Genomic DNA, 57,671 nt, shown 5'->3' with positions numbered 1-57,671 from the left:
GAGAGGCGACCGCCTTCCTTCTCGAACTCACCAGCGAGCGTAACCAGCGCGAAGCACTTATCTTCGGTATTCTCTATTGCTCTCGATCCGATCAGACTACCATGGTGCTTTCGATGGAAGATCCAAGCTTCCTTCACATGGAAGAAACTCGCCGCACGCAATGCGAGCAACGGCATGACAAGGAGATCTTCGTAGATCCTACCTACCGGAAAGGTCAAAGTGTCCGCATATAGCGATCGCCGGTGTATTTTCGACCAAGGATGAAGAGCGCCAGTTTCGAAGAGCCCGGAAAGCGCCGTCGAGCAATCTTCGATAAGGACATTGGAGGGGCCGTTGAACGTCGATTTGCGGGCCTTTTTCGAGAGACCGGTCGGCTCATTCGAAAAGGTTGCGTAGTCGCACATAATATAGTCGGGTTTGATACGATGCATGATATCGAGAAGATCGATCATAACCCCGGGCGCCATTAAATCATCGGCATCGATATACCAAATATATTCGCCCTTCGCATGTGCGATCAGACTGTTTCTGGCTGCGCTTACACCCCGGGAATTGTCATGCTCTATGACTGAGACCGTATCTGGAAAACAGAACCGAAATTCGTCAATTATCTTTCTCGAGCCGTCTGTAGAGGCATCATCGAGAACGATTAGTTCTATCCCAGCCGCCGCATTTTCGGAAAGCTCGCCTATATTCGACAATACGCTCCCGAGACATTCTGCGAGGTATGGCTCCGCATTATGGGTTGGTATGAGAATGCTTAACCATTTTAGCTGCTGTTCTACTACCTCAGCTGAGGAATTGGACGACACTTCCGTCACGCGCGCTCCTTCCGGCAGGACTTGGCGAATGAGGGCTTCTTGGTGTTGAGCACGCTCATTGAAATAAAGAGGCCAGCTTCAAGGGTAAGCGCCTGATGCCCCTTACAGGCTTCCCGAGCGTATAGAAAAGTTCAGGATTTTGCGTCACGACGCCGCTCATGATCGTTTCTTCATCGTGAACATACCCGTCTCCCGCTTTCTTTGCGAGCTCTTCCAGAAAAAGGGCGTTCACCTTCGGCCAGAGCTCGATGGAAGCAGCAAGAAAGCTTGCGTTGAGTGGCAAGGGGGCGCCATGGAAAAACATTGGGCTTGCATAGTGCCCGACACGATTATGTGGCCAAGTCTGCCGCATGAAATTCCAGTTCGTCCGGCTGCCTTTGAATTTCGCAATTGAGGCGTCGACCCAAGCGACGCTTTTTACGCCTGCAGGCGCGGAACTAGACAAGTCGGCAAGAAGAGGAAGCTTAGATGTCCAAATCGTCACCATAGACCGGAACGCGTCCGCACCAGACAGCAAGTAATCGCGTTTCAAATGCATCGACATCTTTTCGCGCGCGGGCATCTCTTCATGGTGCTTGCCCTCCGATACTAAGCGTTCACAGGTTGAGATTATCGGCAAGACGGCATCGTACGTCGGAAGGTCTGATATGCGAATTCTACTTTTGGAAACTTCGACGTCGTTTCTTTCAGCTTCCGCCACGAAGCTTTCGCCAATCTCTTCTCCATCGTAGAAAAGGTGCAAGCGTTTTCCACGCAGAAGCTTCATAGATTCGGGTAATAATCTCTTATAATGATCCGAATTTCGTTTCTGGTTGTTTTCAATTGGCCAGAAGCCCATGCAATACAGTGCTTCGGTTTTTTTTATATTTTCTGGCATCTTCACCTCGCCCAACAAAGACGGAGCAATATATCGAAATTCGGCTGCGCTGTGTGGAGCTGGAGAGGCTGACCCGCGTTTGATTTGAGTAACTTCATTTGCATCTCACCTGAGGAACCCAACTTGCTGATCTTTGACGCGCTATTTGCGTTTCATCTCTGTTTCCTTTTACTCCCGTGCATAGACATCCTCATAGCGGATGATGTCGTCTTCTCCGAGATAGCTGCCGGTTTGCACTTCGATCAGCGTCAGCGGAACTTTCCCCGGGTTTTCCATGCGATGGACGGCACCGAGCGGGATGTAGACGGATTGGTTCTCGGTCACGAGTTTCACCTCGTCATCAATGGTCACCTTAGCGGTGCCCTCGACAACGATCCAGTGCTCAGCGCGGTGGTGATGGCTTTGCAGGCTCAGTGCCGCGCCGGGGTGGACGTGGATCCGCTTCACCTGGAAGCGCTGACCGACCACGAGGCTCTCATACCACCCCCAGGGACGGAAATCCCGGGGCAGGGTCTCGGCCTGAGCCGCCCCCTTGGCCTTTAGCTCGATTACAGCCTTTTTCACGTCCTGTGCGCGATCCTTATGGGCGACGAGCACGGCATCGGGCATGGCGACCGCGATGATATTTTCGAGCCCGATCCCGACCAGTTCCTGAGCGCTATCCGTTGAATGCAGGAGTGTATCGCGACAGTCGACCGCGGTGGCGGGACCGGTCGCTACGATGCCGTGCTCGTTCGGGTTCTGCTCGCGCCAGACCGCCTGCCAGTCGCCCAAGTCCTGACCTGCCACTGAACTTTCATCCAGCCGCGACCGGAGCCCGGTTGGTGTTTACGCCGATCGGCGCAGGTTGAGCAATCGCCCGACGCGCGGAGCTATCATCTCGCGCAGCGGGGCGGGCGATTGCGGTGGTCAGGGCCCGCGCGTAGTCAGCCGGTGTCTGGTAGTCCAAGGCCGAGTGCGGGCGTTCGGTATTGTAGTCGGCAGCCCAGGCGGCGATCACGATCCGCGCGTGGGCCAGGTTTCGGAACATGGTCTCGTTGAGCAGCTCGTCCCGCATCCGCCCGTTGAAGCTCTCCACGAAGCCGTTCTGCATCGGCTTGCCCGGGGCGATGTAGTGCCACTCGATCCGGTGCGCGGTAGCGAAGGTTAAGATTGCGTTACTGGTCAGTTCGGTGCCGTTGTCAGAGACGATCATCCCCGGCTTTCCGCGGCGCTCGATCAGGGCAGTCAGTTCACGAGCCACACGGCGCCCCGAGATCGAGGTGTCCGGGATCGCCGCGAGGCACTCCCGGGTGACATCGTCGACCACGTTGAGCACCCGGAAACGCTGACCGTTGGCGAACTGGTCGTGAACGAAATCCAGCGACCAGCGGGCATTGGGACGCGCCGCGACCAAGATCGGGGCCCGTGTTCCGACCGCCTTACGCCTGGCCTTCCTTTTGCGCACCGTCAGGCCTTCTTCGCGGTAGAGCCGATAGATCCGGTTGATCCCGGATGGCTCGCCCTCGCGGCGCAGCAGCACGAAGAGCCGCCGATAGCCGAACCGTCTGCGTTCGTTGGCCAGTTCGCGCAGACGGCCACGCAGCTCCGTATCCGGAGCTCGCTGCGCCTGATAGCGGACCATCTTGCGATCCGCCCCGGCAATCCGGCACGCCCGCCGCTCCGAGAGCCCGAGCAGGGACCTCAGATGCGCGACCGCCTCGCGCTTCACGGCAGGCGTCACCACTTTTTTGAAACCAGTTCCTTCATCGCCGCCAAGTCCAGCATCTGCTCGGCCAGCAGCTTCTTCAGCTTGGCGTTCTCGTCTTCGAGCGTCTTCAGCCGCTTTGCCTCCGGCACCGTCATGCCGCCGAACTTCGCCTTCCAGTTATAGAAGGTCCCTTCCGACATGCCGTGCTTGCGGCACAGGTCCGCGCACTTCGCGCCTGCCTCGTGCTCGGCCAGGATGCCGATGATCTGCTCGTCCGTGAATCTCGTTCGCTTCATTGTCCGTCCTCAAGTTGGGTCGGACTCTAATCGATGGTGGAGGAAAAATCCCGTGGCAGGTCAGTCCGACCACGCGCCGCCATAGGGCACGACGGTCAGGTTGTCCGCGCGTTCCATCACCGCGTAGTCGATCGAGATATCCTCGAGTTGCGCCCAGGGCTCGGGCGCGAGCCGGGTGAAGCCCAGATCGCGTTCGGCGGCGGTGACGGCAGCCTTGGCCTGCGCGAGCGTCTCGGGCGCGTGTTTTGCGAAGGCGTCGAGGATCGCCGAGGTCGAGAACAGGAAGATACCTGCATTCCATAGATGCATACCGCCATAGAGCAGCGCCTCGGCTTTGGCCAGGTCAGGCTTCTCGACGAAGGATCTCAGCGGCTGTGGGGTTGCGGAGAACTCCGAGTCCGGGGCTTCGCTCAGTTCCAGCCAGCCATAGCCGGTCTCAGGGCGATCAGGACGAATGCCGAAGGTGACCAGCTGTCCGGCTTCAGCTGCCCGGGCGGCAGCCTCGACCGCCGCGCGGAAGCGCGCAGGATCTGGGATGACGTGATCGGAGGGCGCCACGAGCATCAGCGCGCCCGGCTCGCGCGCTTCGAGCACGAGAGCGCCTGCGCAGATCGCCGCGGCGGTATTGCGAGCGGAGGGCTCGATCAGGATGTCGGCGGGGGCGATTTCGAGCGCGGCCAGTTGCTCGATCACCACGAAGCGGAAATCTGCGCCTGTGATTACCGAGGGAGCGGCGAAGCCGTCGCCCGCGAGCCGCTTGGCCGAGGCCTGGAACAAGCTCTCTTCCCCCATCAGATTGACGAATTGTTTGGGGTAGCTCTTGCGCGAGAGCGGCCAGAGCCGCGTGCCCGAACCGCCGCAGAGGAGGACGGGGTGGATCGTCTTGCTCATGAATTCCCTCTCAGGTTCTGGCAGTGTCGTAGTTCGCGAGGAACCAGCGATAGGTGTCGGTGATCCCGCCTTCGAGTTCGATACGCGCCTGCCAGCCCATCGCTTTCAGGCGGCTGACATCCATCAGCTTGCGCATTGTGCCATCGGGCTTGGAGGTGTCGGTCGTGATCCGCCCTTCGAAACCGGTCACCTTCGCGACCATCTGCGCCAGCTCCAGGATCGAGATGTCGCTCCCCGAGCCTACATTGATATGGCTCAGCATCGGATCGGTATTCGCGTCGTAGGCGCCCTTGGGCAGGTCGAGCACGAAGAGCGAGGCCTCGGCCATATCGTCGACATGGAGAAACTCGCGTCGCGGCGCGCCGGTGCCCCAGATCGTGACCTCTTCCAGCCCGTCGCGCGCCGCTTCGTGGAAGCGCCGGATGAGGGCAGGGAGCACGTGGCTGTTCTCCGGGTGGAAGTTGTCGCCCGGCCCGTAGAGGTTCGTGGGCATCACCGAGCGGTAATCCACGCCATGCTGGCGGTTGTAGCTCTCGCAGAGCTTGATCCCGGCGATCTTCGCGATCGCGTAGGGCTCGTTCGTGGGCTCCAAGGGCCCGGTCAGTAGCGCGTCCTCCGCCATCGGCTGCGGGGCGGCTTTCGGATAGATGCAAGATGAGCCAAGCTGCAGGAGTTTCGTGACCCCGGCGGCGAAGGCCTGGTGGATCACGTTGGCCTCAATCATGAGGTTCTCGTAGATGAACTCGGCCGGATAGGTGTTGTTCGCGTGGATTCCGCCGACTTTGGCGGCCGCGAGGATCACCACGTCGGGTTTCTCCGCCTGCATGAAGTCGCGCACCGCCGCCTGATCGGTCAGGTCGAGTTCAGAATGCCTGCGAGTGATCAACTCCAGCGCCTCGCCCTTGCCCTTGCGTGCCTTCAGCTGGCGCAGGATCGCGCCGCCCACCATCCCGCGATGGCCTGCGATGTAGATCTTGGTCATCGTCTCTGCCTCAGCCCTCAAGCGAGACCGGCAGGTCCAGCCCGTGTTCCTTCAGGAGTGCATAGCGCCGCGCTGCCTTGTGGTCCTCGGCGACCATCTCGGCACACATTTCCTGTGCGGTGATCTCGGGCACCCAACCGAGCTTCTCCTTGGCTTTGGTCGGGTCACCCAGCAGCGTGTCCACCTCGGCGGGACGGAAGTAACGCGGATCGATCCGCATGACGACATCGCCGACCTTCAGCGCGGGCGCTTTGTCACCCTCGATGGCTGCGACCGTGGCGATCTCCTCGGTGCCGCAACCCGAGAATTCCAGCTCGATCCCTAATTCGCGCGCGCTCCAGGTGATGAATTCTCGCACGGAATACTGTTTTCCGGTGGCAATCACGAAGTCTTCGGGCGTCTCCTGCTGCAGCATCATCCACTGCATCCGGACGTAATCCTTCGCGTGGCCCCAGTCGCGCAAACTGTCGATATTGCCCATATAGAGGCAGGGCTCGAGCCCCATCGCGATGTTCGACAGGCCGCGGGTGATCTTGCGGGTGACGAAGGTTTCGCCGCGGCGTGGGGACTCGTGGTTGAACAGGATCCCGTTGCAGGCATACATCCCGTAGGCCTCGCGGTAGTTCACCGCGATCCAGTAGGCGTAGAGCTTGGCGACCGCGTAAGGCGAGCGCGGGTGGAAGGGGGTCGTCTCCTTCTGCGGTGTTTCCTGGACGAGGCCGTAGAGTTCGGAGGTCGAGGCCTGATAGAACCGAGTCTTCTTCTCGAGCCCAAGGAACCGGATTGCTTCAAGCAAGCGTAGCGTGCCGATAGCATCGACATCAGCCGTGTATTCCGGTGCCTCAAAAGAGACGGCGACATGGGACTGGGCGCCTAAGTTGTAAACTTCGTCGGGTTCAATGTCTCGGATCAAGCGTGTGAGGTTCGACGTGTCCGATAGATCGCCGTAATGCAGCTTCATCTGGGCGTGGTTACTGTGCGGATCCTCGTAAATATGGTCGATCCGCTGCGTGTTGAACAACGAAGCCCGGCGCTTGATGCCGTGAACCTCGTAGCCTTTTTTCAGGAGAAGTTCTGCCAAGTACGAGCCGTCTTGACCGGTGATGCCTGTAATCAATGCGCGCTTCATTTATATTTCCGTATCCATTTTTGCGTCGCTGAGCTTGCTCAGTTCATACACCGAAAACTGCGAAGAGTGATAGGTCTTCGAGAAGTTCGCGGGGACCGCCTAAGGTCTATCATGATGGCGGAAGCTGATCCGCTGTGGAAAACCCGGAACGGATCATCTAGCAAATCAACAGCGACTGCGCGTCTTGCTGCAACAGTTATAGAGTTTGAAGAGGCTCGGGGCCGAGAGGCCTCTCAACGATTTCGTGTGCTAGATGAGGTTCCGCGATGATCGCGTCGAGCGCAGCAACGATAGTCTGCTGCCTGTTTCGCCATAGCGTCATTGGAAGGGGTTTCCCAAGCGAAATCTGCCTCCGCTTCAACTTCTTCAAGCGATCCGCTTGAAATCCAGTCTGCAACGGCCATTCGAATGCTCACGGGGCAATCAGAAATTTCCCCATGCATTTCTTAGCGATAACATCGAGACATTAGCAAATATAGACTACAGGTCACATCAAAAGAGTATCTTCAGCTCGCTCAAGTTGCCGACGCCATGCCAGCGCAGGCGACGATCCAGACATGAGCGAAACGCATTGGGTTCAAGAGCTCCCGAGCCGCGGCCAGAAGGTTGTCCAGCGATACCATCTGCCTCTTCGGCGGCGCCCGCGTCGTCTGCAACCGGAGCGCCGTATGGCTGCGGTCATGCATGCTATCACATTTGCGTGGTTTCCAGGCCGTCTGCTCAGAGATTGCCATAGCGATGCGCCACCGGGACGAGGCGCGATGGCCCAAATAATCTGAGGGCAGACAGGTCGCGAGGGCTGCACTGCCTTAAGAGCTTTGGAAAAGTCGACCGTAGGTGCTCTTGCTTTCCTTGATCAACCTAGAGCTTGTTCGGTCAAGGCCAATGCGAGCTCCCGCCACCAAAATCAAGAAGGCATATCAGAACGATCAAGCCGCAGCTCAATATGCTCGCGGTCTTTCGCTTTTCAGATGACCTATACGGCAGACCCCATCCCTGCACTGACCGCAGCCTGCGCAGTGTGCCCCAGGCTCTCGTGCCGTGGGAGACTGGAGCGCACCGCTCGCCCTGTTCCACGATCAGACCGTGCGCATCAGCCGCAGGGCATCGTAGATTGCTGCATGGGTGTTGCGCGCGGCCACGGCGTCGCCGATGCGGAAGAGCTGATAGGCGCCGCTCTGATTTCGCGTGACCGTTTGCGGCTGGCCGGCGATCAGGGCTTCGTAATCGACTTCGCCCTGATTGCTCGCGTCTTCGCGCAGGTCGAAATAGATGTCGTCGAGCGGGCGGGTGCCGTGATTGACGACGACCTGATCGACCTGCCGCTCGCGGGTGAAAGCGCCATAATCGCTGCCGACGCGCGCGACCAAGCCGTTTCCGTCCTTCGCCACCCCCGTCAGTTTCCAAAGCACGGTGAAGGTCACGTCGCGGGCCTGCAATTCGCGCAAGGACGGGGTCAGCGACATCGCCATGACCTCGGAGGAGAAATTCCGGTCGCGCGTCATGATTTCGACCTTGGCGCCACTGGCGGCGAGGGTTTCGGCGGCCTGCAGGGCGGCGTAGTCGCCGGCGTCGTCATAGATCAGCACGTTGCTGCCGGGGCGGGCGTCACCCGAGAGGATGTCCCAGGACGAGACGACGAGATCGTCGCCTGCATCCAGCACCTCGGTATGCGGCAGCCCGCCGGTCGCGATCACGACGACATCGGGCTGTTCAGCGCGGATGGTGTCCGCGTCGGCATAGCTGTTGAACCGGAAACTCACACCGAGACGCTCGCACTCCGCGAACCGCCATTGGATCAGCTGGATCATCTCGTGGCGGCGCTTGGATTGCGCGGTCAGGCGCACTTGGCCGCCGGGATCGTTGGCGGCCTCATGCACGATGACCTCATGGCCGCGTTCCGCAGCCACCCGCGCGGCCTCGAGCCCCGCCGGACCGGCGCCGACGATGACCACGCGGCGCGGTGCATCGGCCTTGGCAATCTCATGGGGGACCTCCAACTCGCGCCCGGTCGAGGGGTTGTGCAGGCACAGCGCCATGCCGCCCTGATAGATCCGGTCGAGGCAGTAATTCGCGCCGACGCAGGGGCGGATGCGCTCTTCCTCGCCGCGCATGATCTTGGCGACGATATGCGGGTCGGCCATATGGGCGCGGGTCATGCCGACCATGTCGAGCTTGCCCTCCGCAATGGCATGGCGCGCGGTGGCGACATCTTGAATCTTGGCGGCGTGGAAGGTCGGGAACTTGGTGGCGGCGCGGATCTCTCCGGCGAAATCGAGATGCGGCGCGCTGCGCATGCCCTGCACCGGGATCACGTCGGTAAGGCCCGCATCGGTGTCGATATGGCCTTTCACCACGTTGAGGAAATCGACCATGCCGCTGTCTTTCAGCCGCCGCGAGATTTCCAGCCCCTCTTCGCGGGTGATGCCGCCGGGCAGGTCCTCGTCGCCGGTGTAGCGCACGCCCACGATGAACTCGTCGCCCACCCGCGCGCGGATCGCCTTGAGCGTGTCGAAGGTGAAGCGCAGACGGTTCTCCAGGCTGCCGCCATAAGGGCCGTCCAGATCGTTGGTCAGAGGCGACCAGAACTGATCCATCAGGTGGCCATAGGCTTGCAGCTCGATCCCGTCGAGCCCTGCCGCCTTCATGCGTTCGGCGGCATCGGCGTAGTCCTCGATGATGCGCGCGATGTCCCAATCCTCGGCCTTTTTCGGGAAGGCCTTGTGCGAGGCCTCGCGCTCATGGCTCGACGAGACGACCGGTAGCCAGTCGGCCTTGTCCCAGCGGGTGCGGCGCCCGAGATGGGTCAGCTGGATCATCACGGCGCAGTCGTGCTCGTGGCAGGCATCCGTCAGCTCTTTCATCCAGCCGACGACCTCGTCTTTCCACGCGAGGATGTTGTTGAAGACCGGTGGGCTGTCGCGGGCGACGGAGGCGGAGCCCGCGGTCATCGTCAGCGCCACACCCGCACGCGCCCGCTCGACATGATAGGCGCGGTAGCGATCCTTGGGCATCCCGTCCTCGGGGTAGGCTGGCTCGTGGCTCGTGATCATCAGGCGGTTCTTCAGCGTCAGATGCTTGAGCTGATAGGGCTGCAGAAGCGGATCACTGGACATGGGCGGACTCCTTGAGGTCGGGTCTTGAGGGTAGGGGGCGTCAGGCGTCGATCGAGACGTCGCCGATCGGGTTCGAGCAGCAGGCGAGAACGTAACCTTCTTCGATCTCGTCATCGGTGATGCCGCCGTTGTGGACCATGTGGACCTGACCGCCCTTGGTCTTGATCTTGCAGGTGCCGCAGACCCCGAAGGTGCAGCCCGATGGCAGCGGCACGCCCGCGGCCCTTGCGGCGGCGAGCAGGGTTTCAGTCTCCTTGATCTTCGCGGTCTTGCCGGATTTGGCGAAGGTGACCTCGACGGCGGCATCCTCGTCGGGGGTCACGTCGTCTTCGGGCTCGACCGGGCGATCGGAGATCGGGGCGTTGAAGCTCTCCTGATGGTAGTGGTCCATGTCGAAGCCGAGCCCGGTCAGCGCCTCGCGCACCGCGCGCATGAAAGGCTCGGGGCCGCAGCAGAACACCTCGCGCTCGAGATAGTCGGGGGCTGCGAGACCGAGGATGAGCTGGTTCAACTGCCCCTTGATCCCGGTCCAGGGCGCGTAGCGATCCTGCTCCTCGACCACCCAGGTCAGCGCGATCCCCGGCAGGCGCGAGGCCATATGCTCCAGCCGTTCGCGGAAGATGATCTCCGACGGACGACGCGCGCAATTGATGAAGACGATGTCCGGGTCGCTGCCCGCGTCATAGAGCTGCGTCGTCATCGACATCATCGGAGTGATGCCGGAGCCTGCCGAGATGAACAGGTATTTCGACGCCGGATGAACGACGTTCGAGAACATCCCCGCCGGTCCCAACGCCTTGATCCGCATGCCGGGGCGCAGATTGTCGAGCATCCAGCGCGTGCCGAGCGAGTCCGGTTGCGCCTTGACCGTGACGGTGAGCGAGGTGGGGCGCGACGGCGAGGAGGAGATCGTGAAGGTCCGGTGCAGCGGACCGCCCGCCACCGGCAATTCCAGCGTCACGAACTGCCCGGCATTGAAGTGGAACAGCGCCCCCGAGGGCGGGCGAAAGGTGAAGCTCGCCGTATTCGGGGCCTCGGGCAGGAAGTTGACGCATTCCAGCGGTTCGTTATCGGTCCAGAACTGAAGGAGCGGTTGAGCAGTTGCAGCCATGAGCCTACTCCGCCGCGACGCTGCGCGGGGCAATCGCGCGGGTCATGGTGTCGGCATACCAGTCGACGAACTGGATCACGCCCGACTCCCAGTCCGGGCTGTAGGGCCCCGGCGTATAGGCGGGAGAGTTGATGCCGCGCTGATTGTCCTCGACGATCTCGCGATCCTGATCGTTGGTGGCGATCCAGACCTCCGTCAGGCGCTGCAGATCGTAATCCACGCCTTCGACCGCATCGCGATCCACGATCCAGCAGGTCGTCACCTCGGTTTGCGTGGGGCTGATGGGCATGACCCGGAAGGTCAGTGTGATGTCGGGCAGGAAGTGGTTCCAGGTCGACGGGTAGTGGAATTTCAGCAGCGATCCCGCATCGGGCAGAGCGACGCGGCCGAGGGGACGCCGCACTGCCGCTTGACCGTCCATCGTGTAGCTGACGGCATTGTCCTGCAGCGGCATCCGCGCCAGACGGTATTGCCCCTGACCGCCGAGACGGAATTGCGCCGGCGCGCCGGATGCCTCGCAGCGGTCGAAATGCCCCTGAAGCCGGGCCGAGATCGAACCATCGGCGGAGACGCCCGCGACCTCCGGGTCGAGCGGGAAGGAGTTGCACAGCTCGGGGTGGTTGCTCGAGCAGTGATAGCACTCGCGGTTGTTTTCCCAGACCAGTTTCCAGTTGCCTTCCTCGATGATCGACGAGGTGAAGGCGACCTTGCCCCGGTGCAGGTCGTGGACCTCCAGATAGGGGCGCGCCATCGCGGCGAAGGCCTCGAAATCCGGGGCGTCATCGGCCAGACAGATATAGATCAGGCCGCAGAGATCGCGGGTCTGAACGGCATGGAGGCGATGCTCTTTCGGGTCGAACTCCGGCCCCATCTCGCGCGCCCAGAGCAGGCTGCCATCGAGATCGTAGGTCCATTGGTGATAGGGGCAGACGAGCTTGGCCACACGGCCCGCGGAGGCCTTGCACAGGATCGAGCCGCGGTGGCGGCAGGTGTTGTGAAAGCCCCGGATCTCGCCGTCGCTGCCTTTGACCAGAATGACGTCATAAGCCCCGATCTTCAGGCGCGCGTAGTCGCCGGTCTTGACCAGCTGACAGGCCGGGATCGCATAAAGCCACTCGCGGTAGTAGATATGCTCGAGATCCTCCTCGAAGATGCCCGGGTCGGTATAGAAGGCTCGGTCGAGCGAATATCCGGGTTTGCGATGTGCGAGCAGATCGGCAAGAGGAGGTGTCACGGGCGCGGCCTTTCCTATCCAAGCGTGATTTCACCTCATTTCAAATTTGCTTTTTCGTCCCTCTCAACGTCATAAATATTCATCCCGGGTGAGTTCAGTTCACCTAAGACATATTTCGACACGGAATGGTTCGAAACCGACATCATGCAGCGCCCCTATGATCTTCCCTCGCTTAGCTCACTGAATTGTTTCGAGGCTGCTGCCCGAAAATTAAGCTTCAAGGCGGCGGCGTCAGAGCTGAACGTGACCCCGACGGCCGTCAGCCACCAGATTCGGGCGCTCGAGACGGAGCTCGGTCAGCAGCTGTTTCGCCGCCAGCATCGCGGCGTCGAATTGACCGAGGCGGGGGCCTATCTGTTCAACGCCGTGCAGCGCAGCTTCGAGGCGATATCGGACGTGGTGAGGGATATGCGGGGGCCTGTCGCGGAGGACGACGTGATGGTGCTGGCCTCGACCGCGGTCAGCTCTTTGTGGCTCACTCCCAAACTGACGGAGTTCTGGCTGAACCATTCGGATATCAACGTCTCGCAGATCGTGAGCGACGCGGTGGATTTAGAGGCGACCGTCGATCTCAGCCTGCATTACGGCGAGTTTCCCGAGGGCGACGAAAGCTGCACGCAGCTTTTTCAGGACCGCATCTGCGCGGTGGGCTCGGAGGCTTTTGCTGCGCGCTATGCCATCACTTCTGCGCATGACTTGCACCGCGTGCCGCTGATCCACATCACGCGCGAGCGCCATCGCTGGACCGAATGGCCCGACTGGCTATCCGAGCTCGGCGCTCCGCAGCCGACCGGTAAACGGATCACCGTCAACAACTACATGATCGGGCTGCAGATGGCGAAGGAAGGCGTGGGCGCCCTGCTTGGCTGGGACGGGCTGGTCGGCCACCTGATCGACGCCGGAGAGCTCGTCGCGCTCGGGTCAGAAAGCGTGGTTTCGCCCCAGTGCTTCTACATCAAGGTTCACCGCCGCGCGTCTGCGAAAGCGAAGAAATTCCGCGACTGGCTGGTCGCGCAGAGCGTCACGAAGGCGGATGGCTGACTGGAGATTGTCGCGAGGGTTTGCTCGCGTCGAACGCATCGCACAGGCATTTGCCACGTCCCTAGGCGCTCAGGCGTGAAGGTTTAGGGCCGGGGGGGCACCGCCCGTGAGCGGTCGCGCCGACAAAGAAGGCTCAGAGGCCGCAATTCTCAGGTTTTGCTCTCATCCGGTTCCCCGGCGACTTCGGGATCGTTGTAGTCGTTGGGGTCGAAGTCGTCAGGGTCGAACGCGTCCTCTTCTTCCGCGATGCCGGTCACGTAGGAAGTTCCCGTTTCTTCATCGAAGATCAGACCGTAATTCGCCCGTCCCTCCGATCTGAACCGGAGAAACTCGTGAATGCCCGCGTAGAGTGCGACGAACAGGAAGGGCAAAAGTATCACTGCAGCAAGTATCTGAGCGCTGATGGCGGACCTCCTCCGGGCTGAACAGCAAAGGCGGATTGTCTGTGGCTGCAAGCCGGGTCAATGAAACAGCAGGCTAACATCATCTGGATGCAGGTTCGAGCACTCGGACGTTCAGTGTGACCTGCATCTGAGCAAAAAGATGGGTCAGCGGACCGTCGAGGTCAAGGCTGGGCGCGGGCAGGGCCTGCGCTTTCGCACCCCGCGTCGAGTGCCGGAGACCCCGCCGCCTCAGGCGTCTACGGGTTTCACCTTGGGCGGGATCGGGGCCTCGGACGGGTCGATCCCGTGTTTCAGCAGAGCCTTGTGCATGTAGCTGCCGCGCCGGGGGCGGTTGTTCTCTGCCTCTTCCAGACGGGGCTTCATCCGGCGTGCCCACATATGCACCGCATAGGTGTCGTCGGTCAGGAAATCCGTCTCCACGTCGAAGCGCGACATGATCATCTTGTTCCGGTTCTTGAAGGGGATCGGATAGAAGGCCTGTTGCGAGAGCGCATGGTCCCATTCGCCGGTCTCGCGCAGGAAGTGGCTCAACGCGGCAGGGCCGGTCAGCCCCCATTCCTGCTCGGAGAAATGCACCGGTTCGCCGCGGTCGCGGGCCGCGCGCAATTCCTCTTGCTGCTCTTCCTTCAGCCAGGGCCCGATCGCGTAGGGGTCGGCCACGAAATCCAGCAGCCCGCGCAGCGTCTGCGACTCCGCGGGCAAGCGCATCACCGCGTTGCAGATCAGGTGCGGCTTCTCCAGCCCGAAGACGTAATCGTCTTTGAAATCGAAGGGTTTCACGCAAAGAACATCGGCGTCGACCCAGATGTAATCGGTCTTTTCCATCAGATGCAGGCGCCACAGATCGGCATGGATCGCGGGGCTGCCGGTGCGCTTGTGGCGGATGATCTCGTCGCCCGGGAAGATCTCGCGCGCATCGCGCAGCGTTACACCGGGCGGGGCGTTCGGGATCAGGTTGTAGCAATAGAGCAGCGTGTCATGGCCTGCATCGACGAAGGATTTCAGGCTCAGCTGTTCGAGCCAGGACAGGCGGTCTCCGATCCACAGGGTCGCGATCGTCGGCAGTTGGGACAAGGGTAGGCTCCTGTTTGGAAAGGTCTTTCGCGGCGGTCAGGCTGCGTGGGGGCGGTATCCGGTATGTCCGGTGGAGACGTCGGGCGTCCAATGGGCGCGAGAATGCACGAAATCTCGTTCACAATATGACGGGGTCGATCCATTCCGCATCCTGCGGCTCAGGCCACATTCTGCGCTCCGCTTCCCTGTTGCCATAAATGTGCCCGATCTCTTTGGTTTTTCTTATCTCGCCTTCGCCGTGACGATAGCACCAAACCATCCGTATGTAATTGATCGGCGCAAGAAAAAATGTCAGACCTCAATCGATCCCGAGCAGGAAAAAGCGATCTCGATGGCCGATGATTTCGAAGACGACGCCGCAGGGGGCGAAACCGGGCTCGAGGAGAAGTTGCCCGATTGGTATCGCGAGATTTTTCCCGCCGGTCCCCGCGACGGCTTCTATGAAAAGCTCGGGGCTCATGCGCTGATCCATGTTGCGCGCGACCCGGCCACGCTGGTCGTGACGTTCGATAACCTCTCGGATGCGGGCTATCCCGGCTATGATATCCGGCCCTGGGCCGAGAAATTCATCCGCGACAATGGCTGGAGCCATCTTGGCGTGGTCGCGCAGGGCCCGACTTGGTTTCGCGACGCGCGGCTGATCGCCCGGATGGAGGCTTTGCGCGATCAGGGCTTTTTTGAAGGATACGCGCGGGTCGTGATGACGGGCACCTCGATGGGCGGCTTCGGCGCGCTGGCCTTCGCCGATCTGGCGCCGGGCTGCGAGGTGGTGGCCTTCAGCCCGCAGACGACGCTCGCGCGCGATCTGGTCCCGTGGGAGCGGCGCTTCGCGCGGGGGCGCGATCAGGACTGGTCGCTGCCGCGCTCGGATGCGGCTGAACATAGCGGTGCTGCGGCCAAGGTTTGGGTGATCTGCGATCCCTTCCTGCAAGAGGATATGCGACAGGTCGGGCGTCTGCCGCGCGATAACGTCACGCTGCTCAAGGCATTCGGGCAGGGACACAAGACGGCGCTCGTGCTGCGCCGGATGGAGCTTCTGAAGGCGGTCATTGCGCGCGCAGTCACGGGCGAGCTGAGCGAGGCCTGGTATTATCAGTCGACCCGAGGCCGCAAGGACATCTACCTTTACCGCAAGGTGATGGAGGACCATCTCGCCAGCCGCGGCAAGGAACATCGCATCCCGCGTCTGGTCGCGGCCTTTAAGGCGCGCAGGCAAGCGCAAAGACAGGCGCGCGCCGCGGCGACCTCGCCCGGATCATAACGCCTTGTGAGGTGTAATGCGCCGGGCAGGGCGGCTTGCCCGCGCCTCAGCCGGACGTCGCCTCGCGCAACCGGGCGGCCTCATGCATCATCGCGGTCAGTCGGGCGACTTCGGGGCGCTCGGTCATCTCGTGCTTCATCGTCAGCCCAACCGCGCCCGACATGAACTGCGCGCCCAGCGGCAGGCTCACCAGAAGCCCCGAGGCCAGTTCGCGCGCGACCACGCCGCGCGAGATGAACCACAGCATATCCGACCCCTCCAGAAGCCCGAGCCCGGTCGCGAGCGAGACGGTCTCGATCGGGCAGCGCGGCTCGGTGATGCCTTGTGCGCCCAGATAATCGTCGACGATGCGCCGGATGATCGCGCCGCGCGTCGGCAGGATCACGTCGCATTGGCGCAGCGCCTCGGGGGCGGGGCTGTTTGCAAAAGGATGGCCCGCGCGCGCCGCGAGGATGACCTCTTCCTCATAGAGGAAATCGAAGCGCAGCCCCGGCATGTCGCCGGCCGCCGGCATCCGCCCGATCATCAGGTCCAGCGCGCCCGAGCGGATCCGGTCGAGCAGATACAGGTTCGGCCCGGTGCTGATCGAGAGCCGCGTGCCCGGATGGGCGCGGCTGAAGTCGAGCGCGACGCCCGGAAAGATCGAGCCCGCTACGGTGGGTAGCGCGCCCACATTGATCACGTCGCCGATCCCGTCGCCGCTCAGCGCGGCCGCCCCGGCTTCCAGTTCCTGCAACGCCTGAATCGCATGGCGGCGAAACGCCTCGCCCGCAGGCGTTACGGTCAGGCGCCGTCCGCGCCGCTCCAGAAGCGCGCCGCCCAGCATCGCCTCCATCTCGGAGAGGGTTTTCGACAAGGCAGGCTGTGAAATCCCCTGTTTACGTGCCGCGGCCGAAACCCCGCCTACCTCGATCGTGTCGAGAAAGGCGCGGATGTGCCGCAGTTTGAGACCTTTATGCATAGCCATGGGGTTATGGATTAACGTGCATTTTATATTTGGCTCAAGCGAAAACTTCAGAAAAGATTATGGCGGGAGGAAGAGGATGCACGCACTTATTTGCGACTGGGGCCATATCCATTACCGCGAAGACGGTGTGGCACAGGGCGTTCCGGTTATATGTCTGAACTCGCTGGGCACTGATCTGCGGATGTGGGATGGGCTTGTCGCCCCGCTTTCCGGCTTTCGTCTGGTGCGCATGGACAAGCGCGGTCACGGGCTGAGCGCGACCTCTGACGCCGCCCCCACGATCACCGATCTGGCGCGCGATGCGCTGGCGGTGGCCGATCATCTGGGCATCGAGCGGGCGGTTTTCGTCGGTTGTTCGATCGGCGGCATGATCGCGCAGGAAATCGCGCGGATCGCCCCTGAACGCGTGCGTGCGCTGGTTCTCAGCAACACGGCGGCCAAGATCGGCACCGAGGAAAGCTGGGCCGAGCGGATCGCCACGGTGGAAAGTCAGGGCCTGCCCGCGATGGCGCAAGGCGTGATCGAGCGTTGGTTCGGCCCCACCTTCCGCGCCCATCCCGATTGCGCGCTCTGGGTGACGGAGGTCGCGCGCACCGACGCCAAGGGCTATGCGAATTGCTGCGCGGCGCTCGCCGGGGCCGATCTGCGCGACGCTCTACCTGAGATTTCCGCACCGACCCTCGTGATCGCGGGCAGCCATGACGGCGCGACGCCGCCCGAGCAGGTCATGGAGATGGCCGCCGCCATTCCGGGCGCGCGGGCCGAATTGATTAAAGGCGCGGGGCATATTCCCGCAATCGAGGCGCCCGAGCAGGTGGCGCGCCTCATCACTGAATTTCTGAAGGAGCATGAGCGTGTCTGAGCGATATGAAGCAGGGATGGAAACGCGCCGCCGCGTCTTGGGCGACGCCCATGTCGACCGCGCCGATGCGAGCAAGACCGAGTTCGACGCGCCGTTTCAGGAATTCATCACCGAGGGCGCCTGGGGCTCGGTCTGGTCGCGGCCCGACCTGACGCCGCGCGAACGTTCCATCGTGACGATCGCGCTTCTGGCGGCGCAGGGCAATCACGAGGAGATCGCGATGCATACCCGCGCCACCGCCAACACGGGCGCCACGCCGGAAGACCTGCGCGAAGCGATGCTGCATGTCGCGGTCTATGCGGGCGTACCGCGCGCCAATCACGCGATCAAGATCATCAAGGAAACGCTGAAGGAGATGGGCCAATGACCGGTCGTTTGATCCCCCGCGAGGCCGGTATCCATCCGCCTCTCTTCACGCCGACCTACAAGACCTCGGTGCTGCGCAGCCCAGAGCGCGCGCTGATCGCCTTCGACAGCTCGCCCAGCGAGGAGACCGGCCCGACCTTCGGACATGTGAAGCTCGGCGCGCTCGATAACGACCTGCTGCTGAACTATGCCCGCCCCGGCACCAGCGCCATCGGCGAGCGGATCATCGTGCACGGTCGGCTTCTGGACGAGAACAACCGTCCGATCCCGAACGCGCTGATCGAGATCTGGCAAGCCAATGCGGGCGGGCGTTACCGCCACAAGAAAGACGGCTATCTGGCGGCGCTCGATCCCGATTTCGGCGGTTGCGGGCGCACGATCACCGGCGCGGACGGCTCCTATGCGTTCCGCACCGTGAAGCCCGGCGCCTATCCGTGGCCCAACGGCCCGAACGAATGGCGTCCCGCGCATATCCACTTCTCGATCTTCGGGCACAGCTTCGGCCAGCGCCTGATCTCCCAGATGTATTTCGAGGGCGATCCGCTGATCGCGCGCTGCCCGATCGCACAGACGATCCCCGACAAGGCCGCACTCGACCGGCTCGTGGCGGCGCTCGACATGAGCGAGACGAAACCGATGGACGCGATTGCCTACCGCTTCGACATCGTGCTGCGCGGCCACCGCCAGACCCATTTCGAAAACCGTCCGGAGGGCATGTAATGGTGCAGAAATTCGACAAGCCGATCCTGACGCCCTCGCAAACGGCAGGGCCTTACGTCCATATCGGGCTCGCCCCCGAGGCCTGCGGCATCGAGGATGTGCCCTTCGAGACGCTGGGCCGCGAGATCGCCGGGCCGGAGGCGAAGGGCGACCGGATCAAGATCACCTGCCGCGTCGTCGACGGGGGCGATCTGCCGCTGCGCGACTGTCTGGTCGAGACCTGGCAGGCTGACGCCGCCGGGATCTATCCGGGGCAGGAGGGGGCCGACCCGGCTGTCTCCGGTTTCGGCCGTATGCCCGCCGATTTCACCACCGGCGAGATCACCTTCGAGACGATCAAGCCCGGCGCGATTGCGCTTTCGGGCGACCGCAAGACGCCGCCGCATATCTCCTTCTGGATCTTCGCGCGCGGGATCAATCACGGGCTGCACACCCGGATGTATTTCCCCGAGGACGATCTGTCGGGCGACCCGCTTCTGGCGCGGATCGAGCATCGCGACCGGATCGCCACGATGGTCGCTGAAGCGACCGGCCCGGGCGAATACCGCTTCGAAATCCGTCTGCAAGGTGCAGGCGAAACAGTCTTCTTCGATATCTGAGTCATGACCCAGGACCCTTGCATCATCTGTGTCGCGATCACCGGCTCCGTGCCGCAGCAATCCGACAACCCCGCTGTGCCGATCACGATCTCCGAGCAGATCGAGTCGACGCAGGCCGCGTTCGAGGTGGGCGCGACCATCGCGCATTGCCACGTGCGCAATGAGGACGGCTCGCCCAGTTCCGACTCTGACCGCTTCGCGCGGCTGATGGAGGGGCTGCATCAACATTGCCCCGGCATGATCGTGCAGCTCTCCACCGGTGGGCGCTCCGGCGCAGGCAAGACGCGCGGCGGGATGCTGCCCTTGCGGCCTGACATGGCCTCGCTCTCGGTCGGGTCGAACAACTTCCCGACGCGGGTCTATGAGAACCCGCCGGATCTGGTCGATTGGCTGGCTTCCGAGATGAAGACCTACGACGTGCGCCCCGAGATCGAGTGTTTCGACCTCAGCCACATTTTTCAGGCCGCGAAACTGGTCGGCGACGGGCGGCTGCCCGCGAATGTCCATGTGCAATTCGTGATGGGCGTGAAGAACGCGATGCCGGTCGACCGTGCGGCGTTCGATTTCATGCGCGAGACCCGTGCGCGGGTGCTGCCCGAGGCGACATGGTGCGCGGCGGGCGTCGGGCCGGGGCAGGCGATCGTCAACCAATGGTGCATCGAGACCGGCGGGCATTGCCGCACCGGTCTGGAGGACAATATCCGGCTGGACCGCGACACGCTCGCGCCCTCGAATGCGGCGCTGGTCCAGCGCACGGTCGATCTTTGTGAGAAGGCGGGCCGTCCGGTTGCCACATGGCAGCAGGCGCGCGAGATCCTCGCGCTGCCGATGAAGGGGGCCGCATGAGCCTCTCTCCTCTCGACAGCCCGCTCTGGTCCGGTCTCTACGGCGATCCGGAACTGGGTGCGATGCTTGGCGATGCCGCATTGCTGGCTGCAATGGTGCGTGTCGAGGTTGCGCTGGCCGAGGCCTGCGCTGCCGAAGGCGTCGTGCCGGAGAGCGCCGCGACCGAGATCGCGGACAAGTTGACCGGCTACCAGCCCGATCCCGCAGCGCTGGCCGCAGGGGCTGCGCGCGACGGCGTGCCGGTTCCCGCGCTGCTGGGCGATCTGCGCGCCAAGCTGTCGGAAGAGGCGGGGCAGGCGCTGCATTGGGGGGCGACCTCGCAGGATATCATCGACAGCGCGACGGCGCTTGTGATGATGCAGGCGCTTGCCGTGATCGCGGCGCGGCTGCGGCGCGTGATCCGCACCACCGGCGCGCTGGCCGGGCGCGAGGCGGAGACGGTGATGGCCGGGCGCACCCGCAGCCAGATCGGCCTGCCGGTGACTTTCGGCGCGCTGGTTGCGTCCTGGGGCCAGCCTCTGATTGATACGACGGCGCGGATGGCAGTGATGCAAGGCGCGGGGCGGGTCTCGCTGCATGGCGCGGTCGGTACCGATGCGGCGCTGGGCGACAAGGCGCAGGCTGTGCGCAACCGCGTGGCTGCGGCGCTGGGCTTGCAGGCCGAGGATCAGCCGTGGCACAGCCGCCGTGACGCGATGGCCGCGACCGGCGCGCAAGCGGTTCTGCTGACCGGTTCGCTGGGCAAGATCGGCACGGATGTGGTGACGCTCGCGCAGTCGGGGATCAACGAGGTGCGGATCGCGGGTGGGGGCTCGTCCACCATGCCGCACAAATCGAACCCCGTGGCCGCCGAGGCGCTGGTGGCGCTGGCGCGGCACGCCGCGCATCTGCAGGTAAGCCTGTTCGAATCCGCGCTGCACGGTCAGTTCCGCGACGGGGCCGCCTGGGCGCTGGAATGGATGAGCCTGCGCCCGATCCTCGTGGCCTGTGGCGCGTCGCTGTGCCTCGCCGGAGAGATGCTGCAAGGGCTCGAGGCCGACGGCCCCCGGATGCGCGCCAATCTCGACGCGGCGGGCTTCGGCCCTTACGCCGAGCGCGCGATCTTCACGCTGGCCAAGACGCTGCCGCGCAACGCGGCGAAGACAGCGGTGCAAGAGGCGATGGCGACACCCGATCCGGTGGCGGCACTGCTGGCCGCCCATCCCGAACTCGACGGGGACACCCTGACCGATCCGCTTCTCGCGGCAGGGCAGGCCCCGGCGCAGGCGCGCGCTTTTGCGCAGCGCTGCAATGACCTTTGCGGAGGAAACGCATGAAGACCCAAGTCGCTATCATCGGTGGGGGCCCGGCCGGGCTGCTGCTGTCGCAATTGCTCGACCTGCATGGGATCGAGAGCGTCGTGCTGGAACGGCGCTCGCGCGACTATGTTCTGTCGCGGATCCGGGCCGGGGTGCTCGAACAGGGCACCGTCGATCTGCTGCGCGCCGCAGACGTGGGCGCGCGGATGGACCGTCAGGGCGAAATCCATGACGGGGTCGAGATTTCTTGGCATGACGAGCGGCTCAATATCGACATCAAGAGCCTGACGGGCCGCGGCGTGATGGTCTATGGCCAGACCGAGGTGACGCAGGACCTGTATGCCGCCCGCGATGCGCGCGGCGGCACGGTGTTGCACGAGGCCGAGGTGACCGCGATCGAGGGGGTCGAGGGCGACGGCGTCACCGTGCATTTCACCCATGAGGGCGAGGCCAAGACCCTGACCGCCGATTTCGTCGCGGGCTGCGACGGCTTCCACGGGCCCTCGCGCAAAGCGATCCCGGAAAGCCATCGTCAGGAATTCGAGCGCGCCTATCCGTTCGGCTGGCTCGGCCTTCTGTCCGAGACACCGCCCGCTGCGCCCGAGCTGATCTACGCGGCCCATGATCGGGGCTTTGCGCTGTGTTCGATGCGCTCGCCCACACTGAGCCGCTATTACGTTCAGGTGCCGCTGAGCGAGAAGCTGGAAGACTGGCCCGCCGAGCGGTTCTGGGACGAGCTGCGCACCCGCATCCCGGCCGATGTGGCCGAGACGCTGGTCACCGGCGAGCCGCTGGAAATGTCGATCGCGCCGCTGCGCAGCTTCGTCTCCGAGCCGATGCGCCACGGGCGTCTGTTTCTTGCAGGCGACAGCGCCCATATCGTGCCGCCGACCGGCGCGAAGGGCCTGAACCTCGCGGCGTCCGACGTCTACTATTTGCACCGCGCCTTCGATCGGTTCTACAACCACGGCACGTCCGAAGGGCTCGACGCCTATTCCGAGACGGCGCTGTCGCGGGTCTGGAAATGCGAGCGCTTCTCGTGGTGGATGACCTCGATGCTGCACGATTTCCCGGAAACGGGGGCGTTCGAGCGCCGGATGCAGCGCGCGGAGTTCGAGTATCTCCAGATGTCGGAGACCGCACGCAAGAGCTTTGCCGAAAACTACGTGGGCCTGCCTTACTGACAGGCCGAACCGCCCCCGCGCGAGGGGCATAAAGGGAGGAAATAACGATGAAATTTACGAAACTTCTGGGGCTGAGCGCCGCGGCGATGCTTTGGGCAAGCGGGAGCTTCGCACAGGAGATCACCCTCAAGTTGCACCATTTCCTTGGCGCCAAAGCGCCGGTGCAGACGCAGATGCTGGAGCCCTGGGCGAAGCGCGTCGAAGAGCTGTCGAACGGCAAGGTCAAGATCGATATCTACCCCGCGATGACGCTGGGTGGTCGCCCGCCGGAACTCGTGCAGCAGGCACGCGACGGCGTGGTCGATCTGATCTGGACGCTCAACGGCTACACGCCCGGTCTCTTCCCGCGCACCGAGGTGTTCGAACTGCCGACCGTCTTCAACAACGACCCGGCTGCGACCAACCTCGCGATGCGCGACATGTTCGATAAGGAGCTGAAGCAGGAATACGAGGACAAGGGCCTCGAAGTGATGTTCCTGCATGCCCATGCGGGCAACGGCATCCACACCGTGGATACCCCGGTTCACAGCCCCGCCGACGTGAAGGGCATGAAACTGCGCACGCCGTCGCGCACGGGGGCCTGGGTGATCGAGGCGCTGAACGCGCAGCCGGTCGCGATGCCGGTGCCGGAACTGCCGCAGGCGCTGTCGAAGAAGGTCGTGGACGGCGCGCTGATCCCGTGGGAAATCATCCCCGCGCTGAAGCTGCAGCAGCAGACTCAGTACCAGATTGAAGGTCAGGACCATTGGCGTCTGGGCACCTCGATCTTCCAGGTGTCGATGAACAAGGCGAAATGGGACAGCCTGCCTGACGACGTCAAGGCGGCGTTCCGCAAGGCCTCCGACGAGGCGTGGCTGAAGCAGGTCGGTGATATCTGGCGCACCAGCGACAATAACGGGATCAAGGCTGCCGAAGCGGATGGCAACGAGCTGATCACGCTCTCGGCCGATGAGACCCAAGCCTTCAAGGATGCGATGCAGCCGGTCGTCACCCGTTGGGAAGACGAGGTGAAAGGCCAAGGCATCGACGGTCCGGCGCTGGTGAAAGAAGCCCGCGAGCTGACCGCTGAAGAAGAAAAGAACCTGGCGAGCCAGTAACCAACGGAGCGGCGACGATCATGCATTCTGCAACCGAGACTTTCTTGCGCAAGGCGATCTATGCCTGGGCCCTCGCCGGAGGCGGGGTGCTTGCAGCGATCGTCGCCGTAAACGTCTGGACCGTGGTGGGCGGCTTTATCGGGCTGCCCTTCGCGGGAGACTTCGAGCTGACGGAGATGGGGGTCGCCATCGCGGCCTTCATGTTCCTGCCTTATTGCCAACTCGCCGATCAGAACGTGACGGCGGATATCTTCACCTCGAAACTGAGCGCCGCCGTGCAGCGCCGCTTCTCTGCCATCGGCTCGGTGCTGGCGCTGGGCTTCGCGGCGCTTCTGCTGTGGCGGATGTATTTCGGGATGCTCGACCAGAAATCCTATTCGCTCGCCACCACGATCCTGCAGATCCCGGTCTGGTGGGCCTACCTTCCCGCGCTTGCTTCGCTGGCGCTACTTTTCATCGCCGCAGCGCTGAGCCTGCGGGACAACTGGACGGGGCGTGCCTGATGGACCCGATTACTCTCGGCCTGCTGGGCCTCGCCATTCTCGTGGGGCTCATCGTGATGCGTGTGCCCATCGCCTATGCGATGATCGTCGTGGGCGCTGGCGGCACCGCGATCATCAACGGCCCGGCGATCTTGCTGAGCCAGCTCAAGACGCTCGCTTACGGCCAGTTCTCGATCTATGACCTCTCGGTCGTGCCGATGTTCGTCCTGATGGGGGCGCTGGCCACCAAAACGGGCCTGTCGCGCGATATGTTCCGCGCCGCGAACGCGTGGTTCGGGTGGATGCGCGGCGGCACCGCGATGGCTTCGATCGCCGCCTGTGCGGGCTTCGGCGCGGTCTGCGGCTCTTCGCTCGCCACCGCCTCGACGATGGGCAAGGTCGCCCTGCCGGAGCTGGAGCGCTACAACTACTCGCCCGCACTTGCGACCGGTTCGGTCGCGGCAGGCGGTGTGCTGGGCATCCTGATCCCGCCCTCGGTGATCCTCGTGATCTACGCGGTGATCGTGGAGGCCAATATCGTCACCATGTTCATGGCCGCGCTGATCCCCGGTCTGATCGCCGTCGTGCTGTTCCTGATGACCATCGCGATCTATGTCCGCCTCGTACCGAGCGCGGGCCCCGCGCAGGGCGTGTCGGACAAGGCGGAGTTCTGGGCGGCCACGCGCGGCGTGCTGCCGGTGCTGGGCATCTTCGGCGTCGTGATCGGCGGCATCTATGCGGGCTTCTACAACCCGACGCCCGCCGCCGCGATCGGTGTCTTCGCGGTCTTCGTCTACGGGCTTTTCCGCGGGCTGATGTCGCGCGAGGCGATGCGCTCGTCGATCCTCGAGACGGCGGGCACCACGGGCATGATCTACCTGATCCTGCTGGGGGCCGAGCTTCTGAAGATCTTCATGTCGCGGGCAGGGGTGCCGCAGGCGGCTGCCGATATGGCGGTGAATTCCGGCCTGCCGCCGATGATGGTGATGGCGATCCTGCTGATCGCGCTGATCGTGCTGGGCTGTCTGATGGACTCGATGTCGATGATCCTGCTGGTGCTGCCTTTCTTCTGGCCGGTGCTGGTCGAGATCAATGGCGGGCTCTATCAGATGGCGGACGGCTCAGGCTTCGGCCTCTCGACCGACGAGCTGAAAGTCTGGTTCGGCATTCTCGCGCTTGTCGTGGTGGAGTTAGGGCTGATCACGCCACCGGTGGGGATGAATGTCTTCGTGATCTCGGCGCTGGCGAAGAACGTGCCGATGGGCACCACTTTCCGCGGTGTCTTCCCGTTCTTCCTGTCCGAGCTGGTGCGCGTCGCGCTCCTGCTGGGCTTCCCGGCGCTGACGCTGTGGCTGCCACGGGTGTTGGGCGGCTGAGCCGCCCGAGATGAACGGATAAAATAGAACGGGGGGCGAGTTCGCCCCCCGTTTCGCATTCAGCCCGCGCGCATCGGGGCGAGGGCCTTGTGTTCGACCCCGATCCGCACCCAGAGCATCGCCGCGTTGAGAACGGTGAACAACACCGCGACCCAGAACAGCCCCAGCACCATCGGGGCCACGAAGATCTCGGCCACGACCAGCATGTAATTGGGATGCGAGACGTATTTGAACGGGCCGCGCGCGACCAGTGGCTCGTCGAGGATGATGATCCGCGTCGTCCAACGTCCGCCGAGGCTGGTGAGGATCCAGACGCGCAGAACCTGCAGGACCGCGAAGATCGCGAGCCAACCGAGATGGACCGACTGGCCGAGCCCGAAGACGATCAGGCAAAGAACCCAGGCGCTGTGCATCGCAACCATCACGGGGTAATGCGACGCGCCAACTTCATAGGCCCCGCGCGCCAGAAGCCGGGCGGTGTTGCGCTTGGCGATGACAAGTTCGCTGAGCCGCTGCACGACGATGAAAGCCAGGAACAGGAGGCTCGGGAGGACCATCAGGCGGCCTCCCGCTCGCTTTGGGACGGGCCGACATGGAAGGGCAGGAAGGAGGCGGTAAAGCCCGGCCCCAGCGCGCAGCCCATCATCTGCCCGGTCTTGCCCGCGTCCAACACCGCGCGCATCACGAACAGCATCGTCGGCGCCGACATGTTACCAGCCTCGCGCAGCACCGCGCGTTCGGCATCCAGGACGCCCTGTTCCAGATGCAGCGCGCCTTCGATCGCCTCCACGACCTTCGCGCCGCCGGGGTGGCAGACGTAGCGGTCGATATCGTCGTGGTCGAGGTTCGCGGCCCTGAGCGCGCCATCGGCTGCCTCCGCGAACTCAGACGTGACGAAGCCCGGGATCGAGCGGTCGAAGATCACACCGAAGCCGATCTCGTCGACATCCCAGCCCATGATGTCGAGCGTGTTGGGCCATGTCTTCTGGTGCCCCTGACCGAGCGAGATCACCTGACCCGCGCCGGGCGTGTCGGTGCTGATACAGGCCGCAGCCGCGCCGTCCGCAAACAGCACGGCCGCCACGATATCGGCCTTCTGCATCCGGTCTGCGCGGAAGGACAGCGAGCAGGTCTCGACCACGACGAGCAGCACCTTTGCGCCGGGCCGCCCCGCCGCGATGGATTGCGCCGTCGACAGTCCCGAGACGCCGCCCGCGCAGCCCAGACCGAAAATCGGCACCCGCATGATGTCGTCGCGAAAGCTCATCTCGCCCAGCACCTGCGCCTCGAGCGAGGGCGTCGCGAGCCCGGTCGAGCAGACCGTGACCACGCAATCGACCTCCGAGCCCTGCCAGCCTGCGGTGTCGAGGGCCGCCTGCGCCGCGTCGATGAATAGCGCCTTCGCGCCTTCCATGAAAGCCGCGTTGCGATCAGCCCAGCCGTGCTCTTCCGAGAACCAATCGATCGGCACGACCGAATAGCGCCGATCGATCCCGGCCGTGTCGAAGGTCTTCGAGAGCCGCTCGAATTGCGGGTAGGTCTCGCCAAATATGATTTCGGCGCGCTTACGCACCTCGGACTGCGCGAGACAATGCGGCGGCAGCGCAGTCGAGAGGCCGTGGAGATAAACTGACATGGCAATTCCTTTCCGCTGAAGGCTGATGCTGGTCAGTCCTTGAGGAAACTTTTGAAAAACTCGGGGGCGCGTTTGGATTGCCCTGTAAGTCAACGGACTGGATCGGCCTTTGGTTCAGCCGCAAGGAAAGGGAACTGACGCCGGGCGGCGAAGCCGAGTCGTTTAACAATGGCGCGTAACAACTTGTGAATAAGGTATTTTTTCCGATAGGGACGCGCGGCGGTTTTGTCTTCAACACCAAGCTGTGATCGCGTTGGCGCGAAGCTTTCCCGGGCCGGACGCTAGCGGACTACCGGTGCAGCGAAAGAGGACGACAAACGCACGGTCCCCCGCTGTGTCAAAGTCGTCCTTTAATAATCTGATTTCACGAACTTTTCCAGAAATTCCCGGGCCTCACCACGGGCCGTTCATAGCCACTTTGCCGCGGCGCGGCACACGGCGACTTGAGGCCGAATTCGTGTTTCGAAACCGGTTTCGGCTTTACGAAATCGGTTTCGTTAACCTAGTCTCTCGCCATGGAGGAGATTCGCGACACAGACAAGAAACCGTCCGAACCGGCGCCGCGCCGGGTGCGGATTTCTGATCTTGCGCAGGCGCTGGGCCTGACCAAGAGCACCGTGTCGCGGGCGCTCAACAATTATTCCGACATCTCTCCCGAGACCCGCGAGCGCGTGGCGCGCGTCGCCGCCGAGATGGGCTATGCGCCGATGCCCTATGCGCAGGCCGTGCGCACGGGGCGGGTGCGGGCACTGGGTCTGGTGCTCGAGCTCGACGCGCCGGACCGCTACGGGCCGTTCCTCACGGATTTCCTTGGCGGGATCACGCAGGAAGCCTCGCTCGAAGGCTGGACCCTGACGATCGCCTCGTCGAATTCGCGCGAGGAGATGGAGGACACGGTCACGCGGCTCTTGCAGGAGCACAAGGTCGACGGCTTCATCTTGCCGCGAACGCAGGTCGTGGACCCGCGGGTGAGCTTCCTGCAGGCGAAACACGTGCCCTTCGTGCTGTTCGGCCGCACCGGTCACGGTCAGCCCGATCCGGGTCTGTCGTGGTACGACGTGGATGGCGAGGGCGCGATGCGTGCCGCGGTCGCGCGGCTGGCGGGTTTCGGTCATCGCCGCATCGCCTTTGCCGGCTCGCATGCGAGCTACAATTTCGCGCTGCTGCGCCGCGACGGCTACCGCGCGGGGCTGGAAGAGGCCGGACTGCCCTTCGATCCTGCGCTCGAGCTGATGGAAATCTCCGACCGTTCGGAAGGGGCGCAGGCCGCGCGCCAACTGCTCGATCTGCCCGATCCGCCGACCGCGATCGTCTATTCCACCGACGCGACCGCGCTCGGGGCCTATGACGTGGCGCGCGAGCGGGGGCTGACGATCGGGCGCGAACTGTCGATCATCTCCTATGACGGTATTCCCGAGGGCCGGATGGTCGATCCGCCCCTCACGACATTCGCAGTCGACAGCCAGCACGCGGGCGCGCGTCTCGCGTCACTGTTGATCGCGCAGCTCCGCGGTGCGCCGCCCGGAGAGCTGACGGAATTGGTGGCGGCGCAACTGGAACCGGGAGGCTCCGACGGGCCGCCCGTCGACCCATAAGAGAAACGCAATCTACCGGGAGGAAAGTAAATGAATCTAATTCGAGGACATAAAACGGCGATGCTGATGGGCTCGACCGTTCTGGCGCTGATGGCGGGTGCTGTCGCGGTGCAGGCGCAGACGATCAAGTTCTGGACCACCGAGGAACAGCCCGAGCGTCTGGCCAAGCAGCAGCAAATGGCCGACGACTTCAAGGCAAAGACCGGCATCAGCGTCGACGTGATCCCGGTGACGGAAAGCGACCTGAACCAGCGCGCCACTGCGGCTTTCGCGGCGGGTGATCTGCCCGACGTGATCTACACGCCGCTGCAAAACGTGCTGCCCTGGACCGATGCGGGCATCGTCGATACGCTGGCAAGCACCGATGTGGTCGACAAGCTCGATCCGGCGACCTTCGCGCCCGGTGCGCTGAAAATGGTCGAGACGGATGGCGATTACGCCGCCGTGCCGGTCGACGGCTGGACCCAGATGATCCTTTACCGCAAGGACCTGTTCGACAAGGCGGGTCTCGCGCCGCCGACTGATTTCAAGTCGATCGAAGCCGCGCTCGACAAGCTCAACAATCCGCCGAGCATGTACGGTTTCGTAGCCGCGACCAAGGTCGACGAGAACTACATGAGCCAGATCCTCGAGCAGATCTTCCTCGCCAACGGCGTCTCGCCGGTGGGGCCGGAGGGCTTCAAGCCTCTCGACGAGAAGAAGACGGTCGAGGTGCTGAACTTCTACAAGAAGCTGGCCGACGCCTCGCCGCCCGGCGAGAACTACTGGAAGCAGTCGCGCGAGCTGTATTTCGCGGGCAAGGCGGCGATGATCATGTGGTCGCCCTTCATCCTCGACGAGCTGGCCGGTCTGCGTGACAGCGCCCCGCCGATGATCAACGACGATCCGACCTCGACCGAGCTGTCCAAGGATACCGGCGTCGTGACCAACCTCGCGGGCCCGTCGAACCCCGACGGTGCGAGCTGGGCGGACCTGCGTTACTTCACCATCACCGCCGATGCCGACACCGAAGCGGCCGAGCAATTCGTCGATTACTCGATGAATGACGGCTACGAGCAGACGCTGTCGATCGCGCCGGAGGGCAAGTTCCCGACCCGTCGCGGCACCGATGCGGATCCGGAGAAGTTCACCAAGCTCTGGGCGACCCTGCCCGTGGGCGTGGATCGCAAGGCGCCGCTCAAGGATCTCTACGCGCCGGCCGTGGTCGACGAGATCACCAAGGGTCTCGACACCGCGCAGCGCTGGGGCGTGAAGGATGGGCAGCTCGCGCTGGCCTCGAAGATGCTCAACAGCCAGGTCATCAACCGGGTTGTGCGCGACTTCATCGACGGCAACATCTCGGCCGAGGATGCGGTCGCGAAGATGAACGACGAGCTGGGCAAGATCAACTGATCTGACCTTTGGCCGGGGCAGGGCGGTTGCGCCTTGCCCCGGGACCAAAGCCCGCTCTGACTGCATGGATTGGAGACTGTCATGACTGACATATCGCCGCCCAAGGGGCGCGGCGCGCTTGCTCGTCGCGAGGCGCGCCTAGCCTGGGGCCTGCTGTTCCCGACCATCGCGATCGTGGCGCTTGTCGTGATCGTGCCGCTGCTGGCGATCTTCTGGATCTCCTTCAAGCCGGTGACGCTGGGCGATCTGCGTCCCGCCGAGATCCGCACGCGGGTGGCGCTGCGCGACCGCGGCGATCAGGCGCTTCTGGAACTGCGCGTCATCAACCCCTCGCGCGAGCAGGAGATGCGCAATGCGGCGCTGAACGTGACCCTGCCCGAGGGCGTTGCGCTGACCGGCGATCTGCCTCAGGGCTGCGCGATGGACGGGCAGGACCTGTCTTGCGATTTCGGCACGCTTGAGGCCGGCGCGAACGAACGCTTCCGCGTCGATGCGCAGGTGAACGGGGACACCCGCGAGGCAGAGCGCGCGATGCGTGACGCCAAGGTTACGGCAACCGGTCACGTCTCGAACGTCCTGACGAATTCCACCTTCACGCTCGACAACTTCCGCCAGCTCTTCTCGGGCAGCGAGTTCTGGAGCGTGCTGGGTATCACGCTGTTCTACACGGTCTTCGGCACGCTGGGCGCGCTGGTCGTGGGGCTGTTCGCGGCGCTGCTGCTCAACAAAAGTTTCCGCGGGCAGGGTATCCTGCGCGGGCTTTACCTCTTTCCCTATGTGGCCCCGGTGATCGCGGTGGCCTTCACATGGATCACGCTGTTCGATCCCTATTCGGGCTCCGCCAACGCGCTTCTGGTGCAGATGGGCGTGAGCGAAGGCGCGATCAACTTCTTCGGGGCCAAACCGCTCGCACTGATCATGGTGACGGTGTTCGAGATCTGGCGCTATTTCCCGCTCTCGTTCCTCTTCATCCTCGCGCGGATGCAGAGCATCGACACGGATATGTATGAGGCGGCGGATATGGACGGGGCCTCGCCGTTCCAGAAATTCTGGTATCTCTCGATGCCGCAGCTGCTTGGGATACTCTCGGTCCTGTTCCTGCTGCGCTTCATCTGGACCTTCAACAAGTTCGACGACATCTTCCTGCTCACCGGCGGTAATGCCGGCACGCGGGTCCTGACGGTCAATGTCTACGAACAGGCTTTCGCGGTGTCGAATATCGGTGCGGGTGCCGCGGTCGCCGTGGTGATCTTCGCCTGCCTTCTGGTCTTCTCGGGGCTGTTCTTCCGCACCATGAGTCGGGAGGAAGGGCTATGAAAATCCTGCATAAAGGCTATCTCACCGGGCCGATCATCGGGGCGCTCTGGGCGCTGGTCATGTCGGTCACGCTTGGGGTCGCGATCTCCTTTGCCACCGGCGCTGCGGCCAAGCCCGCTCTGATCGGGTCGCTGATCCTCGGGCTCGCAACCGGGTTTGCCCGCGTGCGCATCACCAATCGCTGGGCCGCGGATGCGGTGGCGGTGATCGTGGCGCTGGCGCTGATGGCGGTGGGCCTCGGCGCGCTACAATTCGACGACAGCTTCAACTTTGTCTGGCGCGTCGCACTCAGCGTGGTGCTGGCGGGAGCGGTTTCGATCCCGCTCAACTCGATCCTGCGCGAGCTGCGGTTCGGTGCGCTCACGCGCCACCAGTTCGAGGATGCGGTGATCCGCTTCCTCACCGGCTTCGGCTACATCTTCTTCACCGCAATCGTGGTCATCCCGTTCTACGTGATGGTCATGACCTCGATGAAGTCGCAGCAGCAGCTGATGCTCAACCCGCTCGATTTCTCGATCGACCTGAGCCGGGGCTGGCACCTGTTCGACAGCTATTACGAGTTGATGACCCAGTTCCATTTCGGGCGCTACCTCTGGACGAGTTTCTATGTCTCGGTGCTGACCGTGCTGCTGACGCTGCTGTTCTCGGTGCCCGGCGCCTATGCGGTGGCGCGGCTGCGCTTCCGCGGGCAGAAAGTGTTCTCGCGCGGCATCCTGCTGATCTACATGGTGCCGATGATCGTGCTCGCGCTGCCGATCTACATCGCCTACTCGATGGTCGGTCTGCGCAACTCGATCCTCGGGATCGTCATGATCTACCCGGTCACCACGATCCCGGTCGCGCTGTACATGCTGCAGGGCTATTTCCGCGGCCTACCTGTGGAGGTCGAGGAGGCGGGCCTAATGGACGGGCTCTCGCGGCTCAAGGTGATCTGGAAGATCACGCTGCCGTTGGCGCTGCCCGCGATGGCTTCGGTCGGGCTCTATGTCTTCATGATCGCATGGAACGAGTTCCTGCTCGCCTTCATGCTGCTCGACGATCCCAGCAAATTCACCCTCACGCGGGGCATCGCCTCGCTCAACTCCTCCGAGATCCCGCGCCAGCACCTGATGGCGGGCGCCGTCATCGCGACGGTGCCGATCATGGCGCTGTTCCTCGGGCTCGAACGTTTCATGACCCGCGGCCTGACGGCCGGCGCGGTGAAAGGATAAGATATGATGACCGAAACTCTGGCTGCCGCAGACGACTTCTCCGACCGGGATGCCGCGGCGCGCGACATCCTCACCCAGAACGACCGGGGCGGCTATACGGTGCCGACCGACGGCCTCTATCCCTACCAGTGGAACTGGGATAGCGCCTTCGCGAGCCTTGGTTTTGCCGAGTTCGACCTGAACCGGGCCTGGCAGGAGATCGAGACGCTGTTCTCGGGGCAGTGGGACAACGGCATGGTCCCGCATATCATCTTCCACAAGCCCGATCCGGGCTACTTCCCGGGCCCCGACGTCTGGGGCTGCAAAGGGCCGATCGCGTCCTCGGGCATCACCCAGCCGCCGGTCGCACTCAGCTTCGCGACGCGGCTTCTGGCGGCCGATCCGGAAGCAGGCGCGGCCCGCTTCGCGGCGCTCTATCCGAAGATGCGCAAATGGGCGGAGTGGTTCCTGAAATGGCGCCGCGACGAGAAGGGCGCGATCTTCGTGATCCATCCGTGGGAATCGGGCCGTGACAACGCGCCCGACTGGGATGACGCGATGAGCGGGATCGACCCGCAGGACGTGGGCTATTACGAGCGCCGCGACACCCAGCATGTCGACGCCTCGATGCGCCCGACGAAATACGATTACGACCGCTATATCTGGCTGGTGCAGCGCGCCAAGGCGCTCGATTGGGACGACGCGAAAGTCACCGAGGGCAACCCGTTCAGGGTCGCCGACCCGACGATGCATTTCATCCTGATGCGCGGCCTGCGCGACCTGCTGGCGGCTGGCGAGGCGCAGGATCTCGACACCGGCGACATGGCCACGCAACTGGCCGAGCTGGAGGCCGGTGCGGACGCGCTGTGGAACCCCGGCATGGGCTATTACGACAGCTACAACTGCAACAACGGCATCTGGTCGAACGCGCTGAGCAACGCCTCCTTCCTGTGCTGGTTCGGTGGGCTCGACGCGCCGCATATGGAGCAGCATCTGGTCCGCGTGCTCGATGCGGCCCCCTATGGCGTGCCGTCGCTCGCGCCCTTCGATCCGCGGTTCGACGCCAAGCGCTACTGGCGCGGCCCGACCTGGGGGATGATGAACATGATGATCGGCGAGGGCGCCTCCGAACGCGGCGTGGCGCTTGGCGAAGAGGTCCGCAAGCGCACCCGCGAGGTGATCGGGCGCTACGGCTTCGTCGAGTATTTCGACCCGATGACGGGCGCGGCAGCTGGCGGCAAGGCATTTACCTGGACGGCGGCCGTCTGGCTCGCCTGGGCCGGCAAGGAGGGGTGAAATGGGTTCGATCACGCTAAACGGTGTCGAGAAGTGGTTCGGCGACGTCCAAGTCATCAAGGGCATCGACCTCGAGATCAAGGACGGCGAATTCGTCGTCTTCGTGGGGCCCTCGGGCTGCGGCAAGTCCACGCTTCTGCGGATGATCGGCGGGCTTGAGGATACCTCGCGCGGGGCGATCGAGATCGACGGCGCGAATGTGACCGACCAGCCGCCCTCCAAGCGCGGCCTCGCGATGGTGTTCCAGTCCTACGCGCTCTACCCGCATATGTCGGTGGCCGAGAATATGGGCTTCTCGCTCAAGATGGCGGGGGCCCCGCAGGAAGACTGGCGTGCCAAGGTCGACGAGGCGGCCGATATCCTGAAGCTGCAGAGCTTCCTCGACCGGCGGCCCAAGGACCTGTCGGGCGGCCAGCGTCAGCGTGTGGCGATCGGGCGGTCGATCGTGCGCGACCCGACGGCGTTTCTGTTCGACGAGCCGCTGTCGAACCTCGACGCGGCGCTGCGCGTGGAGATGCGGCTGGAGATCGCCCGGCTGCACCGCAATCTCCAGCGCACGATGATCTACGTCACCCACGATCAGGTCGAGGCGATGACGCTGGCGGATCGGATCGTGGTGCTGGAATACGGCAAGATCGCGCAGGTCGGCACGCCGCGCGAGCTCTACGAGAAACCCGCGAACCTGTTCGTCGCGCAATTCATCGGCAGCCCGAAGATGAACGTGATGCCCTGCGCGGTCTCGGGCGGCAGCTACAGCCTCGAAGGCGGGCGCGGCGGGGCCTGTCCCGCGCCGCAAGCCACGCAGCTTGGCATCCGGCCCGAACATATCTCGCTGGTAGCCGAGGGCGAGGGGCAATGCGACGGTCGCGTCGACGTGGTGGAATTCCTCGGCGCGGACACGTTCATCCTGTTCGATTGCGGCCCCTTGGGCGCGGTGAACGTGCGCGTCGCGGGCGATACCGATCTGCGTCCGGGCGATGTCTCGGGGCTAAGCTTCGAGCCGGATCGCACGGTATTCTTCGACGCGGACGGCATGGCGGTCTGATCCCGAGCGCCCGGGCGTGCGGCCCGGGCAACGCGGAAAATTGCGCGGGCAGGGGGCGAGGCGACGTCGTCTCGTACAGGGGCGTCAGTGCGTCAATTCACGCAACGGAGGCGCGCCTAGCGACTTCGCGCGCACATGCTCAAAAATAGTCGGTCCGGCATCCCCCGGGTGCCGGATCTCTTTGCCGTTCTGTCGCCGCTCAAGTGCCTCCTTTTACAAAATTTCCTTCAGTTATCATTGGGTTCCCTGACGCTTTTCTCAAATTAATGTGACCGGCGGACGATTGCTGATCGGGAGCACCGGCGCTACCGTTCGCGGCAATCGTCGAACGGGCGCATTCGCGTGCACTGCGCAACCTGAAGATCGACGATGGGCCGAGACGCTCCCCCGGGTGGAAGCACGCCCGCGCGGGGAGGTCGGACGGTCTCATCACGCGCAAGGCGAATGCGATCCGAAAACGATCGTGAACAATCCAACGGATGAGAGGAAAACATATGCGGAAGACGACACTTCTCGCGGTCGCCGGTGCGACCGCTATGGTCACCGGCTTTGCAGCCCAGACCGGAACCGCCCGTGCCGCCGAGCAATGCGGTGACATCTCGATCGCCCAGATGAACTGGGCCGCTGCCGAGGTCACCACCAACATCGCGAAGTTCATGCTGGACCAAGGCTACGGCTGTAACACCAGCCTGGTCAAATCCGACACGATTCCCGCGATCACCTCGATCGCCGAAAACGGCCGCCCCGACGTCGTCACCAACCTGTGGCTGAACTCGGCCGGCGACGCCTACAAGAAGCTCGAGAGCGAAGGCAAGATCAAGCGCGTCGCCAAGACGCTCCAGCCGGGTGGCGTCGAAGGCTGGTGGATCCCCACCTACCTCGCCAAGGAGCACCCCGAGCTGAAGACCATCGAGGGCGTGATGGCGCACCCCGACTGGGTCGGCGGCACGTTCAACAACTGCCCCGACGGCTGGGGCTGCCGCGTCGTGAGCGACAACCTGATCAAGGCGCTCGACCTCAAGAGCTCGGGCATCGAGGTGTTCAACCACGGCTCCGGCCAGACGCTCGCCTCGTCGATCGGCTCGGCCTTTGCCGACAAAAAGCCGTGGTTCGGCTACTACTGGGGTCCGACCGTGGTCATGGGCAACTACGACATGACCCGCGTGAAGCTTGGCGATTACGACAAGGCCAAGTTCGACAACCTCCAGAACAAGGACGCGTCGAACCCGCAGGTTTCGGACTTCCCGGCAGCTCCGGTGCTGACCTCGGTGACGAGCGACTTCGCGAAGACCCACCCGGCCGAGACCGAGTTCTTCTCGAAGATGAGCTTCAAGACCGACACCATGTCGAAGCTGCTCGCCTGGCAGGACGAGAACAAAGCCTCGGGTGAAGAGACGGCGGTCTACTTCATCAAGAACTACCAGGACACCTGGAAAAACTGGCTCGATGCCGATGCCCAGAAGAAGCTTTCGAAGCTGATCGGCGGATGATCGTGACGCGCGCCTGACGCGCAACACATGGACGGGGCCGGGACAGGCCCCGTCCTTTTTCGATCAATCACGCAACAACATGGGACGGGTCTCCTTCGGCGACCCGGAAAACCAATGGCAGCTTACGAGAATTTCTTCAACGCGGTGGGGCTGAAGGACTGGTGTTCGGCCGGCGGCGACGGTGGCGGCGGCATGACGTCGATGGCCGACCTGATCGCGCAGACCGACGGCACCACGACGCAGGGCCCCAGCCTCTGGAACTGGCCCTTCCCCTCGCTCGACGCACTCAACAAGGCCTGCGGGGCGATCCCGCCCTCGCGCGACGTGACGCAGGGCCTCGAGGACGGGTTCCTCGCGATCCGTGGCGGGCTGCGCGCCGTCGTGGACCCGCTGACCCAGCCGCTGAGCTGGGCCCTGCGCGACATGCTCTGGATCATGACCAACACGCCGTGGTGGCTGATGGTGCCGATCCTGATGCTGATCACCTGGCTGGTGACGCGGTCCTGGAGACTGGTGGTCTTCGTGCTGGTCTCGATCGCCTTCCTCGCCTTCATCAATCACTATGAGGCGGCCATGCAGACGCTGGCGATCATCTTCGTCTGTGCCTTCATATGCGTCCTCTTCGGGGTGCCCATAGGCATTGCGATGTCGCGGAGCGACCGGCTCCAGCGCACCGTGATCCCGATCCTCGACATGCTGCAGACGCTGCCGCCCTTCGTTTACCTGATCCCGCTGATCTTCCTGTTCTCGGTCACCGAGCCGAAGCTCTACGGCATCGCGATCATCCTCTATGCGATCGTGCCCGTGGTGCGCCTGACCGACCTCGGCATCCGTCTGGTCGATCCCGACGTGATCGAGGCGGCCGACGCCTTCGGCATGACCAAGCGCCAGAAGCTGTTCGGCGTGCAGATCCCGCTCGCGCTGCCCAACATCATGGCTGGCGTGAACCAGACGATCATGATGAGCCTCGCCATGGTGGTGATCGCTTCGCTCGTCTCGGCCCCGGGTCTGGGCGTGCTCGTGCTGCGCGGCATCCGGTCGCTCGAACTGGGCACGGGTCTCGTGGCTGGCTTCGGGATCGTGATCATCGCGATCCTGCTCGACCGCGTGACGAAAGCCTCGCTCGCCCGGATCGACACCAGCAAGAGCCGGAAGTGAGGAGACAGACATGACGAAAGAAATCAAAGTCTCGATCCGACACCTCTACAAGATCTTCGGGTCGGATCCGCAAGCGGCGCTCGAAGACGTCAAAGCGGGCATGGGCAAGCCGGAACTGCTCGAGAAGCGCAATCACGTGCTCGGGCTCAACGACATCAACGTGGACATGAAAGAGGGTGAGATCACCGTCATCATGGGGCTTTCGGGCTCGGGTAAATCCACGCTGATCCGGCACCTCAACCGGCTTATCGAGCCCACCGCTGGCGAAGTGATCGTCAATGGCGAGAACATCCTCGACTATAACGAGGCGCAGCTGCGCAAACTGCGGCGCGAGCGGATGTCGATGGTGTTCCAGAAATTCGCCCTTCTGCCGCACCGCACGGTGGCGGAGAACACGGCGATGGCGCTGGCCACCCGCGGCTTCCCGGCTTCCGACTATGTCTCCGAGGCCGAGAAATGGCTCGACCGCGTCGGGCTTGGGGGCTACGGCGATCACCACCCGCACCAGCTCTCGGGCGGGATGCAGCAGCGTGTGGGCATCGCCCGGGCGCTGGCGTCGAACTCGGACATCATGCTGATGGACGAAGCCTTCTCGGCGCTCGATCCGCTGATCCGGACCGACATGCAGGACCTGCTGCTCGAGCTTCAGGCCGAGCTGCACAAGACCATCATCTTCATCACCCACGATCTGGACGAAGCGCTCAAGCTCGCCGATCACCTGGTGATCCTGAATGACGGTCGGGTGGTCCAGCAGGGCGAGCCGCAGGAGATCCTGCTCAACCCGGCGGATCCCTACATCGAGGACTTCGTGGCCGACATCAACCGCGCCCGCGTGCTGCGCGTGCGCTCGGTGATGGAGCGCGGCGCGCCGGAAGGCGAGATGTCGGGCGATATCGACGGCAACGACAACCTCGAGAGCGTCATCGCCAAGGCCGAAGGCGCGCTCGATCGCCGCTACCGCGTGATGATGAGGGGCGAGCCGGTGGGCAGCCTCACCATGCCTTCGATCATGCGCGCACTGGTGCCCGCGCAGTCCTCGGGCGAGACCGCCAAGAGATAAGAAGAAAGGGATCCGCCCCTGCATTGGGGCGGGTCCGATCCGCCGCGCGACAGGCGCGGGCTTTTCCCGAATATCAGCTTGGGTTGCCGTGGTAGCAGGGCGCGCGCCGGTCCGTGGGATGGCGCATAATGACCTGCGAGCGGTAGCGCTTTATGGTCGCCAAACCCCTCTCCCGAATGAACGTCTTGCGCGGTTGGCCAATGCGCCAGCCCGCCGGGACGGGCCGGCGCGCGCCCTGCGGCTTCGCCGCGTACCGGGCGCCGCTGCAGAGGCCAGACCGGAATAGCTGTACCCCGGGCCAGCCCTTAGCTGCGCACGACGTAGACCGAGCACTCCGCATGGGTCACGACATGAGACGCCGTGGTGCCCAGAAGGTAGTCCTGCACCTTCGGGTTGGCCGCTTCCATCACGATCAGGTCCACCTTGCGCTCATCCGCCAGCTTGACGATCTGGCGATGCACCGCGCCCTTGCGCACGACCATCTCGACCTCGGTCACCCCGCTGGCGGGATTGTCGTTGAGGAATTTGCGCAGCTGCTGGCCCCAGTAGGTATCCGAGTTGTAGATGTTGAGGTTACGCTCGATCTCGGGCGCGATCGTCGCCACGATCAGCTTCGCACGGCGCCGCCGCGCCATCTCGACGGCTTCCATATAGGCATGATGCTCGACCTGTGCGTGGCGCAGGTTGATCGGGCAGAGGATGAGCTTTGTCTGGCGTGCCATGATGGCCTCCGGGGGAAATTCGAGGCGGAGAATGAACCGCGTGGCGACCGGGCGCAAACCCGGATTGAACGAGCCCCGCGCCTACGACGATTTTTCATCCTCCAATCGAGCACATACGTCGCTCCAATGCCCCGATGCGACATCGATGAGCGCGTATTCCCGCAGCGCATAGCACGACTCGGGCCCGGCTCGCTCGGGGTCAGATCGGTTGTGCAGACCCGCGCGCCGCCCATCGCATCCCGCGCCGGATGATCTCGGTCATCTGATCGATCCGCAGATCGTCGAGCGTGTGGCCGATCGAGCAATAGAAGATGCGCCGGGCTCATCGTTCAATACGGTGTGGCAGAGGATGATGTGGGGTGTTCACGCGTGGCGAAGGGCTTTTGCTCTGTTCCGATAACCGATTGGCAGGAACAGATTAGATTTTCCGCACTGGGTGATGGCGGAGACGAAGGGATTCGAACCCTCGAGACCCTTCCGGGCCTACTCCCTTAGCAGGGGAGCGCCTTCGACCACTCGGCCACGTCTCCGCTGACCCGTTTAGAGATGGAGCGTCTGAGAAACAAGGCGAAAATTTAGCTTTTTTGCCCTCGTACGTCACATTCGGAAACTCGAATATGTTCACCAGAGTTAACGAGAATTTCCGAAGCGTTTGGCGACGATTTGTCAACGAGAGTTCGCCCGATCGCAAGGCCTTTGCGGTCTCGAATACATTAACGATCGTGGGCGCGGCGGACATCCGATGCGAAAATTTTATTGGGCATAGCTCTGCTGAGAAACCAGCGTCGAGTATAAGTTGATCCAGTATCGGCGTCGCGCCCAAGACGTATCCGGCTACCTAAAAAAACATCAACTGACATCTGCGGCCGAGAAAGCAGTGTCGGCACTCTGATTTACACGACGTAGGCGCGCCAGAAACCGATCGACCTCCTTCTTGTCGAAAACACTATCGGGACCGTCAGGCGTGAGGTCGGAAAACGGACTATCATAGAGCAGACCAGGGTCGATCACGCCGTTCCGTGTCAGGTACTCGATGACCATACCGACGAACTCGATCTGATCGGCCGACGCGCCCTCAGCGATAAACTCGGCGAAATGCTCCTGTACCGCCACGCGATCCAGCCCAACGATCGTTCTCAGGAACACGCCAAAGCCACCGACCTGGGCACTCTCGGTTTTCCTCGCCATCTCGATGTCTGCGTCTGAACCGATACCCGCTTCCAGCAACATGCGTTCAAGCTCTGTAATGTCGAGCTTTGTTAGTGGCCTTCCCGAACGCAGGCGGCGAAGCGCGACGTGATCGCCGTGTCTCGCGAGAAACTCGCGTGCCTTCTTTTTGAATGCGGCGAAATCCGCGGCCGGATTAACACGCACAGGCGTCGCGGTGCCGAGATCATCTTCGAAATCTGTGTAGAGGATACTGCGCGACGACTGGTCTATGAGATGCACTATTTCGCGCAGTCTCAGGCGGGCACGCTCGGCGATGGGCATCGTTAGGTGCTCCCACCAGGCCTCAGTCAGAATCTCCTCGATGAGCTCCGCTCGCCGGGCAACTGCGGGAATCTCCAGCTTCGTGGAGAGTGCCGTGGCGATCTCCAGCACTTTCCGGCGGCAGGCCTCCATCTTCATCGACCTGCCAATCAGGCCAAGTTGGAGCTCGAACATCACGAGGTCGAATCTCTTCGCCTCTTCCCCACCGAGATCGGCATTGCTGGGCAGGGCCGCCAGATCCTTCAGTTCGTCGGTGGCCTCCTGCGACAACGTAGACCACGGCGCATCGTCAGCCTGCCACTTCTCGACAGAGCGCAGGTGGCCGCGGACGACAAAGGACGAGATGTCCAGTCCCATAACGAACCGACGTAAGTCTGCGACTATCTCTCCGCGGACACCCCGAAGCTCTTCCGCCTCGTTATCGCGCTGCTCTTGGCGCGTCGAGGACAGCACGTTGTCGATTCCCTGCGTCACCTTCAATCTTGCCTCGATTAGTCGCTCGGTCAGCGACTTCGGGACCGACGGATCCTTGAGTTCCGGGTTCGATCCGAAAAATTCCAGGTTGCCGCAGACGTCGAATATCCGGAATGCACTCTTGTCCTGGCCTGGGCCGAACAGGTCCGGCCGCAGGCGAGTCCCTCGGCCGACCATCTGCCAGAATTTCGTCTTGGAGCGCAAGAGCTTGAAGAAGACGAGGTTCACCACCTCGGGCACGTCAACGCCCGTGTCCATCATGTCGACGGAGATGGCGATCTGCGGCTCTCTAACGGGGATCTCGAAGGCCTCAATCAGGTTCTGGGCATAGCTCTCGCCGTGAACAATCCGCCGGGCGAAGGTCCCCCCGTATTTCGGCCACCCGGCGTTAAACCTCTCCTCGATGAATTTCGCATGGGGCTTGTTCGCGGCGAAGATGATCGTCTTGCCGATCTTATCGCCGCCCGCGACGCGAATGCCGTGCTCCATGACATGGGCGAGCACCTTGTCGACAGTATCTGCGTTGAACAGATACTTGTTAATCTCCCCGGCCGTAACTTCCTCGCGCCGCCCGGTCTCGCCCCAGTCGAGTTCGTCCCACTGGTCCTTCTCCTCCTCCGACAGGTCGTCGTAGCGGATGCCCTCGCGCATGAACCTGGTTGGGAGCGAGATCGGCTCGAATGGTACCAAGAACCCGTCCTCGATCGCCTCCTCGAGGCCGTAGAAGTCCGTGGGATGCCCGGGGTCGAGGTCAAACAGCCGGTAGGTATCCCGGTCCACCTCTTCGCGCGGCGTGGCCGTGAGGCCTACGAGGTAGCTGTCGAACCACTCGAAGATCGCCCGGTAGCGCTTGTAGATGGACCGGTGCGCCTCATCGATGATGACGAGGTCGAAGTGTCCAGGCCCGAACCGGCGACCGGAATGATCTGCTCGGTCAATAAGGTTCATCATCGTCGGATAGGTCGAGACGTAGACGCGGCCGGTGCCAGACGGGTCCGTAACAAGGTTTACCGGTGAGCTGTCGGGCATATGCGCTGCGAAGGCGTTGCGTGCTTGCCGGACAAGACTAATGCGGTCGCAGAGGAAGAGAGCCCGCTTTACCAGCCCAGCGCGCACCATCATATCCACGAGAGCGATCACCGTCCGGGTTTTGCCCGTTCCCGTCGCCATGACCAGAAGCGCCTTGCGGGAGCCGGCATCGAAATGCTCAGCGATCCGCGTCAGGGCGCGAGTTTGATAAGGGCGCCCGGCGATAGTCGCTTTGGGTTTTTGGTCGGCCAGAGCTTTCGCTTCACTACGTCTGGCGATCATCTCGCCCAGCTCCTGCGCAGTCTTGAAACCGCCCAGGCGGCGTGGTGGGACGTTGCGCGCATCGTCCCAGATCCAGTGCTCGTAGCCGTTGGTGTAGAAGATCACCGGCCGGCGCCCGTGCATTTGCTCCAGCGCGTCGGCATAGAGCTTCGCCTGCTGTTGTCCCTCTGAGGGGGAGCGGCGGGTGCGCTTGGCCTCGACCACGGCCAGGGGGAGGCCGTCCGCGCCCCAGAGCACGTAATCGGCGAAGCCGTGGCCTTGCTCGTTGGGCATCGGCTCCACCCGGTATTCCAGATCCCGGCCTTCCTTGAGGTCGGTCCATCCGGACTCGGCCAGCAGCAGGTCGATCAAGCGCAGGCGGGTGGTGGCCTCGTTGTAGTCGTGGGGGTCGGCGGATTGATCGGCCCGGGCCTTGGCGACTTCAGCACGTTTCGCCTTCAGCTCGTCGTCGAGGCTGGCGTAGCGTGTGCGGAGGTCCGCAAGCTCCTCCGTGCGCGCCTCCAAGGCCTTCTCGGTGCTCTGAATGCGCCCGCGGGCCTCGCGGATCAAGTCGAGCCGGGCGGTTAGCGGAGCCGGGTCGAAAGTGTTCGGCTCGGGCGGCTTTTGGCGGGGCGCGTAGGTGCGCCCGAACCAGTGCAGGAAGTGGTGCAACTCTTCGACGACCTGACGGGCGCCCGCCGGCTTCAGGTTTGCGCCCTCGTGCGCGGACTTGTTGCGGACGAGGTTGATGAACCGCGCCTTGGCGTGGACCTTCTGACCCATGATGCCGCGCAAGTCCGGATCGTTGATCATCTGGCTCGCGCCGATCTGCGCGGGGGGCGTCAGGCCCGCGTCATGGGCGAAGGCCCAGCCAAGCGCCAGCTCCAGCGCCTTGCCCGCCAAGATCGCCGCCGCTTCGGGCTCCGACATCGCCAACCGCTCGGCCGAGATCGCCGCCGCGTGGATAGTGGGGAAATCGCGTTCGAGATGGGCGAAGTTGCTGGCGGTCATGGTGGCTCCCGGTGTCAGAGCTTTCCGGCGAAGGCGCGGGATTGGAGGGAGGCGAAAAGGGTATCGAGTTCGGCAAGGTGCTCTGAGACCTGCGCCCGCATACTTCTGGCAATCCGCACCCGGCGAGAAAAAACCCGCTGGATTTCCAGGGATGGCTGACCCACTTCAATGGATAGAACCTTGCCCTTGGAGATATTTTTCATTGAACCACTCGAACCGGTTGCGCGTCTGGACACTTCATCACGGAATTTCCGCGTGCCAAATAGATAATGCAAGAAAATCGGATCGGCTTTTTCTTCGTCGAGGCAAAATCTCCAGATCTTATCTGGCAGAACGATATTATCGGAGACCGTTTCCACCATGGCGGTTGCGCCGATTAACGCCGAGGTATTCGCTCTACTGAACAGGAGATCACCAGGCTTCACGAAATGAGATTCTGGCGGCGAATACTCGGCAGGAAGTGGTTTCGACTCTGCCTCGATGAATTCTCCCTTGGTGACCGCGCTTACCTTGAGCACCCGGTGCCGAGTTCCTTCCTCGTCCGAAGCCGGAGCGAGGTTCTTTCCCGTGTCGAACCCTGTAATGAGATTGCTCATCGGACCCCGCGGGAAACGATCCGAAGTCGTCAGAGCCCCGAACATCTCCGCGAAGATCGCGCCCGGGAGGGCATCGAGCAGGGCGAGGGCCTCGCGGCGGCGGCGGCGCAGGGCGTCGGCCGCGTCCAGTATCTCTGCAATCCGCCGCTGCTCCTCAAGGGGCGGGAGGGGGAAGAGCGACTCGGTCACGATCTTGTCAGAAACTGCCGGGTAGCTTGCGCCGGTGGCCTTTCGCACCATGTCGGCTACGAAGGACGGTGTCCGGACCCAGTGATAGATGTATCGAGATGCAGCCTTTTTCGCGTCTGCACGAAGCACCGAAAACCCGGTCGAGGCAGTCGCCCCGTCAAGATCTTCCTCCACAATGGCAACGGCATTCAGGTTGGGTCGTACCGTGGAGACAAGGATGTCCCCTGATTTAACCAATTGGCGCGCCCGAGATGGGGCCTTGGAAGGGATTGTTGGCGTTGCCGCCATGATCGCCTTTTCATAACGGTCGACCGAGCTGAGGTCGATGTAGTCAAAGACATCCGATTTTGCTGCCCGCCTCGGGTTCCACGTCTGGATAGGGGTCAAGACCTCGCCGAGGGGCACCATGGTCGTGGTCATCCCGCCGCCTCCTGCTTCGCCGCCTGTGCCTGCTGCCAGTCATGGTAGGTCTCGGTCGCGCCTTTCACCTTCCACTCCAACCGCCCGTTGCTGTTGCGGTCCAGCACGACCGCGGCCGCCGCCGAGGGGCTGGAGAAGGACCAAGGTTTAGTGAATTTGAATAGGACAGCGCTGTAGGGTCTCAGCACACCTTCCTCGATCAGTTTCTCTTTCATCCGGCCGTAACTGTTCTGGGAGTAGTTAGTGCCGATGCGGGCCTCGGAGCCCTCCAGCACGATGAACTCGCCATCCTCCTCGACAGCCGTGGCCTCGACCCCGCTCTTATGCCGGATCTCGAATTGCACTTCGTCCGAGACGGAGGGCGAGGTCGGGCTGGCCTTGGCGCTAACGGCCTTCGGCTGCGGCTTTAGCATGTCGAGCCCGATCACCGGCAGGATGATCCTGAGGTTCGCCAGGAACTGCTCCATGTTGGCGATGTCTGCCTCGGGCAGGCGCCGGCGGCCAATGTCCGGGTTCGTGCCATTGTCGAGCGACACGCGCCCGGCCTTGGCCGTCTGTTCGATCAGCCGCGCCTCGAGATATTCGACGTGGCCCTTCGACATGTCATCGTCGCTGGTCGTGACGGTGATCGCCGTCTCCCAGAAATCGCGCTTCACCGCGCTCTGCTTGATGCGCTCGGCAACGGAATTGCCCGACCCGATGTAGACGCGCGTAGTTCCGGCCGTGAGGGGATCGGGGCCTGCCAGGATGTAGACGCCGGTGCGATCCACCTCGTCCCGCGTGGTAAGATCGCCGAAAGCGGAGGCTCCGGAGACGAAGAGGAGCCCCGTCCAACCGTGGATGGTCGCCTTGCGCAGGCCGGTGGGTTTGCCGTCGACCAGGAAGAGCTGGATCGTGCGGCCGTAGGTCTCACCATTGGTCATTCGGCGGCCTCTTTCACGGCGTCGACGCCGAGCATCTTCTCGAGCTTCTCGAGGCCGTCGAATATCTCCTGCTCCATCTCGCGCAGGCGCGACAGGATCACAGCCGAGGGCTCGTGATCGACCGCGTCGTTCTCGATCTCGCGATACCGATTGAGGTTGAGGTCGTAGCCTGCGGAGGCGATTTCGGCCTTGGAAACGACGAAGCTGCGGGCCGTGCGGGGATTGTTCTTCTCCGTCCCCTCGCGCTCCTGCCAGCGCGCGAGCGCGTCGGGGAGGTCGTTGAGCTTCGCCTCGTCTTCGGTCAGCTCGGCCCACGGGCCGATCTTGTCCTCGGGCACCAGAAGATTGCGCTTGTCGTCGAGGCTGAGGCCGTCCGTGTGCATGTCGTAGAACCACACTCTGTCCGTACCGCCGGAATCGGTGCGCTGGAAGAGTAGGATGGCCGTGGAAACCCCGGCATAAGGGCGGAAGACGCCGGCCGGGAGCTTGACCACGCCCTGAAGCTGCTGGTCTTCGACCAGCATGCGCCGCACCTCCTTGTGGGCCCTGTTCGATCCAAAGAGGACGCCGTCCGGGACGACGACCGCCGCCCGGCCTCCAAGCTTCAAGAGGCGCAGGAAGAGGGCCAGGAAAAGTAGCTCGGTTTTCCGAGTGTTGACGATCCGGGTGAGGTCCTTGGCCACCACCTCGGCGTCCAGGGAGCCGGCAAATGGCGGGTTGGCGAGGATCAGGGAATATGCCTCGGCCTCGTCGCCGTGCTCCTGAGTGAGGCTGTCGCGGTAGACGATAGAGGCATCCTCGAACCCGTGGAGCGCCATGTTCATCGCCCCAAGCCGCAGCATGGTGCCGTCGAAGTCGTGGCCGTGGAACATGCTGGTTTCGATGTGCAGGCGTGACTCCGGATCGGTCCAGGCATCCGCGTCGTTGCGGCGAAGGTATTCGGCCGCGCCCACGAGAAAGCCAGCCGTACCGCAGGCCGGATCGCATATCACATCATCTCGCCGAGGTGCGGTCATGGCGACCATGAGCTCGATGATGTGGCGGGGCGTCCGGAACTGGCCGTTCTGGCCCGCTGCGGCCACCTTCGACAGCATGTATTCGTAGAGATCGCCCTTGGTGTCGCGGCTCTTCATCGGCAATTCCGAGACGAGATCTACGACCTTCGCCAAGAGACGGCCGGTGGGGATCTCATAGCGGGCACTCGCCATGTGCTTGCGGAGGGGGGCGCCATCTGAGCCGAGGCGACGCAGGAAGGGGATCAGGTGGTTCTCGGCCGCCTCTTGCATCTCTGTAGGCGGCAGGTTCGCAAACCGCGGCCATCGCAGATCGGCCAGCGACCGCCCGTCGGCGATCTTATTACCGGCATCATCGACGACCGGTATGCCGTCCAGTTCGTCCGGGAACAGGTTTCGCTTGATCTCCGTGCCACGTGCCCGGGCCTGCCGTTCCGCAAGGGTCTGCGCGTCGTCGAGGCCCTTGAGGAAGAGCAGCAGGGTCAGCTGCTCCATGACTGTCTGCGGGTTCGACAGCCCGCCCGTCCACATCGCGTTCCAGATCGCGTCGACCTTGGACTTCAGTTCACCGGTTATCATCTATCCGCCGTCCTTTTTGACTACTCTGACGAGAATGGGAGTGATCGTCCATTGGGGATGTGTCTACCGCAGCTGATCCACGAACGGGAAGTCCGCAGATCATTCACGACATCGTAGGTCTTGCCGCAGCAAGCCCAATGCAATGGCTGAGGATGATTGTACTGAATTCCAGCCTATGGGCCTAATTGCCTGCTTCCAAAATATATTTTCATTTCATGAGTTTGGCGCGTTCAGCGCATTATCCTTGCAGGACAAAGCTCTCATCACTCCGCACACGGTTGCGGGAAAGAAGGCCCTCAGGAGAAAAATGCAGGCCAGTGCGCTTGTCGTGACGGACAGTGCAGGAAAACTTACGGAATCTATTCCGGCGTCCCGAGACTTGATCCCATCTTCTGGTCACACTTAATCGGAGAAACGCCATGAGCGACCAGAACAAACAAATTAGCGTGACTTTCGAACTCCTTGAGCAAATACTCGCTGCCGGGCTCAGTACCACGACCACACGGCTACTCATCTCAATGATTTACATGCAGGATCGCGAGAATCTGTGGAGGTCTGACGAATATTTCATCCATAAGCCGCAAGATGCCAAAATGTGGGCATTTGGCGCCGAGCTTCGAGCTCTCGTTGGGCCAACCGGGTCCAACAACGCTAAATCACTAAAAAAATTGATAGAAGAAGTGGACGGCCGAGGTCTGTTCGACGCCGTTTCTCTGACTGATAGAAACACGCAGATTCACTGGCAGTTTAGCAGAGACGTTCATGAGATGATGGCGTGCCGGTGGCTGGGTCCGGATTTCGCGCTGCTGGATCTGGATAAAGTCCGAGCTTGCGGCTCGATAATAACCCTCGATCTGTATTGCCGAGTACGCAACCTCAGAAAGAAACGTGTTCCAGAGTTCGAATTGCCGCTCGAAGTAAGGTGGCGCGACTATCGACAAAAGTTTCTTGGAAGCTTGCAGCAAGTCGTCACCATGGAGAACACGATAGCGTTCGTGGGGCTGGAGTGGGTCCGGCGGGCCGAGGGGCGCCAACGGCTCCTCGTGCGCCTGCGCCACAAAGGGACCACTTGGTATCCAGACAAGATTAGGTACTGGTCCATGAATGCCCGTGTATTCCGAGTTTCGTCAAATGAGATCGCGGAGATCGATGGGAGGAACCTTCGACAATACGCTCTCCCGGGTGAGAGTCCGGGGCAGGTGGAAGCAAACTTGAGGAAGAACCTTGCAGAGTAAGACGAACGTCGAATGGTGCAAACGCGGTCCGCTTGAAAAAGGTCCCGCAGGCAGCGCTTGATGAGAAGTATGACTTGTTTGAGCGGTCGGAACGAAGCAAGGCGTTCACCGGACCCGCCATTCACGGCAGGTGCTGAAAACATATTCCTCCGCGGCCCATCTTTGCGGTGAGGGGCTAAAGTCAACACAGCTTACAAACATCGCAATCAGCCCCCGATGAATTCATCGGATGCTGATGCCTTGTCATCGTACTTACTGAACGGCTTTCAGCTTCGCAGTTTTTCATTTGCTGCAAAGGGCGGTTGCCAGCTCGCTTTTTTCGTTTCGAAGTTTTTTGCTTATATGGAAAAGAACCATTTCCTCTGCACCACCCCGTCGGGTGGTAACGCTCGGTATGGGTATTACCGGCGTTTACCAATACCAAGAGGAGCCAAAAATGGCCAAACGAACACCCAGCGCCGCTGTCCGTAAACGTATCTTGGCGGCCGTCCGAGAAGTCGAAAAGACGGGAACGGTTACGAATCAGAGTGTGCTAAAATATCTTCAAGACAACAAACAGGGCGCGTCGATGTCAGACGTCCAGACCATCGTGAAAGAATATCGGGAGGAGGCCGAGGCGCATGCAGCAACTATGTCCGCTGTTCCGCCCATGCCCGATGAAGTGGTCGAGATGAATATGAAGATGTGGAGCTTGATTTGGAAGAAAGCTGATGAGCCCGTCGCGGCCATCAAAGCTTACTATGCCGCCGAATTGGAGAAGCGAAACCTATTCGACGCGGAACGCGAAAGCGACATGCTGATTGTGGAAGCTGACCTCGACGCCGCGACCGACCGTGCCGAGAAGGCCGAAGCGGCGCTCGCTGAAGTGAAGGAGAGCTTAGTGAATGCGAGGATGGAGATCGCACGGCTCGAGGGCCGTCTGGCCGAGCGGCTTTCCTTCAAATTTATTTCACCTAATGAGCTCAACGGGGAAGTATCTGATGGTCTTCGCAAGGGGGAGAACCAAGATGATGCTGCGTTAGCGGAAGTGGCCCTTAGGTGTGAAGATACGGAACAACTCGACATGTTCGGCGGTGGCCCCGTTGACACGTCACGCAACGCTGGAGCGAATGACGTCGCTGCCGAGTAGGTGATTTCTGCGAGTTCCTTGACCGCGAACGCTGTCGCGCAAACTTTGATGATTTTTCTCAGCCAACGCCATCATCCCCGGACCCGCTCGCGGATCCGGGTTTTCCACTTTACACGGATCGGTTTCGGGACGGAGTCGGTATGCAGATGGGCCTTCGTAGGGTCGGTCGCCTGACCGGGAGAATGCACACCCGAATTCAGGTCAAGGCCCCGAGCCTCTGCCACTGCAAGCAGCAGCCCGCAGCCGTTCATGTATGCATGCTGCAGCTTTGGGCTCTCGTCGCAAAGTATGCGCGCGTCGGCCGTCGCGAGCCAGGCAGCGCGGATCTCTGAATTATTCATTCCGTCACACGCAGCCAAGTGCGGTTCGACGTCCTTTGGATCGTCTGACGCGACAGGGATCGCACCGAGAAAATCGTCTTCTGAATAATTTGCAGCACGGGATCGCAGAGCCCCTCGGGCGATCCCATGAATGATCTCGCGGATTGTCGATGGGAGACGCACGGCACTGCGCGCCTCTTCGTCGGTAAGAACCCGCGATCGGCGCCGCTGTTCGGCTGCCTCCCGCTGAAATTCCGCAGTCTTCGTATTCATGGTCTGCTGGAAGGTGAAGAAGCGACGAGCAATGCCGAGTAGCCACTTTTGGCCAGGTTCAAGGAGCGTCCGGATACCATCCGCCTTGGCCTCGTTAATCTTTCCGCCGACCATAGTGATGCCCTCATGTTTACCCTCCCTCGCCGGGCGATAGCTGATTTCTCCTGTCTCCAGCATATCGAGGCCAAGCTCGACGGCAGCCAATTTGGCTTCCAGCTTTGCCTGCTCCCTCGCCTCAGCTCGGCGTATGCGCTTGCGCGCCGCATCGAGTTCGTCGAGGCTCTTTTTTCGGTGAGCTTCTCCCTCGCCAACGAGAACCTCCGCGAGCTCACGGCCGCGGGAGGGGGAGACATTGCGAACCTTGATGACTTGCTTGCCAGCCATCCGCTTCTTGCGCTCTCGGGCGGCCCTTTGCTGGCCGCGCTTCAGACCAAGACCTTGTGATTTTGCGTAATCAGCGACTCGATCTTGAAAGAGCTCATAGCTTCGGCGCTCCCATTGCTCTTCCTGCCCATTTTCACCGGCAACCGTGATCTCTTCAACTTGACCGAATAGGTGATGCTGCGCATGGCTGAGTATGTATCGCTTCGTCCGCTTCTCACGTGCCTCCGGCGCAATCACGGCGGACAAATGGCGCGTCCTTTCGTCAGCGTCGATCCGCGCGTAGATCAGTTCAGTGCCAAATTCCTTTTGAAGATAACCGACTGCGAAGGCGTCGAACTCAGCGACTTTTGCCGGATCCTGATTGCCGTTCTCATCAAGAAACCAGTCGTGGGACGCCGAAAGAATACACTCGACCCATGGCTTCTCGTTCTTCGGATCCCATGCCTCGCCAATGACCTTTGCCAGCGCTTTGGGGTTTCTGCCCGCGGATTCCTCCGCCGCATCAAGTTCTTCGCTTTCGGACTTCCTGCGTCGACGCTTAAACGACTCGCGTTTGAGAGCGATGTTGCGCTTCTGAATGTTGACGATCCGCGCATCTGCGATCTTCCGGAGATCGGCGTGGCCAACCGGAAAGTAGTTCAGGCCGGTCCGTGATGGGTCAACATGTGGCGTCTCACCCTGCCGCTTGCCATGCGCCTCGATCCCGCCAAGACCGTTTGTGCTGACCCTCTTAAAGCGCAGCACGATGAGGTTTTTCGCCTTTTCCATGAAGGTGAATTACGCCCCTGAGCGGGCTTTCTGAAATCTCTCCAGGATTATGTGCTTGAGCCGTCGAAGCTGTTCATCCTTCGGATGCGCTCAGCTCTTTACTCACTATTGAGCTGAGCGCACCGCCTTCGGCTCCTTGCTCTCAGCTCTTTCGTTCGCACGGGGCGCTGCCCCGAGACCCCGCGCTTCCAGCGGGGCACCCGCATGGCGGGCGGCCTCTCGGGAGGTCGTTCCACACTCCTCCCGCCGGCTGGCATCCCTCCTGTTCGCGCTCCCCGCGCCAGCCAAGGAGAGTGAGCCCTCTCCTGGACCTCTCCCATTGCGCGATCGTGAACAACACGACCGGAAGAACAGGCATAGCAGAATAAAGGATCTCCCTATGCCTCCTCGTCGCCGTGTCCTTTCGTTGAGACGCGGCGAAGAGGAAGCATACGAAAATATAAGATTTATGACTAACGCTTATGCGCGCGGAGCTGTCGACACAAACATGATAATGCTCGCCATCAGGACACTAAGCGCCGTGGCTACTTCACAACCACCGCAGTTGCGCGTTGGACATTAGCCTGCACGGTCGCTTTTGCCGGCGAGCTGACTGTTCATGAAATGATCTCACATCATGATACTTTCATCGTATGGGGCTCTACACATAGCTTTCCCGACACGCGACAGCGCCGCGGTTTCCGAAGCCGGTTTTTCCTCGAGAAACCGGCTTCGCAAGCCGCGGCTTGATGAAGGTCTCATTTGAACGAGGGCAAGCAACACTGCGGACCGGAACACCCGCGGGTGTCCTCGCGGAACGGAGGCGCACTCTTTCGCCTCTGGTCCACCCGGCGCGTCCTCCTGCGCGCCGGTCTTGAAAGAACGGCACCGAAGTTTCGGACAGCATGGTGCTGTCCAGCGGCTGCTGAGGAGACCCCGAATGGGTAAGCAAGAACTCGTCACTATTGATCCAAAGACCGGCATTCCGCGCTCGACGGCCGAGCGGTTGGTCCGCAGCTTCCTCGCCCGTCATGGCACAGGTTTGGACGACCTCCTGCGCCGCTTTCCAAGCGTAACCGGTCCCGCGTTTCGGTTTGCAATTGAGCAGTGCCTCAAGCCGGGCGTGACGACTATGGAGTTACGGCTCGCACTCGAAGAGGCCTGCGACACATTGTTGTCGCTGCGAGCGGAGGAATTCCACCCGCTCCCCGTCGACACTGGCAAACGCCTCCACGTAGACGCCGGTCTTCGTTGGTATGCCGCCCGCTTCGCCGATCTCGCACAGGCAGCACAGCGCATGTGATCCCCTCTAACCGCGTCGGGAGTACTCCGACGCGGGTCATCCCTTCCGCTCCGTGCCGTGATTTTGGGAGATATCAAACCCTAATCACAGTTTCGGCTATCCGCTTTTCGGCGAGCCGACCTCCTCCTCGGGACCCGGAAAACGATCCGGTGTGCCCGTCACCGAAGACTTCTCGAGGAGCGCAATATGACCATGCAGGATTGGACCGTCATTCCGTTAAGGCAAAAGGAAGCCGCCGCCGTCATCGGGCACAGCTACGGTCGCTTTTCCACGGTTCTGCAGAAGCTGGAGAAAAGTGGGGTCAACATCTGTGCCTACCGTGGAACTCGGCGGGTCTTCTATCCGCAGCACATCCAGAACATTAAGGACGCACTGGAATGCAAGACATCTCCAAAAAGGCACGCGGGAAGAACCGCGAAAAACGCAATCCGTGGGACCCTTACTGGGTCGAGAAAGCTGGCGACTGGGCCGTCGACTTCGTCATCGACGGACGACGATTTCGACGCCGCCTTGGCGTACGCACTTTCGATATGAAGAGCCGGGCGAACGAGGAGGCGAAACGCTTTTATTCGGAGGCCTGGGATGAAATGAAGGCCCCAGCTCCAGTAGAGCGGCCAACGAAGACGCCGTTCTATTTGGCGGCTCTTCGCTACATGCAACAGGGCAAAGAGAAACGCTTCCTGCCCCGCATCATCGAGTATTTCGGTGAAGACACTATGATCGAAGATATTGACACGTTGACGATCGCGGCGGCCGCAGCCGCGCTCTACCCGCATGCGAAACCTGAGACGGTCAAGCGCCAGTTGAAAACGCCGATCAAGGCGATCATCAACTTCGCGCAGGGAACGGGGCGTGAGAAAAGTCACGACACAAAAAGGACCCGGTGGCTCACGCCAGAAGAGGTGGAAAGGGTGTTATACTTCGCGTGCAACCCGCATAAGGCTGGGCTTCATGATCCACATCTGAGAACGCTTCAAAAGATAGCGTTCATGCTCGGTGGAGGGGCGGGACCGGGCGAGACCTTCGCAGCGCAGGCGGAAAACTGGAATTCCGCCACGTCTGAGTGGTGGTTGGATGGCACGAAGACTACCTATCGTGCGCGTTTCGTCCTGCTTCCGGCCCGCTCGATTGACCTAATCGGAGACGTGCCAGAAAGAGGTTCGGCGTTCCTCGCGCCCGACGGGCAGCCCTACGTGCCCCGCGAAAATGGTGGTGGACAGATGGCTGGAGCATTCAACAAGATCCGGGAGGCGGCAGGTCTGGGAAAGGACGTGGTTCCATACACGCTGCGCCATACTTGGGCGACTTGGTTTTACGCGCAGACGAAAGATTTTAGGCGCCTCGTCGACCTCGGAGGGTGGAATAAATCGGACACTGCAAACCGGTATTGTAAGGTCGCGCCGAAGGATCTCGGAAATCGCCTGCTTCAGCACGGGTGGGACTTTCGCGAGGACATCGGTGGACCAGTCAAATACGGTGAACTGGTAACTATTCGCAGGTAAGCCAATTCGCTCGGAGGGTATGCCCTCCGGGCATTTTCCCAGGCCGAAGACTGCAGAGATCGGAGTGGGGCGCCCTCCGATGGGGGCCTCGCTGCCAACGCGCTTCAAAGTTTGTTGGTTTGAGCTTCGTTAAACGGCAGCAACCGATGGTGAACCGCAGGCAGAGATGACAAGCATTTGTCAATTCGTCGAATTTTCGAAGAAATTATGAGTGAAACACCTTGTTTTATTGAAGGTGCCCGCCCTCTTAGCAGGGGAGCGCCTTCGACCACTCGGCCACGTCTCCGCGGACCCGTATAGGGATCGTCTCGGGGGGAGACAAGCGGTTTTTCGGCGGAAATTCGGGTGGTTTGCGATTTCTCGCGTGGGGCGGAGATGGCGCAGGCGGGGGCGCGGGTCGGCACGGGGCAGGGGCGCCGGTCGCCATGAAAAACGCGCGCGAGATGACTCGCGCGCGTTCCGTTTTCAAGGGGTTTCGCTTGGCTTAGCGGGTCGTCTCGCCGCGCCGGCGCACCACCACGTCGACCGTGATCGACGCAAGCAGCACCGCCGCCGTCGCCATCAGCTGCACCGCCGCCGGCAGGCCCAGAAGCGCCATGCCGTTGACGATCGCGGCGATCACGACGCCGCCGAGGATCGCGTGGATCGGATGACCGCGCCCGCCGAAGAGGGACGTGCCGCCGATCACCGCCGTCGCGACGACATAGAGCACGATCGTGCCGCCGTCGAAGCTGGTGGAGATCGAGCGCAGGCGCGAGGCGTAGATGATGCCGCCCAGACCCGCCGTCGTCGCCGCCAGCGTGAAGGCTGCGGTCCGGATCAGGCGCAGGTTGATGCCCGCCCGGCGCGCAGCCTCGGCATTGCCGCCGATCGCGAGGACATAGCGGCCGAATTTCAGCCGTCCCAGCAGGAAGGACCATGCCAGCAGCACCGCGAAGACGATCGGGATCACCCACGGCATGCCCGAGAGCGGGAAGCGTGCGACGCCGCGGTTCATGTTGGAGATCGTCACCAGCACGATACCCGCGATCACGGCGGCCGCGATCTTCGCGATGGTGAGGCCCACCGGCGGCGCGACGAGGCCGCTCTGGCGGCGTTTTGCATCCTTGCGGAAGGTCATGATCGCGAAGACCAGAACCACCGCTCCGGTCATCAGCCAGCCCATCAGCGGGCTCAGCGTGCCATTGGCGAAGTTGTTGATCGTGTCACTCGCGACAGGGATCGTTCCCCCGGCGCCCAGCAGCTGGATCATCAGCCCGTTGAAGCCCAGAAGGCCCGCCAGCGTCACCACGAAAGAGGGCAGTTTGAGCCGCGTGATCAGCGAGCCCTGGAAGATACCCAGTACCGCAGGCACGGCCAGGCCCGCTACGACAGCCGCCCACCAGGGCCAGTCGGTACCCGGCGCGACCAGCAACGTCGCAACCGTCGCCCCGATCCCGGCCACGAAGCCGAGCGACAGATCGATCTCGCCCAGCAAGAGGACAAAGACCTGTCCCATCCCGATCATCATGAAGACCGAGCCCTGAACGAGCAGGTTCACGACGTTCCCCGGCGAGAGGAATTTCGGGTTCTGCAACTGGAAGATCAGCGAGATCAGCACGAAGCCCAGAAGAACCGGCAGCACGCCGCTTTCGCCTGCCTTGATCTTCGCCCATGTGCGCGAGAGGTAGCTTGCAAAGCTCTGATCCTCGGTCGTGGCGCCCACCACGGCGGAGGGGCCGCTGTCGCCCGACGCCTCGCGTTGCGCCGCGACATCCTTGGCGTTTTCTGCCGCGATCGAGGCGGCGGCGCGCATCGCACCGGCTTCGACCACGTGATCGGATTTGCCCGTGGTCATCAGTTCGACCACGCGCTGGGTGTCGTATTCCTCGATCGGGCCCTGGCTGACCATCTCGCCCAGACGCAGGATCGCGAGCCGGTCGGAGACCGCGAAGACGTCGTTGAGGTTGTGCGAGATCATCACCACTGCAAGGCCCTGATCGGCGAGGCGGCGCACCAGTTGCAGCACCTGACCGGTCTGGGCCACGCCGAGCGCCGCGGTGGGCTCGTCGAGGATCACCAGTTTGGAATTCCACATCACGGCCTTGGCGACCGCAATCGATTGCCGCTGACCGCCCGAGAGCGCCGAGACCGGCGCGCGGATCGAGCGCAGCGTGGTCACGCGCAGCCCTTGCAGCGTCTCTGCCGCGGCGCGCTCCATCGCGTCCTCGTCGAGCATCCCGTTCGTCAGGATTTCGCGACCGAGGAACATGTTCTGCAAGACGTCGAGATTGTCGCACAGCGCGAGGTCCTGATAGACGACCTCGATGCCCAGCTCCGCACTGTCGCGGGGCGAGCGGACGCGGACCTCATTGCCTTCCCATTCGATTACGCCGCCATCGGCTTCATGGATGCCAGCGATGGTTTTCGTCAGCACGGATTTGCCCGCGCCATTGTCACCGACCAGTGCCGTCACCTCGCCGGGGCGGACGTCGAAATCGACCCCGCTGAGCGCCTGAACTGCACCGAAGCTCTTTTCCAGACCCCGAATACGGAGGATCGCGTCGCGATCCTCCGTCAGGGACCCGGTACCGTTACCCGTGTCCATCATTGGCTATCAGTTCCCGATGCCTGCGGCCTTGCACGCGTCAGCCGCGCCGCCCGCACAGAGCTTGGAGGTGTCGACGAAGCCGTCTTTCACGACGGTGTCGGCCATGTTCTCCGGGGTGACCCAGATCGGCTTGAGCAGGATCGAGGGCACGTCCATGCCGCCCTGGCTGTCATTGACCTTGCCGTTGACGAGGCCGTCGGGCGGAGTGTCGCCAGCACGCATGTAGAGCGCGAGCGCGGCTGCCGCCTGAGCTTCGAGGTAGATCGGCTTGTAGACGGTACCGCACTGGTAGCCGGTGAGCACGTTCTGCAGGCCGGTGACCGTCGCGTCCTGACCGGTGGTCGGGAAGGCTTTCGGCGGCACTTTCAGCGTCTTGAGATAGGAGATGACCGCGTTTGCGTTGTCGTCATTCGGGGTGACGACGGCGTTCATGTCCTGATGCGCGGTGAACTGCTGCTCGAAGGTGGTCCGTGCGACCGACGGGTCCCAGGTGCCTGCGGGCTCGCCCGCATTGGTGTAGCTGCCATCGTCGAATTTCGGCTTCAGCACGCTCATGTAGCCCTGCTTGAACAGGGTG

Annotated in this window: 46 protein-coding genes, 2 tRNA genes and 2 pseudogenes (2 of these 50 running past the window's edge); 25 read left to right on the top strand and 25 right to left on the bottom strand. The window is 62.5% G+C overall.

Translation table 11 applies throughout. The features are described from left to right. The 10 genes and pseudogenes from AKL02_RS12350 to AKL02_RS12305 form a co-directional block, all read right to left on the bottom strand. Positions 1–821 carry the 5' portion of a glycosyltransferase family 2 protein gene (locus AKL02_RS12350; RefSeq protein WP_165757070.1) on the bottom strand. The gene continues 247 nt to the left of window position 1, outside the view, so 821 of the gene's 1,068 nt are visible here — the first part of the coding sequence; its start codon is at positions 819–821; its stop codon lies beyond the left edge, outside the window. 55 nt (positions 822–876) lie between these two features. After that, entirely contained in the window at positions 877–1,698 is an 822-nt protein-coding gene (locus AKL02_RS12345; RefSeq protein ID WP_133052025.1) for a hypothetical protein, read from the bottom strand. Between the two features lie 168 nt (positions 1,699–1,866). After that, a pseudogene (locus tag AKL02_RS12340) lies at positions 1,867–2,484 on the bottom strand (cupin domain-containing protein); the annotation flags it as partial. 10 nt (positions 2,485–2,494) lie between these two features. Beyond that, positions 2,495–3,684 (bottom strand): IS3 family transposase gene (locus tag AKL02_RS12335; protein ID WP_108722461.1). Its coding sequence is split into 2 segments (ribosomal slippage): positions 2,495–3,432 and positions 3,432–3,684, totalling 1,191 coding nucleotides; the frame shifts between segments, so codons are not numbered across the junction. Between the two features lie 63 nt (positions 3,685–3,747). Continuing rightward, positions 3,748–4,575, bottom strand: a pseudogene (locus tag AKL02_RS12330) (mannose-1-phosphate guanylyltransferase); the annotation flags it as partial. A 10-nt stretch (positions 4,576–4,585) separates the two neighbouring features. Further along, entirely contained in the window at positions 4,586–5,557 is a 972-nt protein-coding gene (fcl, locus tag AKL02_RS12325) for a GDP-L-fucose synthase (RefSeq protein ID WP_083077535.1), read from the bottom strand. Positions 5,558–5,567: 10 nt separating this feature from the next. Continuing rightward, on the bottom strand, positions 5,568–6,686 hold the full coding sequence (gene gmd / locus AKL02_RS12320; protein WP_083077533.1) for a GDP-mannose 4,6-dehydratase: 1,119 nt from the start codon (positions 6,684–6,686) through the stop codon (positions 5,568–5,570). A 1,079-nt stretch (positions 6,687–7,765) separates the two neighbouring features. Then, positions 7,766–9,802, bottom strand: coding sequence for an NADH:flavin oxidoreductase (locus AKL02_RS12315; RefSeq protein ID WP_083077531.1), 2,037 nt, complete (start codon positions 9,800–9,802; stop codon positions 7,766–7,768). A gap of 40 nt (positions 9,803–9,842) precedes the next feature. Continuing rightward, the gene (locus tag AKL02_RS12310; RefSeq protein ID WP_083077529.1) at positions 9,843–10,913 is read right to left on the bottom strand and encodes an FAD-binding oxidoreductase; all 1,071 of its coding nucleotides are present in this window, start codon (positions 10,911–10,913) and stop codon (positions 9,843–9,845) included. A gap of 4 nt (positions 10,914–10,917) precedes the next feature. Then, positions 10,918–12,147 carry an aromatic ring-hydroxylating oxygenase subunit alpha gene (locus tag AKL02_RS12305; RefSeq protein ID WP_083077527.1) on the bottom strand — a complete coding sequence of 410 codons (1,230 nt, stop codon included), beginning with the start codon at positions 12,145–12,147 and terminating at the stop codon, positions 10,918–10,920. Between the two features lie 144 nt (positions 12,148–12,291). Here AKL02_RS12305 and AKL02_RS12300 point away from each other — a divergent pair, with 144 nt between their 5' ends. Continuing rightward, positions 12,292–13,188 (top strand): LysR family transcriptional regulator, encoded by an 897-nt coding sequence (locus AKL02_RS12300; RefSeq protein ID WP_083077525.1) that lies wholly within the window; start codon positions 12,292–12,294, stop codon positions 13,186–13,188. Between the two features lie 149 nt (positions 13,189–13,337). On the opposite strand, the gene AKL02_RS12295 is transcribed toward AKL02_RS12300, so the two are convergent. Then, complete coding sequence (locus AKL02_RS12295) at positions 13,338–13,568, bottom strand: hypothetical protein (RefSeq protein WP_332836450.1); 231 nt, start codon at positions 13,566–13,568, stop codon at positions 13,338–13,340. A gap of 252 nt (positions 13,569–13,820) precedes the next feature. Then, positions 13,821–14,666, bottom strand: a complete 846-nt coding sequence (locus tag AKL02_RS12290) for a hypothetical protein (protein WP_083077522.1) — start codon at positions 14,664–14,666, stop codon at positions 13,821–13,823. A gap of 331 nt (positions 14,667–14,997) precedes the next feature. Between AKL02_RS12290 and AKL02_RS12285 the strand changes: the two genes are divergently transcribed. Next, positions 14,998–15,927, top strand: a complete 930-nt coding sequence (locus AKL02_RS12285; RefSeq protein WP_083077519.1) for an alpha/beta hydrolase — start codon at positions 14,998–15,000, stop codon at positions 15,925–15,927. A gap of 46 nt (positions 15,928–15,973) precedes the next feature. Here the strand turns inward: AKL02_RS12285 and AKL02_RS12280 are convergent, their stop codons facing one another. Next, complete coding sequence (locus AKL02_RS12280) at positions 15,974–16,894, bottom strand: LysR substrate-binding domain-containing protein (RefSeq protein WP_083077516.1); 921 nt, start codon at positions 16,892–16,894, stop codon at positions 15,974–15,976. Between the two features lie 76 nt (positions 16,895–16,970). On the opposite strand from AKL02_RS12280, the gene pcaD reads away from it, so the two are divergent. The 10 genes from pcaD to AKL02_RS12230 are packed head-to-tail and all read left to right on the top strand — an operon-like array spanning position 16,971 to position 25,724. Continuing rightward, complete coding sequence (pcaD, locus tag AKL02_RS12275; protein WP_083077513.1) at positions 16,971–17,756, top strand: 3-oxoadipate enol-lactonase; 786 nt, start codon at positions 16,971–16,973, stop codon at positions 17,754–17,756. After that, a complete protein-coding gene (gene pcaC, locus AKL02_RS12270) occupies positions 17,743–18,123 on the top strand; it encodes a 4-carboxymuconolactone decarboxylase (RefSeq protein ID WP_078521008.1) in 381 nt (126 codons plus the stop codon). Before pcaD ends, pcaC begins: the two co-directional genes overlap by 14 nt. Next, positions 18,120–18,842, top strand: a complete 723-nt coding sequence (gene pcaH, locus AKL02_RS12265) for a protocatechuate 3,4-dioxygenase subunit beta (RefSeq protein WP_083077511.1) — start codon at positions 18,120–18,122, stop codon at positions 18,840–18,842. Before pcaC ends, pcaH begins: the two co-directional genes overlap by 4 nt. Beyond that, the gene (gene pcaG / locus AKL02_RS12260; protein WP_108722350.1) at positions 18,842–19,441 is read left to right on the top strand and encodes a protocatechuate 3,4-dioxygenase subunit alpha; all 600 of its coding nucleotides are present in this window, start codon (positions 18,842–18,844) and stop codon (positions 19,439–19,441) included. The genes pcaH and pcaG overlap by 1 nt, the downstream gene beginning before the upstream one ends. 3 nt (positions 19,442–19,444) lie before the next feature. Next, positions 19,445–20,287, top strand: coding sequence for a 3-oxoadipate:acetyl-CoA acetyltransferase (locus tag AKL02_RS12255; RefSeq protein WP_083077508.1), 843 nt, complete (start codon positions 19,445–19,447; stop codon positions 20,285–20,287). Further along, positions 20,284–21,603, top strand: a complete 1,320-nt coding sequence (locus AKL02_RS12250; RefSeq protein ID WP_165756959.1) for a lyase family protein — start codon at positions 20,284–20,286, stop codon at positions 21,601–21,603. Before AKL02_RS12255 ends, AKL02_RS12250 begins: the two co-directional genes overlap by 4 nt. Then, complete coding sequence (gene pobA, locus AKL02_RS12245) at positions 21,600–22,769, top strand: 4-hydroxybenzoate 3-monooxygenase (protein WP_083077502.1); 1,170 nt, start codon at positions 21,600–21,602, stop codon at positions 22,767–22,769. Before AKL02_RS12250 ends, pobA begins: the two co-directional genes overlap by 4 nt. 47 nt (positions 22,770–22,816) lie before the next feature. After that, complete coding sequence (locus AKL02_RS12240; RefSeq protein ID WP_083077499.1) at positions 22,817–23,866, top strand: TRAP transporter substrate-binding protein; 1,050 nt, start codon at positions 22,817–22,819, stop codon at positions 23,864–23,866. 20 nt (positions 23,867–23,886) lie between these two features. Beyond that, positions 23,887–24,369 (top strand): TRAP transporter small permease, encoded by a 483-nt coding sequence (locus tag AKL02_RS12235; RefSeq protein WP_078521002.1) that lies wholly within the window; start codon positions 23,887–23,889, stop codon positions 24,367–24,369. Beyond that, positions 24,369–25,724 carry a TRAP transporter large permease gene (locus AKL02_RS12230; RefSeq protein WP_078521001.1) on the top strand — a complete coding sequence of 452 codons (1,356 nt, stop codon included), beginning with the start codon at positions 24,369–24,371 and terminating at the stop codon, positions 25,722–25,724. Before AKL02_RS12235 ends, AKL02_RS12230 begins: the two co-directional genes overlap by 1 nt. Before the next feature lie 59 nt (positions 25,725–25,783). On the opposite strand, the gene AKL02_RS12225 is transcribed toward AKL02_RS12230, so the two are convergent. After that, positions 25,784–26,281 carry an isoprenylcysteine carboxyl methyltransferase family protein gene (locus AKL02_RS12225; RefSeq protein ID WP_083077496.1) on the bottom strand — a complete coding sequence of 166 codons (498 nt, stop codon included), beginning with the start codon at positions 26,279–26,281 and terminating at the stop codon, positions 25,784–25,786. Then, positions 26,281–27,360 (bottom strand): type III polyketide synthase, encoded by a 1,080-nt coding sequence (locus tag AKL02_RS12220; RefSeq protein WP_083077494.1) that lies wholly within the window; start codon positions 27,358–27,360, stop codon positions 26,281–26,283. Before AKL02_RS12220 ends, AKL02_RS12225 begins: the two co-directional genes overlap by 1 nt. Before the next feature lie 515 nt (positions 27,361–27,875). On the opposite strand from AKL02_RS12220, the gene AKL02_RS12215 reads away from it, so the two are divergent. From AKL02_RS12215 to AKL02_RS12175, 9 genes are all read left to right on the top strand, one after another. Then, a complete protein-coding gene (locus AKL02_RS12215; protein ID WP_083077492.1) occupies positions 27,876–28,955 on the top strand; it encodes a LacI family DNA-binding transcriptional regulator in 1,080 nt (359 codons plus the stop codon). Positions 28,956–28,985: 30 nt separating this feature from the next. Next, positions 28,986–30,347 carry an ABC transporter substrate-binding protein gene (locus AKL02_RS12210; protein ID WP_083077489.1) on the top strand — a complete coding sequence of 454 codons (1,362 nt, stop codon included), beginning with the start codon at positions 28,986–28,988 and terminating at the stop codon, positions 30,345–30,347. An 81-nt stretch (positions 30,348–30,428) separates the two neighbouring features. Further along, a complete protein-coding gene (locus AKL02_RS12205) occupies positions 30,429–31,664 on the top strand; it encodes a carbohydrate ABC transporter permease (RefSeq protein ID WP_083077487.1) in 1,236 nt (411 codons plus the stop codon). Continuing rightward, a complete protein-coding gene (locus AKL02_RS12200) occupies positions 31,661–32,875 on the top strand; it encodes a carbohydrate ABC transporter permease (RefSeq protein WP_083077475.1) in 1,215 nt (404 codons plus the stop codon). The genes AKL02_RS12205 and AKL02_RS12200 overlap by 4 nt, the downstream gene beginning before the upstream one ends. A gap of 6 nt (positions 32,876–32,881) precedes the next feature. Further along, positions 32,882–34,150 carry an MGH1-like glycoside hydrolase domain-containing protein gene (locus AKL02_RS12195; RefSeq protein ID WP_083077581.1) on the top strand — a complete coding sequence of 423 codons (1,269 nt, stop codon included), beginning with the start codon at positions 32,882–32,884 and terminating at the stop codon, positions 34,148–34,150. Between the two features lies 1 nt (position 34,151). Next, on the top strand, positions 34,152–35,195 hold the full coding sequence (locus AKL02_RS12190; protein ID WP_083077472.1) for an ABC transporter ATP-binding protein: 1,044 nt from the start codon (positions 34,152–34,154) through the stop codon (positions 35,193–35,195). A 494-nt stretch (positions 35,196–35,689) separates the two neighbouring features. Further along, positions 35,690–36,685, top strand: coding sequence for an ABC transporter substrate-binding protein (locus AKL02_RS12185; protein WP_078540494.1), 996 nt, complete (start codon positions 35,690–35,692; stop codon positions 36,683–36,685). Positions 36,686–36,799: 114 nt separating this feature from the next. After that, positions 36,800–37,843, top strand: coding sequence for an ABC transporter permease (locus AKL02_RS12180; protein ID WP_078540496.1), 1,044 nt, complete (start codon positions 36,800–36,802; stop codon positions 37,841–37,843). Positions 37,844–37,853: 10 nt separating this feature from the next. Further along, positions 37,854–38,903, top strand: a complete 1,050-nt coding sequence (locus AKL02_RS12175; protein ID WP_078540498.1) for a quaternary amine ABC transporter ATP-binding protein — start codon at positions 37,854–37,856, stop codon at positions 38,901–38,903. Positions 38,904–39,208: 305 nt separating this feature from the next. Here the strand turns inward: AKL02_RS12175 and AKL02_RS12170 are convergent, their stop codons facing one another. The 6 genes from AKL02_RS12170 to AKL02_RS12145 all read right to left on the bottom strand — a co-directional run bounded on the left by AKL02_RS12170 (position 39,209) and on the right by AKL02_RS12145 (position 47,611). Then, positions 39,209–39,625, bottom strand: coding sequence for a universal stress protein (locus tag AKL02_RS12170; RefSeq protein ID WP_078520990.1), 417 nt, complete (start codon positions 39,623–39,625; stop codon positions 39,209–39,211). A 440-nt stretch (positions 39,626–40,065) separates the two neighbouring features. After that, positions 40,066–40,155: transfer RNA gene (locus AKL02_RS12165), tRNA-Ser, on the bottom strand. A gap of 319 nt (positions 40,156–40,474) precedes the next feature. Beyond that, a complete protein-coding gene (locus AKL02_RS12160) occupies positions 40,475–43,891 on the bottom strand; it encodes a DEAD/DEAH box helicase family protein (RefSeq protein ID WP_083077466.1) in 3,417 nt (1,138 codons plus the stop codon). A gap of 14 nt (positions 43,892–43,905) precedes the next feature. Further along, positions 43,906–45,096, bottom strand: coding sequence for a restriction endonuclease subunit S (locus tag AKL02_RS12155; protein WP_083077462.1), 1,191 nt, complete (start codon positions 45,094–45,096; stop codon positions 43,906–43,908). Then, positions 45,093–46,019, bottom strand: coding sequence for a GIY-YIG nuclease family protein (locus AKL02_RS12150; RefSeq protein WP_083077460.1), 927 nt, complete (start codon positions 46,017–46,019; stop codon positions 45,093–45,095). The genes AKL02_RS12155 and AKL02_RS12150 overlap by 4 nt, the downstream gene beginning before the upstream one ends. Further along, on the bottom strand, positions 46,016–47,611 hold the full coding sequence (locus tag AKL02_RS12145) for an HsdM family class I SAM-dependent methyltransferase (RefSeq protein WP_083077456.1): 1,596 nt from the start codon (positions 47,609–47,611) through the stop codon (positions 46,016–46,018). The genes AKL02_RS12150 and AKL02_RS12145 overlap by 4 nt, the downstream gene beginning before the upstream one ends. Positions 47,612–48,030: 419 nt before the next feature. Here AKL02_RS12145 and AKL02_RS12140 point away from each other — a divergent pair, with 419 nt between their 5' ends. Continuing rightward, positions 48,031–48,846 (top strand): hypothetical protein, encoded by an 816-nt coding sequence (locus AKL02_RS12140; RefSeq protein ID WP_083077455.1) that lies wholly within the window; start codon positions 48,031–48,033, stop codon positions 48,844–48,846. 436 nt (positions 48,847–49,282) lie between these two features. Then, on the top strand, positions 49,283–49,975 hold the full coding sequence (locus AKL02_RS12135; RefSeq protein ID WP_083077454.1) for a DNA-binding protein: 693 nt from the start codon (positions 49,283–49,285) through the stop codon (positions 49,973–49,975). Between the two features lie 71 nt (positions 49,976–50,046). On the opposite strand, the gene AKL02_RS12130 is transcribed toward AKL02_RS12135, so the two are convergent. Then, entirely contained in the window at positions 50,047–51,720 is a 1,674-nt protein-coding gene (locus AKL02_RS12130) for a plasmid recombination protein (RefSeq protein ID WP_083077453.1), read from the bottom strand. Positions 51,721–52,639: 919 nt separating this feature from the next. Here AKL02_RS12130 and AKL02_RS12125 point away from each other — a divergent pair. Beyond that, positions 52,640–53,002, top strand: coding sequence for an ACT domain-containing protein (locus AKL02_RS12125; RefSeq protein WP_083077451.1), 363 nt, complete (start codon positions 52,640–52,642; stop codon positions 53,000–53,002). Positions 53,003–53,379: 377 nt separating this feature from the next. Further along, positions 53,380–54,504 (top strand): tyrosine-type recombinase/integrase, encoded by a 1,125-nt coding sequence (locus tag AKL02_RS12120; protein ID WP_083077443.1) that lies wholly within the window; start codon positions 53,380–53,382, stop codon positions 54,502–54,504. Positions 54,505–54,665: 161 nt separating this feature from the next. On the opposite strand, the gene AKL02_RS12115 is transcribed toward AKL02_RS12120, so the two are convergent. The 3 genes from AKL02_RS12115 to AKL02_RS12105 all read right to left on the bottom strand — a co-directional run. After that, positions 54,666–54,790 (bottom strand) — tRNA-Ser (locus tag AKL02_RS12115). Between the two features lie 198 nt (positions 54,791–54,988). Further along, complete coding sequence (locus AKL02_RS12110; protein WP_165756958.1) at positions 54,989–57,094, bottom strand: ATP-binding cassette domain-containing protein; 2,106 nt, start codon at positions 57,092–57,094, stop codon at positions 54,989–54,991. 6 nt (positions 57,095–57,100) lie between these two features. Continuing rightward, positions 57,101–57,671: the 3' portion of a sugar ABC transporter substrate-binding protein gene (locus tag AKL02_RS12105; RefSeq protein WP_083077442.1), read on the bottom strand. The gene runs 611 nt beyond the window's last position; the window shows 571 of its 1,182 coding nt (coding positions 612–1,182); its start codon lies off the right edge, out of view; the stop codon is at positions 57,101–57,103.

The organism is Thioclava electrotropha (assembly GCF_002085925.2).
GTDB lineage: Bacteria > Pseudomonadota > Alphaproteobacteria > Rhodobacterales > Rhodobacteraceae > Thioclava > Thioclava electrotropha.
The sequence above is the reverse complement of the archived record's forward strand: the minus strand, read 5'-3'. Positions and strand labels throughout refer to the sequence as shown.

Coding starts and splice junctions, on each gene's coding strand:
- AKL02_RS12345 (WP_133052025.1), bottom strand. CDS start 1,698: ATGCCAGAAAATATAAAAAAAACCGAAGCACTGTATTGCATGGGCTTC.
- fcl (WP_083077535.1), bottom strand. CDS start 5,557: ATGACCAAGATCTACATCGCAGGCCATCGCGGGATGGTGGGCGGCGCG.
- gmd (WP_083077533.1), bottom strand. CDS start 6,686: ATGAAGCGCGCATTGATTACAGGCATCACCGGTCAAGACGGCTCGTAC.
- AKL02_RS12315 (WP_083077531.1), bottom strand. CDS start 9,802: ATGTCCAGTGATCCGCTTCTGCAGCCCTATCAGCTCAAGCATCTGACG.
- AKL02_RS12310 (WP_083077529.1), bottom strand. CDS start 10,913: ATGGCTGCAACTGCTCAACCGCTCCTTCAGTTCTGGACCGATAACGAA.
- AKL02_RS12300 (WP_083077525.1), top strand. CDS start 12,292: ATGCAGCGCCCCTATGATCTTCCCTCGCTTAGCTCACTGAATTGTTTC.
- AKL02_RS12285 (WP_083077519.1), top strand. CDS start 14,998: ATGGCCGATGATTTCGAAGACGACGCCGCAGGGGGCGAAACCGGGCTC.
- AKL02_RS12280 (WP_083077516.1), bottom strand. CDS start 16,894: ATGGCTATGCATAAAGGTCTCAAACTGCGGCACATCCGCGCCTTTCTC.
- pcaD (WP_083077513.1), top strand. CDS start 16,971: ATGCACGCACTTATTTGCGACTGGGGCCATATCCATTACCGCGAAGAC.
- pcaC (WP_078521008.1), top strand. CDS start 17,743: ATGAGCGTGTCTGAGCGATATGAAGCAGGGATGGAAACGCGCCGCCGC.
- pcaH (WP_083077511.1), top strand. CDS start 18,120: ATGACCGGTCGTTTGATCCCCCGCGAGGCCGGTATCCATCCGCCTCTC.
- pcaG (WP_108722350.1), top strand. CDS start 18,842: ATGGTGCAGAAATTCGACAAGCCGATCCTGACGCCCTCGCAAACGGCA.
- AKL02_RS12255 (WP_083077508.1), top strand. CDS start 19,445: ATGACCCAGGACCCTTGCATCATCTGTGTCGCGATCACCGGCTCCGTG.
- AKL02_RS12250 (WP_165756959.1), top strand. CDS start 20,284: ATGAGCCTCTCTCCTCTCGACAGCCCGCTCTGGTCCGGTCTCTACGGC.
- pobA (WP_083077502.1), top strand. CDS start 21,600: ATGAAGACCCAAGTCGCTATCATCGGTGGGGGCCCGGCCGGGCTGCTG.
- AKL02_RS12240 (WP_083077499.1), top strand. CDS start 22,817: ATGAAATTTACGAAACTTCTGGGGCTGAGCGCCGCGGCGATGCTTTGG.
- AKL02_RS12235 (WP_078521002.1), top strand. CDS start 23,887: ATGCATTCTGCAACCGAGACTTTCTTGCGCAAGGCGATCTATGCCTGG.
- AKL02_RS12230 (WP_078521001.1), top strand. CDS start 24,369: ATGGACCCGATTACTCTCGGCCTGCTGGGCCTCGCCATTCTCGTGGGG.
- AKL02_RS12225 (WP_083077496.1), bottom strand. CDS start 26,281: ATGGTCCTCCCGAGCCTCCTGTTCCTGGCTTTCATCGTCGTGCAGCGG.
- AKL02_RS12220 (WP_083077494.1), bottom strand. CDS start 27,360: ATGTCAGTTTATCTCCACGGCCTCTCGACTGCGCTGCCGCCGCATTGT.
- AKL02_RS12215 (WP_083077492.1), top strand. CDS start 27,876: ATGGAGGAGATTCGCGACACAGACAAGAAACCGTCCGAACCGGCGCCG.
- AKL02_RS12210 (WP_083077489.1), top strand. CDS start 28,986: ATGAATCTAATTCGAGGACATAAAACGGCGATGCTGATGGGCTCGACC.
- AKL02_RS12205 (WP_083077487.1), top strand. CDS start 30,429: ATGACTGACATATCGCCGCCCAAGGGGCGCGGCGCGCTTGCTCGTCGC.
- AKL02_RS12200 (WP_083077475.1), top strand. CDS start 31,661: ATGAAAATCCTGCATAAAGGCTATCTCACCGGGCCGATCATCGGGGCG.
- AKL02_RS12195 (WP_083077581.1), top strand. CDS start 32,882: ATGACCGAAACTCTGGCTGCCGCAGACGACTTCTCCGACCGGGATGCC.
- AKL02_RS12190 (WP_083077472.1), top strand. CDS start 34,152: ATGGGTTCGATCACGCTAAACGGTGTCGAGAAGTGGTTCGGCGACGTC.
- AKL02_RS12185 (WP_078540494.1), top strand. CDS start 35,690: ATGCGGAAGACGACACTTCTCGCGGTCGCCGGTGCGACCGCTATGGTC.
- AKL02_RS12180 (WP_078540496.1), top strand. CDS start 36,800: ATGGCAGCTTACGAGAATTTCTTCAACGCGGTGGGGCTGAAGGACTGG.
- AKL02_RS12175 (WP_078540498.1), top strand. CDS start 37,854: ATGACGAAAGAAATCAAAGTCTCGATCCGACACCTCTACAAGATCTTC.
- AKL02_RS12170 (WP_078520990.1), bottom strand. CDS start 39,625: ATGGCACGCCAGACAAAGCTCATCCTCTGCCCGATCAACCTGCGCCAC.
- AKL02_RS12160 (WP_083077466.1), bottom strand. CDS start 43,891: ATGACCGCCAGCAACTTCGCCCATCTCGAACGCGATTTCCCCACTATC.
- AKL02_RS12155 (WP_083077462.1), bottom strand. CDS start 45,096: ATGACCACGACCATGGTGCCCCTCGGCGAGGTCTTGACCCCTATCCAG.
- AKL02_RS12150 (WP_083077460.1), bottom strand. CDS start 46,019: ATGACCAATGGTGAGACCTACGGCCGCACGATCCAGCTCTTCCTGGTC.
- AKL02_RS12145 (WP_083077456.1), bottom strand. CDS start 47,611: ATGATAACCGGTGAACTGAAGTCCAAGGTCGACGCGATCTGGAACGCG.
- AKL02_RS12140 (WP_083077455.1), top strand. CDS start 48,031: ATGAGCGACCAGAACAAACAAATTAGCGTGACTTTCGAACTCCTTGAG.
- AKL02_RS12135 (WP_083077454.1), top strand. CDS start 49,283: ATGGCCAAACGAACACCCAGCGCCGCTGTCCGTAAACGTATCTTGGCG.
- AKL02_RS12130 (WP_083077453.1), bottom strand. CDS start 51,720: ATGGAAAAGGCGAAAAACCTCATCGTGCTGCGCTTTAAGAGGGTCAGC.
- AKL02_RS12125 (WP_083077451.1), top strand. CDS start 52,640: ATGGGTAAGCAAGAACTCGTCACTATTGATCCAAAGACCGGCATTCCG.
- AKL02_RS12120 (WP_083077443.1), top strand. CDS start 53,380: ATGCAAGACATCTCCAAAAAGGCACGCGGGAAGAACCGCGAAAAACGC.
- AKL02_RS12110 (WP_165756958.1), bottom strand. CDS start 57,094: ATGATGGACACGGGTAACGGTACCGGGTCCCTGACGGAGGATCGCGAC.